The following is a 47458-nucleotide window of genomic DNA, read 5'->3' on the forward strand; positions in this document are numbered from 1 at the left end:
TTAAGGAGCACCAGATCAGGAGAAGCCATCAGTCGTGCACGGATATTGGCAAAGTCTGCCGGATCATCGACATAGCGGTGGATGACCCTTGCGATATCCTTCTCGTCAAAGGTGGAGCGCTCATTGCCAAGCTGTCTGAGGAGAGGCTCTGGATCGGCAAGCAGCCGGGCGGTCATTTTGCGCCGGCGCGCCAGATCGGCAGGTGCAAAATACATCTCGACGCCCTTGCGCATCATCGCCGACTTTCCGGGTCCCAGATGCCTCTGGGCAATCCCGTCAAGTCCCTGTTCGGCATGGGAACGACCGTCAAGGCGGATGTCACGGCCAGCAAGTGCCAGATAACGGCTGGCTGTTTGCGCCCAGGCGATCTTCCACGCCTTCATTGTCTCCCTGTTGCCCGCCCAACACGTATAAACAATATCCCCGTTATGGCGATTTGATTTTACCTCACGTAGTGGCTTCCCGTCGGGTCGGCGAACCGGCATATATTTGGGACCAAACCCTTCTTCCGTCAGCGGCCTCAATGCGGTCATCAGGTGGATATGAGGATTGCCGCCCTTATCGTGATAGACCCAGTCAGCGATCATACCCTTCGAAGTCAGATTGTCCCGGATGAACTCCTGAACCAAACCGATATTCTCCACCCGCCTCAGTTCCTCCGGCAGCGCGATGATCAACTCACGGGCGAGTTGTGCATCCACACGCGTCTCAAATGCGTCAACCGCATTCCACAGTGTCTCGCTTGCCGCAGCCACCGTTTTCCCCTCGATAGCGGTCTGCAGCCACGCTGGAATATCTTCCGGCAACGCCAGTTCTTCATGGACCAAATCATCGTCGCCGCCGCGATAGTTAAACAAGGTTCCGGTCTGTTCGTCTCTCATCCGAGTGCGATGGCGATAGGCGGCAGCCGAGATGATGTTGCGTCCCGCTCCCCTGCCGATCATCTGTGCTCGCATGAACATGATTGCCACAACGTTCTCCTGTTCACATGACAACGCCAGCGAGTGGGCTCCACCCAGACAAAGTCCGAAGAAAATCTCATAGGAAACGTCACCAACGTTGACCATTGACGCGATTAGACTATATATATTATATATAGTCAAATGGTAGCGTTCTTTCCGGAAATGCGGCCACTTCTGAGCACTACTGATTGAACTTACAAACCATCCAAATACGCAAACATGGCGATATTCATACAGTTACTTCAATCAGAGTTTCTTTATGTATCAACAGACAAGCAGAGAGCACACTCGCAAATCTAATCGCGCGGAATCCAGATTGTACCCCGGTTCAATACCGCTCGCGGAAAACCCAGTTTTGACTAGCAATTGCGGTTCGTGCACAGCTATCAACAGCTAATCAAAGTTTCTTCGAGCTGATGGAACTGGCCGAGACAACAGGCAGCATCAACGCGCGTTGGCTTGCACTATGCCGGCAAAACGCTTTTATAAGCCCTGTCTAGACGGAACCAAAAATTTAGTCTTGCTCCTGCGCCTTGACAAAACGCGCAGCTTTCGGTCAAATTGGAACAAAAAATGAACATTATGGACAAATGCAATGCGTATCACAGGAAAGCTCGACTATCTCGAAATGCCGACTGGAAACGGATCGCTCAATGCGACCAAGAGCTTCTACGCGCGTGTTTTCGATTGGTCTTTTATCGATTATGGCCCAACCTATTCCGCCTTTTCAGAAGGATTGGACGGCGGTTTTGATGCCGACAGAGAGGCCACCGCGAAGCCTTTGCCCGTCCTGTATGCCGCAAAGCTGGAAGAAACGCTGGCTGCCGTGACGGAAGCGGGTGGAACGATTGTGAAACCCATTTTTGCCTTCCCGGGCGGACGTCGCTTCCATTTCACTGACCCTGCGGGCAACGAACTTGCGGTCTGGAGCGACAAGTAGCCTGCCAAGGAGCGATGTCAGCAAGGTTGACAGGGTTGGTTCCATGACAATGATGAAGCGCGTTCAATACGATTCACACTGACAGAAATTGGTAAAATGCGTTTCATTCTGCCCTCTATCCTACTATCCTTTATTGCAGCCCCCGCCTTTGCTGAAACCAAGCCCCCTTTGAAAGAAGAAGCGCCGCTCAGCCGCTGTGCGGAATTCTTAAAAGGCATGAATATTGTCGAGAAAGGCAAAGGCTTTGCCGTTCGGGATAGCCATGATGGCTGTGTGATCTCAAACGCATTGTTCAGCTCCGGCGATCTGATGAGTTGGGCGTTTGACCGGGTAGAGATTGAAGGCGACCGGCTTCGTGACTTTATGTCCGACACGCCGGATATGGCTTCAAGCCCACCGCAATGGGCGCGTCTGGCCATTGACGGTGTGCGGCTGTCCCTCAAGGTCGATGATAAACTGACCAAGTTCATAAGTTCTGTTCAGCAAACGCCGTCTGACTTTACAGCTTCCTACCGTTTCGATCCGAAAGACGGCTATCTGTACATCCAGAATGCCGAGATGAGCAATGTCAGGCTGGGCAAGGTCGCCATTTCAGGTGAATTCAACCTGCCTACCGAATCATCCATCGCTCAGCTGGCAGCAAATCCGACAGCGACCCTTTCCCGTTTGCATCTGCGTCTTGATAATCAGGGAATATGGGAGAGCCTGATTGTGCCCTCTCTCGCCAACGTGGTCTTCCGCGCTTGGTCAAACGTTGATGCAGATCCAGAAGCAGCAATCGCTCAGTACATCACTGTGGCAAGTGCCGCCGTACAGGCGATGCCCGACAGCCAGATTGATGCAGAATCGAAAAAGGCATTGCTGCGCTTCATCCAGGACATGCCTAATCCGACTGGCTATTTCGCACTTGATTTGAGCTTTGAAACACCTCTTCCAATCGGCCTGAGCGATTTGTCTCCCGAAAAGCTCGCCCCCCGCGCATTGTCAGATGCAAAAATGAGCGTGAGCTACAAGGCACGTTAGAGCATTTGCAGCAAAAGTGCGAAGCGCGGGGAAATCAGTCCACTGGACTGATTCCAGGCCCCGCTTCAACGCACCGGATAATTCGTGAAAACAAAGAGTTACAGCGGTCCCCATGCTCCAATCTTGACTGGAACGGCTGTAATCAGCATCGAAAATGGCCTAGCGGGTTCACTTCAAACTGACCCCGCTCAATTGCTCTTTCTATCGGCCTTTTGAACTCTTTCCGGCGAAAACTGCTTCACCGGCTTTGCGGGGGAAATCTAGAGCATTTCCTGTTTTTCATGAACCATTGGAAATGCTCCATCTGTTTGTTTTATCGCATGTCTTTAACCCGAAACCGGTGCCCACTTTCGGGAGACATGCTTTAGCTCGCTTCGCGCAGGCGTTCCGCCGTCTGCAAATCCACCGAAACGAGCTGGCTCACGCCCTGCTCGCCCATGGTGACACCGAACAGACGGTTCATGCGCGCCATGGTGATCGGGTTATGGGTGATGACCACGAAGCGTGTTTCGGTCGAAGCCGCCATTTCATCCATCAGATTGCAGTAGCGCTCGACATTGTGATCATCGAGCGGCGCGTCCACTTCGTCAAGCACGCAGATCGGTGCCGGATTGGTTAGGAACACCGCAAAGATGAGCGCCATGGCCGTCAGTGCCTGTTCACCGCCGGAAAGCAGCGTCATGGTCTGCGGCTTCTTGCCGGGCGGGCGGGCGAGAATTTCAAGGCCTGCTTCCAGCGGATCGTCGCTTTCGATCAGTTGCAGTTCTGCCGTGCCGCCGCCGAAGAGATGCGTGAACAGGCGCTGGAACTGCACATTCACAACGTCAAATGCAGCCAGCAGGCGCTCACGTCCCTCACGATTGAGGCTCTGGATTGCCTGGCGCAGTTTCTTGATCGCCTCAATGACGTCTTCCCGCTCGGAGACGATGGTATCGAGACGTCCGGATAGTTCCTGCTGCTCTTCATCAGCGCGCAGATTGACCGCGCCAAGCCGCTCGCGCTCGATCTTCAACCGCTCGAGCTGACGTTCCAGCTGATCGGGATCAGGCAAGGCTTCGTCCGGCTTCAAGCCTGTCTGGCGAATAGCCTCATGCGGAGGACAGTTCAAGGCTTCCGCGATGCGGGCTTCCGCATCCTTGCGCCGCTCTTCCGCCGCCGCAAGCCGTTCTTCGGCACGCGCACGCTGTTCGCGGCTCGCCGCCAGCTGCTGGATGGCAAGGGTAGCCGTCTTGTCGAGTTCCGCCTGCGCGGCTTCCGCCTCGGCCAGAATGTCGCCCGCCTGCTTGCGAAGGGCATCAGCCTGCGAGAGCTCGTTCAAAAGCGCCCGGCGACGGCTCTCGATCTCGTCAGGCGCTTCCGCAAGTGCCTCGGCTTCATCCGCCGTTTCCGCCCGACGATCATTCAATGCCTCTATATGGCGGCCGGCATTCTCCGCGCGGGATTTCCAGTTGCGGCGCTCCAGCGCAATCATTTCCAGCCGCCGCTTGCGGGCATCGGCCTCGCGACGCAGCCCTTCATAGGCAGCACGCGCCTCAGCCAGCGCCGCGCGATCCGCCATGACCTCGCTGCTCAATGCGGCGAGCCGTTCGCCAATCGCATCGATATCCGGCATTTCGCCAAGTCGATCTTCGGCTTCCGCGACGCGCATTTGCGCTTCTTCGAGATTTTCAGTGAGATGCGCCTTGCTGTCTTCCAGACCCGCACGGCGTGTCGCAAGCTGACCTGCGGCGCGTTCGGCGGTAGCCAGGGCTTCGCGCGCTTCATCGAGTTTGCGCTGGTTTGCGCGCCATTGATCGCGGGCGACACGCTCCTGCTCAATGGCCTCGCGAAGACCCGCCTCGGTGCGCTGCACGTCCAGTTCGGCCTGCTCGGCACGCTTGCGGGCTGCAACCGCTTCCTGTTCGAGTTCCGCCAGCCGGTTTTTTTGCGCCAGCCGCTGGGCCGCCGGTGTCGGCGCATCAGCGCTCGCCGTATAACCGTCCCAACGCCAGAGTGCACCCGCCTTGCTCACCAGCCGCTGGCCCGGTTTCAACAAGGCTTGCAGGCGCTTGCCATCACTATCCGAAACAACGCCAACCTGTGCCAGCCTGCGGCGCAATTGCTGCGGCCCTTCCACCAGCCGATCAAGCGGCGTCACGCCCTCCGGCAAAGCAGGATCGGCATTGGCGGCAGGATTGTAAGCCCAATAGACCGGCGCATGTTCATCGCTGGCCGCATCGAGATCTTCGCCAAGTGCTGCGCCGAGTGCGACTTCATAACCCTTCTCAACGCGTAGTTCTTCCACCACTGGCGGGAACTGCCCCTTTTCACCGGCATTCAGAATGCGGGCCAGCGTCTGCGCTTCCGTTTCGATACGGTTCAGTTCAGTGCGGGCTTCGCTCAAAGGCTGGCGGCTGGCGGCTTCCGCCTCACGTGCGTTAGCGACAAGCTCTTCCGCGCTGGCGACCATTTCTTCCGCCGTGGCCAGCGCTTCCGCGCAACGGTCGACCACGATGCGCTTTTCCGCCGGATCGAACAAGCCGCCGATCTGCTCCGCAACCGAAGCTATGTCGCGCTCGATCGCCTCCATCTGAACGGCCAGGCGGTCGCGACGGTCACGGGTTTCCTTCAGGGCCCGCTCGATCTGCACACGTTCCGCAGCCGCTTCTGCACGCTCAGCCGTCACACGGGACAATGCATTCTCGCTGTCCTGCAAGCGAATTTCCGCTTCCTGGAACAACGCGTGCAATTCCTGATCGCGTTCGCCGGATTCCTCGGCAGAAGCGATCAGTTCCTGCTCCTCCTCATCGAGCCGCGCCAGAATATCGGCGTTCTCGCGCATCATTTCTTCTTCGCGCGCTATATCGGCGGAAAGCTGTTCGAGGCGCTTTATCAACTCTGCCCGGCGAGCACGAAGACGCTCGCCTTCCTCGTCCAGCTGGGTCCGGGCAATGGAGAGGCGCTGCAACGCAGCCGCGGCCCTGGCCTCAGCCTCACGCAGTTCGGGCAGCTTGTGCGCGCCGACTGCCTGTGCCTTTGCAGCGTTCATCTGCGCCTGCGCCATGTCGCCAACGGCGGAGGTCGCCTGCGCCAGTGCGCTTTGCGCCTCGCCTTCCTGCATCTTTGCCTGTGACCAGCGCAGATGCAGGAGTGCGGCTTCTGCCCGGCGGATATCTGCGGACAGGGCCTTGAAGCGATTTGCCTGACGGGCCTGCCGCTTCAGGCTTTCGATCTGGCTGCCCAGTTCGCCCACCACGTCATCCAGACGCTCCAGATTGGTTTCGGCGGCACGAAGGCGCAGTTCGGCCTCATGGCGGCGCGTATGAAGTCCTGAAATGCCAGCGGCTTCTTCGAGAAGCGCGCGACGGGCCTGCGGCTTTGCCTGAATCAGTTCACCGATACGCCCCTGCCCGACCATCGACGGCGAACGAGCACCTGTCGACTGATCCGCGAAGAGAAGCTGCACATCCTTGGCGCGCGCTTCCTTGCCGTTGATGCGGTAAACCGAGCCGGATTCGCGTTCGATGCGGCGGGAAACCTGCAACTCATCCGCATCATTATAGCTTGCCGGCGCGCTGCGGTCCGAATTGTCGAGGAAGAGCGTGACCTCCGCCGTATTGCGCGCGGGCCGCGTGGCGGAGCCTGAGAAGATCACATCGTCCATGCCGGAAGCGCGCATGTTCTTGTATGAGTTTTCGCCCATCACCCAGCGCAGCGCTTCGACCAGATTGGATTTGCCGCAACCGTTCGGACCGACAACACCGGTCAGCCCGCCTTCGATGACAAACTCCATGGGCTCGACGAAGGATTTGAAGCCGACAAGACGAAGCTTGGAGAAGCGCATCAGCAAACGCCTCCCGCTATCGTCCCAGAAACGCAAAAAGCGGGCGCAAGGGAGCGCCCGCTTTTCGATCTGAAAAACGGATCAGAGAAGCTTGTCGATGATTGCCGACATTTCGTCAACCGAAAGCGCTCCAGCGTATTTTTGTCCGTTAATGAAGAACGTCGGCGTTGCATTCACACCGAAATCCTTCGATCCACGCTCCATCGTGGCTCTCACATCATCGAGAAGTTGCTGGTTCGTCAAGCAAGCCTTGAACGACTCCTGTGTAAAACCGGCAAGTTTTGCAATTTGCAGGAGAGCGGCTTCGCCGTCTTCGGCAGTCGCCCATTGCTGCTGCTGCTTGAAGAAAACGTCGACCATCGGGAAGTACCGGTCTTCAGGTGCGCAGCGCGCCAGCATGAAAGCGGCAGTCGCGCGCGGATCGAACGGGAACTCACGGAAGATGAGCCGTGCCTTGCCCGTATCAATATATTTTTCCTTGATTTTCGGGAAGGTGTTGATGGTGAAATCGGCGCAATGCGGGCAGGTCAGCGATGCATATTCAACGATGGTGACCGGTGCGTCCGCCTTGCCGTAGACCATGTCCTTGAGCTTGCCGGGTTCGGCAATCCTGGCTGCATCGACTGTGCCTTCCGGACTACGCTGCTGCGCATTCGCGCCACCGGCAAAAGCCAGACCGGCAGCCGCCGCTCCGGCAAGAGAAATAACGTGTCTGCGATTAAACGCTGCAGGCATCCGAATCATCCAGTCCTGTTTCAATAGTTGACTTCGACATACAATCTAAAGCGGCAAGTCGCACTTCGCTAGACCCGCAGCGTTCACATGAAAGTCAGCACCTTGCATTTTTTGTCTTCATATTTGCGACAATCAACCTGGGGCGCCTCTTACAAACTGCTGAAAGCTTGCATCAAATTTATGGCGGCCAGCAGAATTCAATTGCCCTTGCCGTCCTTTCGGCCAGTGGTCCGCTTCTCTGCGAGAATGTTCTTGCCGAGACGGGCAAGCGCTGCGCGAAGCGCATCGTCTTCAATAGCGTCCGTCGCCTTGTCGATACGGCGCTCATCCGCAGGCCCGAGCGGCGCCAGACGCTTCACCCGTCGCTTGGCCGGAATAAGCGGCGGTTTCTGCTCGATGCGGATGCGCCCGACCGCGGAGAAGCCGAGAAACCCGTTGATACGGCTGATGATTTCTCCTGTCTCGTGCTGGACCTGAAGAGCGGCGAACCCTTCACAAGCAATAATCAGCGTTGCAGGAGAAAACGGGTCGTCCTCATGGAGACGGCGTGGCCAGATAATGCGCAGTGGGCGCGAGGTTGCGCCGATGGCGGGACCGACGATGTCTTCCCACGACTGAAGCAAGGCGAGATTGATACCGGCGCGTTTCTGCAGCATCGGATCGACCAGACCCGAAGCCATATCTGCCAGCGGCCGGAAGCCGCGTCTGGATGTTTGTTCGCTCATCGCGCTCCATTATAACCGCGAAACCACTCCACGAACAAAGGAATACCCTGATCGAGCGTGGTTTTCGGACTAAAGCCAAGGTCGCGGGCGGCAAGCGTGATGTCGGCATAGGTGCGCGGCACATCGGCGGCCGGCATGGGTTCGAGCTTGCGGATCGCTTCCTTGCCCGTTGCTTTCTCGATCGCGGCGATGAAATCGTTGAGCATCACGGGCCGGTTGTTGCCCAGATTATAGACGGGTGCCGTATCTCCCGGCTTGTCGACTATGCGTCGCACCGCGCCTACCACCCCGCTGACGATATCTTCCACGAAGGTAAAATCCCGCTGCATCTCGCCATTGTTGAACACGCGGATCGGCTCGCCCTTGAGGATCGCCGAAGTGAACAGCCACGGCGCCATGTCGGGACGCCCATAGGGGCCGTAAACGGTGAAGAAGCGCAAACCGGCAGAGTGGAGCTTATGCACGTGACGATAGGAGTAAGCCAGCAATTCGCCAGAGCGCTTTGTTGCGGCATAGATCGATACAGGATGATCGACGGGATCGCTCTCGGAAAACGGCACTTTTTCGTTTGCGCCATAGACCGACGACGAACTGGCATAGACCACAGGCGGCCGCTTCTCCAGTCGCAGCGCGGTTTCGAAAACCGTGATCTGTCCCTGAACATTGGCCGAGATATAGGCCGAGGGGTTCTCAATGGAATAGCGTACCCCTGCCTGTGCAGCCAGATGCACGATGACATCCGCATCACGGTCGGAGCCGATTGCAGCGGTGAGTGCCGCGGCGTCGGAAATATCCGCCTTCGCAAACCGGAACCCGTCCCGCAGGTGAAGCTTCGAAAGCCGCGTTTCCTTCAACGCAACCGGATAATAATCGTTTACATTGTCAATGCCGACGACCTGCCAGCCCTCGTCCAGCAGTCGCTGCGCGGTATGGAAACCGATAAACCCGGCAGCGCCCGTTACAATCGCTTTCATGCAGTTGATTTCTTTCCCAAAACATATGAGGTGAGCCCGGCGCGCCGTGCCGCCATGATGCGCCTTGATGCAGCCGCGTTGAGCGCCGCGAGGAAGAACATGGTCGAGGATATCGTCACTTCGTGCAACAACGGATTGTGCAGCATGCCGTAGCTGCCGCACACAAGGGCAAAGTAGATCAAGGCTCGCCGCATTGCCCAGCTATCGGCTGTTCGCCACAAATAGACGAAGATGGAGATAAACGCACAGACCATGAAGATGAGACCGACAATACCGTCATTCAGCAACTCGTCGAGCACCGTATTATGCACATGGCGGAAGCCGTCAAGCATCGACGCCTTGTCGCCTGCCTCGGCCCTCACATAGTCCATCTTTGAATAGGAACCGACACCTGCGAGAGGATGGGCGGCGATAACATTCGACGCACTCCTCCACATGACCTCGCGAATATCCGCCGAAACCTTGTCCTCCCAGTTAGCGGCGTGTCCGGTATCGTAATATTCGATCATTCCGGCGAAACGTTTGGAAATGATGCTGCCAACAGGGCCCACCACGACGAGAGCGGCTATTGCTGCAAACAGTATCGCATAGGCAGTTCCCTGCTGCCGGATACTGAAACGCTTCAGGAAGATGACAGTTTCCACGGCTGCGAATATCGGCAAGACCACGATGACTGCCCGGGTTTCGGACGTCAGAACCGCAGCGAACCCCAATACCAGCCACTGCGGACCGTTCGGCAAATATCGCGAAGCCTTACGCAAAGGAATGGCGGCGGAAATCGCCGCTACCCCGGCTACGAATGCAAAGACAGCCTGATTACCGCCGACACCTATGCGCCCCCCGTCGGTCACGGAAAGATAGAGCGCGATAATCAGGGCAAGCAGCGTCCCAACACGCGCGCCAAGGACATAGGCCCGGAGCGGGTCCCGGACAAGCACCATTCCCGAACCGGCAAAAGCAAAAATCGCGATCAGCAGCGTGTAGCCGATCTGGCGGTTGTCGTTGAAAGGCTCCCCCCGAAACAGGATCAGGCCCAACGACCAGACAGCATATAAGATTATAAACAAATAGAATTTTCGGGCGAACATGCGCGTAGTCGCATGACGTCCGCAGGCGAGGTAAATACCGATGCAAGAAAATACGAAAAGTACCAGTGGTCCGAGCCCTACGCGAACGGGCATGGCCGCCGATGCGACTGCAAGTACCCCAGAATCTATCCGACGCCGCAGGAGAAAAGACTTCTTAAAAAAACTCAAACTCTGTCCTCTCTTAAGCTCTTCCTGTCAAAAGAGTAAGCGATTCGTCTGACATAGTCTGTCGCTCGAAACAGAAGGGTGCTTATCCTTTTGTATGCCGGCAGACGCTTTTTGGCGTAAGCCGAGCGCCCCTGAGCGATAGTAGAAGTGGCCATGTCCGAAAATTCGACGACCGGCTTGTCGGTTGTAAAAATCTGATAAGCACCAGCCCATCCTCTTTCCAGTGCGACATCATAAGGAAGCCGCATCGGGCGAAGCGCCTTGAGCAATTTCGAGGCGCCTTCACGGGTAACGACATAAGCCGCGGAACTTCCCAGCGGTCCATGCAAGCAGCGACCAATTGAAAACTGGCTATCAATACGCTGGAAAGACTGGAAAGCAGCGGTTCGGTGATTGACAAGCTTCACTGCGTCCCAGCCTGCCGCCTTCGCCAAATGTGTTAGAAAGGGTTTGAACGCAGGTGTAAAAACGATGTCATCTTCTACAATCACGGCAAAAGGCTCCGGCGCACCGGCTATGATTTCCAATGCTCGTATGTGACTGAAGTAACAGCCAATTTCTGCCGGCATTGCGATTTTACCGTGCCAGCGACGGAACGCTGCCTCATCGAAATCCGTCAGTTCCTCCAATGACAGCAGCTTTCCCTCGACGGCTTCCACGCGCCGGAGTACGATTGAAAGAGCATCGGCGTTGGACTTCAACCTGTCCCAGCGATCCCGGGACCGCGCAAGATTGACGACATAGACAGGTACTGACTGGTTCACTTATTCTCTTTCCAAGGAAGCTTGCCTGGAGACCCCGGCAGATTTCTATGCTTAAGCCTTTCATATGCACAGCATTGTTTCTATGAAGTGTAAAATTAAGGCATTAGAGCGGCTCTCGTGAAGCGGAACAGCGCATCCGTTCTATCTCTTTGCTTTCAGGCATTACCCCACGCAAAACCGCTTCGCACTTTTGCTGGAAATGCTCTAATCAGAATAATGCCCAATTGTTAACCGATGCCGTTCTCATGCTGACTTCCACCACTTCCAATCAAAGCACCAAGCTTCTGCACTGGTATGACCGGCACCACCGCGTCTTGCCGTGGCGCATCAGCCCATCCGAACAGGCATCCGGCATCAGGCCAGATCCCTATCGCGTGTGGCTGTCCGAGATCATGCTTCAGCAGACAACAGTCGAGGCGGTCAAGTCCTACTTTGTAAAGTTCACCGAACGCTGGCCCACGGTTCAGGCAATGGCGCGGGCGAGTGAAGACGATATTCTGCGAGCATGGGCCGGACTTGGATACTACTCGCGTGCACGAAACCTGAAAAAATGCGCCGACGCTGTGGTCCGGCAGCATGACGGCAAGTTTCCGGACAGCGCCGCAGCACTGAAGGAACTGCCGGGCATCGGCGACTATACTTCCGCAGCCATCGCTGCAATCGCCTTTGGTGAAGCGGTCGCCGTTGTGGACGGCAATGTGGAACGCGTGATTTCACGGCTTTACACAATCGACACGCCCCTGCCCGCAGCAAAACCGGAAATCCGCGCGCTCATGGGGCAATTGACTCTCATCGACAGGCCGGGAGATTTTGCGCAGGCGGTGATGGATCTGGGCGCAACCATATGCACGCCGCGGCGTCCAGCTTGTGCCATCTGTCCGCTCAATGACGATTGCATGGCGCTCAAATCCCGCGACCCGGAAAAGTTTCCGGTAAAGGCGCCCAAAGCGGAAAAGCCAATTCGCACAGGCGCGGCATTCATTGCCATTGCCGAAGATGGTTCGGTTTTTCTGCGCAAGCGAAGGGATGAGGGACTGCTCGCCGGGATGACCGAAGTTCCGGGCAGCCGATGGACGGCTCGCATTGATGGCGATACGACCATCGATGCGGCTCCGTTCCCCGCGCGATGGACAGCTTCCGGTTCGATTACGCATGTTTTCACGCATTTCGAACTGCGGCTCTCCGTCTATCGTTCGGAAAATGTCAGCAAGGCTGCATCCAGCGACGGCTGGTGGTCCCGCCCGACCGAGCTTTCAGACGAGGCATTACCAACAGTCATGAAAAAGGCGATCACCGCTGCCATACCAGAAGCTTTCAAAGGGAAGAGGAAAAACCGTTGAGCAGTCCCGTCAAGCACATCGTCTTCGACATCGGCAGGGTTCTTATCCATTACGATCCCGAACTCGCCTATCTCGATATTATTCCCGATGCGTCGGAACGGCGTTGGTTCCTGGAGAATATCTGCACCGGCGCATGGAATATCGAACAGGATCGCGGGAGAACCTGGCATGAGGCTGAGGCGTTGCTGATCGATGCATACCCAGAGAAAAGCGACCACATCCGCGCATTCCGGCAAAACTGGAACCGCATGGTGCCGCACGCTTATGAGGACAGTGTCGAAATTCTGCGGGGTCTCATCGGGAACGGCCACGACGTCACCATGCTGACGAATTTTGCGTCCGATACTTTCCGGGAAGCGCAGGGGCGGTTTCCATTTCTGACTGAAAGCCGGGGTGTCACCGTGTCGGGCGACATCCGCATGCTGAAACCTGACCGGGAAATCTACGATCATCACGTTGCGTCATTCGATCTCGACCCGGCAGCTACGCTTTTCATCGATGACACGATGCACAATGTGGAAGGTGCCAGGCATGCTGGCTGGCAGGCCGTGCATTTTACCGGTGCGAACAAGCTGGCTGCTGACTTGAAAGCACTGGGTCTCGCTTTCTGACCCGGAATTCCCGGTCAGACGAAAACAGCGAAGACGCCCGAAGCCTATGCTTCGGGCGTCTCACTATCAGACTATGCTGGAGGCCGTCCGATAAGAATAAAAGCGCGGGGCAGGCAGTTCAAAACGCGTTCTAGAGCGGTTCCTGTTCTGACAGAATCGCCGGAACCGCTCTAACTATTTGTTTTATGGCATTATCCAACGCAAAACCGTTTCACACTTTTGCTGAAATGCTCTAAGCGCCTGCAGTCGCCATCTGGTCGCGAATGACCTTGCGCAAGGCGTCAATTGGCTTCAGCGTGCCGTTTTCCTCGTAGTGCCAGAAAGTCCAACCGTTGCAGGCATCAAAGCCCTGGACCTTCGCGCCGATACGATGGATCGAACCGGCTTCGCCATTGGCGGCAAGCGTGCCATCGGCCCGCACAATCGCAGCAAAACGGCGGCGTTCATCGGAAAGCACCGTGCCAGGGCGAAGAAGACCGGCTTCTATAACGCTGGTGAACGCCACACGCGGTTCGGCCCGCTTGCCGGTCATCACGGTGAGTTCGGCCTTGCCGAGCGGTTCAACGGCATCAATGCGCGCCGTCGCCGCGTCGATATAGCTTTGTTCGCGCTCGATGCCGACGAAATGGCGTCCAAGACGCTTTGCAACGGCGCCGGTCGTGCCGGAACCGAAGAACGGATCGAGAATGACGTCGCCGGGCTTGCTAGACGCCATCATGATGCGGGCAAGCAGCGCTTCCGGCTTCTGGGTCGGGTGAACCTTGTCGCCGTTTTCGTCCTTGAGGCGTTCCGAGCCGGTGCAGATCGGAAACAGCCAGTCCGAGCGCATCTGCACATCGTCATTGGCGGCCTTCATCGCTTCATAGTTGAAGGTGTAGCCTTTGCCCTTCTGGTCCCGCGAGGCCCAGATCAGCGTTTCATGGGCGTTCTGGAAGCGACGGCCACGGAAATTCGGCATCGGATTCGTCTTGCGCCAGATGATGTCGTTCAGGAGCCAGAAGCCCAGGTCCTGCAACTGCGAGCCGACGCGGAAAATATTGTGGTAGGAACCGATGACCCAAATGGTGCCATTCGGCTTCAGGACGCGGCGGCAAGCCATAAGCCAGGCGCGTGTGAACGCGTCATAGGCCTGGAAGCTTTCGAACTGGTCCCAATGATCGTCAACCGCGCTCACCATCGACTGGTCGGGACGATGCAGATCGCCGCCAAGCTGGAGGTTATATGGCGGATCGGCGAAAATCACGTCCACGGAATGATCCGGCAGGCGTTCCAGAGCAGCGACGCAATCACCTTTGATGATGGAGTCAAGCCAGGCGGTACGCGGAGCCTCGATGGGCAACTCATGCGCAAGACGTACAAGAGACATGGGATACTCGATTACCTGTGGACGCAAAAACTTGTCCTTATGGTTACCGGGCAGGGTAAATATGCAGTTAACGCCAAGTGATTGAAATCGTAAATCTTTTCTTAAACGAGAGGGAAAGTCCGCAGTTCCGGGCTTTTCACGCACTATTGCCCCGAACATTTTGCCGTCTGTCATCTTAACGCCGCGATCGCTGTGCAATGCTGTTTTCGACCACTTGCCCTTGATAAGGCTTGGTTATTCCTTTTTGCCTATAATCGGCAGCCAACTTCTGAATTTGCGTGGCGGGCATGCCAGCCGCCCGCTTGCCCGGTGTTTTTATGATGAATATCGCTGAACTGCGGCATAACCGGTATTTGCGGGTTTTATTCGTACCCTTCCGCATGCGTGCGCTGGTTCGCGGCAGCGAAATTGGCCTCGTTATCGCCGGTGCCGCGATAGGTATCATTTCAGGGCTGATGGTTGCCGCCATAGGCAGTATTTCGCAATGGATGCACCAGGCGATCTTCGCGCTTGAGCCCGGCGAAAAACTCAGTTCGGCTGCATCGCTGCAACCGAGCGCCTATATTGCACCGCTCGCCGGCGGCATCCTGATGGGGATCGTGATCTGGGTTCTTGCGCGATGGCGCAAGCGGCCCATCGTGGACCCGATCGAAGCAAATGCGCTCCATGGGGGGCGTCTGTCGCTCACGGACAGCTTTATCCTTGTCGGGCAGAACCTGATTGCCAACGGCTTCGGTGCATCGGTCGGACTGGAAGCAGCCTATACGCAGCTTGCGAGCGGTTTCGCCTCCCGCATCGGTCGGGCGCTCAAGCTTCGCCGCGCGGATCTGCGGACTTTGGTCGGCTGCGGCGCCGCGGCTGCCATCGCCAGCGCCTTCAATGCACCTTTGACCGGGGCATTTTACGCATTCGAACTTATCATCGGCGTCTATTCGATTGCCACGCTGACGCCGGTCGTCGTGGCGGCGATCATCGGCGCTCTGGTGACGCAGGCAATTGGCGGCGCGCCCTTTATCATCGATATCGGCCAGATCGACGACATCACGCCACGTGATTACGTTCCTGCGCTTGTACTCGGCTTCTTCTCGGCAGGCATTGCCATCCTCATCATGCGCGGCGTGACCTTTGTGGAAAAAGTCGCCCGGCGCAGCGTGGTGCCCAATGTGATGGCCCCGGCGATCGGCGGCGCCATCGTTGGAATGATCGCCTTCCTTTCACCGCAGGTTCTGGCCTCCGGCCACGGAGCGCTCCACCTCGACCTGAATGCAAACATCACCATTCCCGCACTCCTGCTCCTGATCTTTGCCAAATCGCTCGCTTCTGCCGTCTCCATCGGGTCCGGCTTTCGCGGTGGCCTGTTCTTCGCATCGCTGTTTCTCGGTGCGCTGACAGGCAAGCTGTTTGCTGCCGTGGCCGGCGCAGTATTGCCAGCCGGTCTGGCACTCGCACCCGAAGTCTATGCCGTCATCGGCATGAGCTCGCTTGCCGTCGCAGTCGTGGGCGGCCCTATGACCATGACCTTCCTGGCACTGGAGCTTACCGGCGATTTTCCGATTTCCATGCTCGTGCTCGGTGCTGTCGTCTCGTCCTCGCTGATGGTGCGAAAGACCTTCGGTTACTCCTTCGCCACATGGCGCTTCCATCTGCGTGGAGAGGCCATCCGGTCCGCCCATGATATCGGCTGGATACGGGACCTGACCGTCAACCGGATGATGCGCCATGACGTGCGGACCGTGCTGATCGATACCGATATCGAAACATTCCGCCACGATTTCCCGCTCGGATCGACCCAGCGGGTGATCGCGGTGGATGCCAAGGGACGGTATGTCGGCATGATCCCGGTTCCGGAAGTTTACGCCGACAGCTTCGATACATCCGATGGCGAACATAGCATCCGCGAGCTTCTCAAATATCAGGATGAATTCCTGCTGCCTCAGATGAACGCCAAGGAAGCTGTCGTCCGCTTCGACCGGGCAGAAAGTGAAGCTCTGGCCGTGGTGAACAACGCACAGGAGCGCAAGGTGCTCGGCCTCCTCAGTGAAGCGCACACCTTGCGCCGCTATAGCGAAGAACTGGACCGGCGCCGTCGGGAAGTGTCCGGTGAGGTCTGAACGGGATGAAAACAGAAGCGGGATGGAATTCGGCCCCTGGACCGAATGCGCCGCATGGATGCTTCACCCTCTCGCCGGAAAGGCTCCAATTTGACGGCTTCGCCATAAAGGTGTAGCTCAACCCGGTGTTCCGGCTGCTGCCGGTGCTCACTCCTCCCAATAAGAAGGCTATGATCATGGCGGCCCCGTCCCTCATCATTTTCGATTGCGATGGCGTTTTGGTAGATTCTGAAATCATCGCCGCGGAAGTCGAGTCCACACTTCTCACCGAAGCCGGTTATCAGATTGCCGCCGATGAGATGGCCGAACGTTTTGCCGGTCTGACGTGGCAGGATATTCTTCTGACTGTGGAGCGCGAGGCCGGGATTCCGCTTTCAGCGTCGCTTCTCGACAAGTCCGAAAAGATTCTGGACGAAAAGCTCAAGAATGAAGTTCAGGCCGTTGAAGATATCGTTGAAGTGGTATCGGCATTAAAGCTGCCGAAATGCATCTGCTCCAATTCGACCAGTCATCGGCTGGAAAGCATGTTGCAGCGTGTCGGTCTTTACGAGCTTTTTGCGCCCAATATCTTTTCAGCGAAGGAAGTAGGCACCAAAAAGACCAAGCCCGCGCCAGACGTGTTTCTTTATGCAGCCAAGCAATTCGGTGTCGATCCGAAGGACGTCATCGTGATTGAAGATTCCGCGCATGGCATTCAGGGCGCACGCGCCGCTGGCATGCGTGTGATCGGCTTTACGGGCGGCGCTCACACCTATCCGGGACATGCCGACAAGCTGACCGATGCGGGGGCGGAAACCGTCATCCATCGCCACAAGGACCTGCCCAGTGTCATCGAAGCCCTGTCCGTCTGGACCGATGCCTGAATGCGATAGTCCGACGCCTGGCTTCCGTCAGGCGGCGGTTTGCTTGTTGCGTCCCTTGGGCGGGGCATTGAGAATTGCCAGAAGCTCTTCGGCTTCACTTTCAGAGAGGCCGATCAGCAAGCGGGTTCCCATAATGACGGGCTCGCCGGAGGACGTATCGAAGATCGCCCAGGTGTCCGTCGGTTCAAGAATGCGTTCATATTTCTGTTTCATGAGAACACACTAGCCGAAACCTGTTGCCATTCATTTCACGCAGGCAGTTGCATTTAATTAGAATTTTATCGGTCTGCCTTTATCCACAGCATCGGTTCAGTCAGGCTTTTTCCTGAAGAGCTTTGCCGCGCTTCCGTCTGGCTTTGCGCAAACCGCCCATCAGAAGCGCAGCCGCATCGCCCGCTGGCATAGGCTTGCCGTAAAACCAGCCTTGCGCAGTCATCGGCGTGGTCATTTTGCGAAAATAATCGGCCTGGACTTCCGTTTCGATGCCTTCAATCACGATGCCAAGATTGTGCTGCCGCGCCATCGATATGATCTCTGGAACGATCGACACCATGTCCCCATCCGCACAGACGGTGCGCGTGAAGGCCTTATCTATCTTGATCGCATCGATATGCAGCTCGCCAAGATAGGAAAGACTCGAATAGCCCGTTCCAAAATCATCAATGTAGATCTTGTGCCCCTGTTCACGCAGCTGCCTGATACCCTCCGTCGCTTTGGAGAAATCCACCGCCGTTCGTTCGGTCAATTCAAGACCGATCTGACGGGGATCGACACCCGCGCCAGCCAATTTCCCCTGGATATTTTTCTGAAACGCGGCCGCCTGAACATCGCTTGCGGTGATATTGATATTGATCTGGATATTCCGGTTAAGGCGCAACAAATCCCCCATATCGTCCATAACCCGATCCACGACATAGGCGGTCACCCGTCCTGTCATGCCCTTTTCCTCCGCCTCGGCGATAAATACGTCAGGCGGAATCATATCACCGGTATGCAGTTGCCAGCGGAGCAAGGCTTCAAAGCCGGTGAGCTCGGCATTCTCTACATTGACAACCGGCTGATAGACCACCTCCAGCTGGCGGGCATTGAGCGCCTGGTTGAGCATGGAAGCCAAAGGGCGTTCGCGATTGTGGTAGGCGAACCAGCCAAGGCCAAGGGTCGCCCCCGCGAGCAGTCCCAGACTTGTCGCCATGAAGGATTTCCATTGGGCGGAATTGCTGGAATTATCCAACTGCGCCTTGAGAGCGACGCAGATACCCACTTCATCGTCGCAACGATATTCCTTAATTGCGTCGCTGAGCACCTCGTATTCGCCGCGGTGATTCTTGAAATCCGGGACTGGAAAATCACCTGCCTGATAATCATAGAGGCGCGCGAAGTGCTTACGTTCGGCATCGCGCATATAGACGGCAAAGCTGTACTGCCGTGACTGCAGCAGGTCGAATGCAGCCGAACTCAAAATCACATTCGCCTCGCCCCTGCCTATCACGAAGCCCCGGCTGCCCGGTGTAATCAGCGATCTTTCGCCGTACACATAGGTGCGGTCCCGCAAATTGATATCGGCAGGCGAACGCTTTGGCTGCTCGCTGACATCGCCGAGAAGCGTCGAGCAGATCAGGCGATCATCACGGAGCCGACCTATATCCTTGATATGATAGGCAGAAAAAACCAGCTTGCGCTGATAGGCAATATCTTGCGGAGAACACATTTCATAGGGCGAGAGATTGGCTGCTTCGATTGTTTCACGGGCAGAAACAGCCAGTCGATTTGCATGCATAAGCAATGAAGACATGTGGGAATTCATGTGCCGCTCTTCATCGACAATGCGAAATCTGTTTCCCATCCACTGGCCGAGAGCCGCACCGAGAAACAGCAACAGAAGCAAAATAAGCGGAACAGGCTTTAATAATTCACTGCGATCAAATCGCATATGACCCTCGCCCCTAAATAATCGTGGCGTAGCTGGTGAGTTATCACTTCTACCCGTCTAAGACGTGGTGATCCATGACGTCAGAAAACCATAGCATGAAACAAACATTGATATGAATACATGTGAAACTGTCATTAATGCTATATTAAAACTGAATACATCGCCATATCGGCAATAGTTAAGTGTTTTCTAATTAAATCTGCGGGCTTTTGGCAGCAATATGAAAAAGCCTATAAATATCAGATTAAACGGTGCGCCAAAATACAAACCGGCGCACCGTTTTCAGTGCTTTACTTCGTGTTGTATGGACCCTCGTCGAAACCGACGAAAATCTGGATATTCTTCTGATCCGCCATCGGTACGGTGATCGCCTTGTCGTTGAACACGAACTGCGTCGCGGTATCCGCGTTCGCTACCGTAACCGCCTGCTTGTGCAGTTTGGAATAGATGACCTGATCGCCCTGACGGACGGCAACACGGATCGGCATGGTGATGGTGCCGCTCTTATATTTTGGCCCGGGAACAACCTTGCCCGCCGCCGCGACGTCAATCGTCATGGTCCCGGCGCCATACTGGCAGGCGCGGGTCGTATCGGTCAGCGCCGCCTGATAGATCACCCGTGCCGGGTCCTTATCGCCGCCCTTTTCATATGTGCTGAAGAAGGCTGTGCCGTCGCGCAGCGTGACCGAGGGACAGAAGGCGCGCAGCTCGGATTCCTTGACACGCTGATCGCCGGAAGCAGCGGACGCGGTCATCGAGGAGCTTGAAGCTCCGTCGGCGGCCTTATCAGTGCCACTGGTCGTGCAGCCTGCGAGGGCTGCGAGCAAAACCGTTGCAAAGACTGGAAACAACGATGAACGATTCTGTGGTGCTGTTTGCATAAAGCGGGCTTCCCTGCACTGATCAACCTGTCTTCTACATCACGCATGCGTGTAGCGCGATGACGTTTTCCCGTTTTTTGCTCCGGAGAGCAACCCCCATCCCCGTCAACATGCTTTAAAACCTTGCGGCTTTTTTAGGGAGGCTCTATTGCATTACGCGGCTCAAAACCGCGCCGATCCGAAATGAAGGCCAAGAAATGAAATATGTAAGCACGCGTGGGGAAGCGCCGGTCCTGGGGTTCAGCGATGCATTGCTCGCCGGTCTAGCCCGGGATGGCGGTCTCTATCTGCCGCAGGATTATCCCCAGTTTTCGCCAGAACAAATCCGCGATCTGCGCGGAAAATCCTATGTGGATATTGCGCTGGCGGTGCTCACTCCCTTTGTCGACGGCGAAATCCCGCATTCGGATTTCCGTCGCATGGTGCATGAAGCCTATGGATCTTTCCGGCATGATGCGGTCTGCCCGCTGGTTCAGACCGGGGCCAATGAATTCGTGCTCGAACTTTTCCATGGCCCGACGCTCGCCTTCAAGGATGTCGCCATGCAGCTTCTGGCCCGCATGATGGACTATGTCCTGGCGCAGCGCGGCGAGCGGGCCACCATTGTCGGGGCCACATCCGGGGATACGGGCGGCGCGGCTATCGAGGCCTTCGGCGGACGCGACAATACGGACATCTTCATTCTGTTCCCGAACGGCCGCGTATCGCCGGTGCAGCAGCGCCAGATGACGTCGTCCGGTTTTTCCAACGTTCATGCCCTTTCCATCGAAGGCAATTTCGACGATTGCCAGAACCTTGTGAAAGGCATGTTCAACGACCTTCAGTTCCGTGATGCGCTGTCGCTTTCGGGTGTGAACTCGATCAACTGGGCGCGCATCATGCCGCAGGTCGTTTATTATTTTACGGCGGCTCTGAGCCTCGGCGCACCGGACCGCTCCGTATCCTTCACCGTGCCGACGGGCAATTTCGGCGATATTTTCGCGGGCTATGTCGCCAAGCGCATGGGATTGCCCATCGACCGGCTGATCATCGCCACCAATGATAATGACATTCTCTCGCGTACTCTCGAAACCGGCGCCTATGAAATGCGCGGTGTCGCACAGACCACCTCGCCTTCAATGGATATCCAGATTTCCTCGAATTTTGAGCGCCTGCTGTTTGAAGCGCACGGACGCGATGCAGCAGCTCTGCGCGGTCTGATGGCTGGGCTCAAGCAGTCCGGTGGTTTTTCGATCTCTGAGAAGCCGCTGTCGGCGATCCGCAGCGAGTTCTCCGCCGGGCGCTCGACTGTCGATGAAACTGCGGAGACAATCAAATCCGTGCTTGAAGCGGACGGCTATCTGCTCGATCCACACTCGGCAATCGGTGTGAAGGTGGCTCGCGAAAGCCAGTCCAGTGAAGCGCCGATGGTTGTTCTTGCAACAGCGCATCCGGCCAAATTCCCCGATGCCGTCAAGGCTGCCAGCGGCGTCGAACCGCAGCTCCCTGCATGGCTTTCGGACTTGATGCAACGAAAAGAAAGCTTCACAGTTCTTCACAACGACCTGAAAATCGTGGAAGAATACGTTCGCCGCCATTCGAGAGCTTAAAAAGACCGGCTCCGAGACGAGAACCAGAGCGGGAATGCAGGGAGCAGTTTGCTTATGGGTGTTGAAGTAACGCGTCTTTCCAACGGATTGACGATAGCCACCGATACGATGTCCCACGTGGAAAGCGTGGCGCTTGGAATCTGGGTCAAGGCCGGGGCACGAAACGAAGCTGCCGACAGACATGGCATTGCTCATCTTCTTGAGCATATGGCGTTCAAGGGAACCGAGAACCGCACAGCCTGGCAAATTGCATCGGATATCGAAAATGTCGGCGGCGAGATCAACGCCGCCACCAGCGTCGAGACCACTTCCTATTATGCGCGCGTTCTGCGCAATGACGTGCCGCTGGCCATCGACATTCTGTCCGATATCCTGACCGCCTCCAAATTCGATGAAGCTGAGCTGGAGCGCGAAAAGCAGGTCATCATGCAGGAGATCGGCGCGGCGCACGACACGCCCGACGATATCGTCTTCGACCGCTTCACCGAAACAGCCTATCGTCATCAGCCAATCGGACGCGCCATTCTCGGCGAGCCTGAGACGGTCATGTCTTTCACCTCCGATGACCTTCGCCAATATATGGACGAACAGTACAGCGCCGACCGCATGGTGGTGACCGCTGCTGGTGGCGTCGATCACGATGCATTCGTCAGGGAAGTTGAAAAACGTCTTGGCGGTTTTCGCGCCCACAATACGGCTCCCACGCTCGACCTCGCTCATTATGTCGGCGGCGATTTCCGTGAAAATCGCGAGCTGATGGATGCTCAGGTTCTGATCGGTTTCGAAGGACGCGCCTACCACGTGCGTGATTTCTATGCATCGCAGCTTCTTTCCATGGTCTTGGGCGGGGGCATGTCCTCACGCCTCTTCCAGGAAGTACGCGAGAAACGTGGGCTCTGCTATTCCGTCTATGCCTTCCATTGGGGCTTCTCGGATACAGGACTGTTTGGAATTCACGCTGCAACGGGCCGCGACGAACTGGTCGAACTCGTCCCGGTTCTGATCGATGAACTGCACAAGGCCGCCGACTCCATCAGCCTGGAAGAAGTGGACCGCGCCCGCGCGCAATATCGTGCGAGCCTTCTCATGTCTCAGGAAAGTGCTGCAAGCCGTGCCGGACAGGTCGCACGCCAGTTCCTGCTCTATGGTCGTCCCGTCGAAAACAGTGAACTGATGGACCGTCTCTCGCTGATTACACCTCAAAGGCTGACCGATCTGGCCGGACGGTTGTTCCTCGACAGCAAGCCCACCATCGCCGGCGTGGGTCCAGTTGGACGACTGATGAGCTTCGATGGGTTGTCGGACGCACTGTCGACCAGCGCACATGCGAGGAAAATCGCTGTTTAAGGGAATATGTGAGTAGGGGAATAGGGGAGTATGTGACATTGAGCATTTTGTTTTTCCTACTCCCTTATTCCCCTACCCCCTTACTCCCCTAACCCGTCATGATCGGCCTGCCCTTCCGTAGAAGCAATCCGACCGTCCTGCGTGGACAGCGCATTTATCTGCGCGAGCCGATGATGAGCGATTTCGCCAGTTGGGCCAGCCTGCGGGAACAAAGCCGTGCCTTTCTCACGCCGTGGGAGCCGACCTGGCCGGACGACGACCTGACAAAGAGCGCATTCCGCCATCGCATGCGTCGCTTTCAGGATGAAATAGCCGCCGGAACCGGCTATCCATTTTTTGTCTTTCGCAATGGTGACAACACGCTCGTCGGCGGCATAACGCTCGGAAATATCCGGCGCGGTGTCGGGCAGAACGGCATGATCGGCTATTGGAGCGGCGCGCCCCATGCCGGCAAAGGCTACATGACCGAAGCCCTGTCGCTGGTTATCCCCTTCGCATTCGACCAACTCCGGTTGCACCGGATTGAAGCAGCCTGTATCCCTCATAATGTGCGCTCGATACGGCTTCTCGAAAAAGCCGGATTTGAGAGAGAAGGACTGTTGCGTTCCTATCTCAAGATAAATGGCTTCTGGCAGGATCACCTGCTTTTTGCCCTTATAGAAAGCGACAAACGTATGACGGATAGCCGCATGATCAATGGCAAGGTTGGACGCTCGTGACGGGTTTTGCGGATAAGTGGCTTTTTGCCGGTGTGCGGTTTCTCGTACTCATGGTTGTTCTGGCCGTTTCGGTCATCCAGGCATCGGCCATCGAACCGATCAAGATTTCCAAGGAAGATACCGCCCTCGACCTTTCCCGCGCTGTCGAGCTTCTGCGCAACAAAGGCGAAAGCGTGCAGGTATCGACGGCCCCCGGTCCTGACGGCATCGTCCGCCGCATCGAAGTGCAGGCCGATCAAAACAGCAAGGCATCCGGCGACTGGGCCGCTTTTTCGATCGCAAATCCAACCGACGAACAGATCGACCGCCTGATTGTTGCTCCTCATTTCCGTCTCGTCGGCTCCGGCGTCATCTGGCCCGATCTTGGTTCTCCACGCATTGCATCCATCACGCCGAGCGAAGGCTTTGCGCTCGACCGCCAGCCCAGCGCCGATGCGGACGTTTTCCGCATCACGCTCAATCCGGGCAGCGTCATCACCTTCGTAGCAGAACTGTCCTCGCACAATCTGCCCCAGCTCTATCTCTGGGAGCCGGAAGCCTACAAGGACGCGGTTAATTCCTACACGCTCTATCGCGGTATCCTCCTTGGCATTTCAGGCCTGCTGGCTCTGTTCCTGACCATCCTTTTCGTCGTCAAGGGCACTTCCCTGTTCCCAGCCACCGCCGCGCTTGCATGGGCCGTTCTGGCCTATATCTGCGTCGATTTCGGTTTCTGGAACAAGCTGATGGAGATAACGCCGGGCAATGAGCAGATCTGGCGCGCGGGCACCGAAGTGGCGCTTGCCGCCTCTCTCGTTATTTTCCTGTTCACCTATCTCAATCTCAACCGCTGGCACGACCATTTCAGCTATGGCGCCGTGACCTGGGTATTGGGCCTTCTGGCCCTTGCGGGGGTTGCCGTTTTCGATCCGCCAGTGGCTTCCGGTATTGCGCGCATCTCGCTGGCGCTGACCGTTCTGTCCGGCGTCGCCATCATCGGTTATCTCGCGGTCAAGGGATATGATCGCGCCGTCATGCTGATACCGGCCTGGCTTCTCACTCTCATATGGTTGCTGGGCGCCTGGATGACGGTTTCGGGCAGGCTCGATAATGATATCGTCCAGCCTGCGCTCGGCGGCGGTCTTGTCCTGATCGTTCTTCTGATCGGCTTTACCGTCATGCAGCATGCCTTTGCTGGCGGAGCACTGCAGCAGGGCCTTCTGTCGGATATGGAGCGGCAGGCTCTCGCCGTCATTGGTGCGGGAGACATCGTATGGGATTGGGACGTGCCGCGCGACCGCGTGGTGACCACGCCGGACATCGCCAATTATCTTGGCAATACGGCCAACAGCCTGCAAGGCCCGGTGCGCAACTGGCTTCCCGCCATGCACGCCGACGACCGCGACCGCTTCCGCTCCACGCTTGATGCCATTCTGGAAAACCGGCGCGGACGCATCGGCCAGATTTTTCGGCTGCGTGCCAATGATGGCCATTATCACTGGTATGCACTCCGCGCGCGCCCGGTCATCGGTTCGGATGGCGAAGTGGTGCGTTGCGTTGGAACACTCGTCAATGTGACGGAGCAGAAAAAGGCGGAAGAACGCCTGTTGCACGATGCCGTGCACGACAATCTGACCGGCCTCCCGAACCGGGAATTGTTCCTCGATCGTCTCAGCAACGTCATGAATATGGCGCGCGGGGAAAGCAACCTGCATCCGACCGTCTTCATTATCGACATAGACCGGTTCAAGCAGGTCAATGACAGCCTGGGCATGTCGGCGGGGGACACTATCCTCCTGACGATCTCGCGCCGTCTGGCACGCCTTATGAAACCGCAGGATACACTCTCGCGCCTCTCGTCCGACCAGTTCGGCCTGCTGCTTGCCTCTGAAAGCGACCCGGGGCGCATCGCATCCTTCGCCGAAGCTCTGCGTCAAGCCGTGCGCGCGCCGATTGCCTATGCAAAGCGCGAAATCGTTCTGACGTCATCCGTGGGCCTGATCACCTGGACGAAAACGGCGACAACTGCGGAAGACTTCGTGAAGGACGCCGAGCTTGCCATGTATCAGGCAAAGCGTTTCGGCGGTGACCGCATCGAGCCATTCCGTCCGGCATTCAGAGCCATCGGCAGCGACAAGCTGCAGCTTGAATCCGATCTGCGACGCGCACTTGAACGCGACGAAATCAGCCTTGTCTACCAGCCCATCGTGAAGCTTGACGAGGGCACGATTGCCGGTTTTGAAGCACTCATGCGTTGGGAGCATCCACGTCGCGGCGCGATTTCGCCTTCGGAGTTTATTCCAATTGCGGAAAACTCCGGCCTGATCATCCAGCTTGGCCTGTTCGCGATGCAACGGGCCGCGGAAGATCTGTTTGCATGGCAGGAGCAATTCCCGAAGCTCGACCTTTTCGTTTCGGTCAACCTGTCCTCGACGCAACTCATCCGCCAGGACCTCATCAATGATGTCCGCTCGGTGCTTTCCCGCATCCATCTCAATCCGGGCAGCCTCAAGCTTGAACTGACGGAATCCGTCCTCATGGAAAATCCGGAACAGTCCACCCATGTCCTGGCTCGCCTGAAGGCGATGGGCATCGGCTTGTCGCTCGATGATTTTGGAACCGGTTATTCCTCACTCGCCTATCTGACGCGCTTCCCGTTCGATATCATCAAGATCGACCGGTCCTTCGTGAAAGGGGACCAGCCGCAAAAAGCCACGCTGCTACGCTCGATTGTGAGCATGGCGCACGATCTCGGGCTCGCCGTGGTAACGGAAGGCGTGGAGAGCGAAAGCGACGCGCTTCAGCTTCGCCAGATGGGTTGCGAATATGTGCAGAGCTTCATGTTCGGTCAGCCCACCAGCCGCGACGAGGCAACTCGCATGATCCGCGAACAACTGGATGCCGCAGCGGCTTGATTAGGGCAGTAGGGCAGTAGGGCAGTAGGGCAGTAGGGCAGTAGGGCAGTAGGGCAGTAGGGCAGTAGGGCAGTAGGGCAGAGAAGGATATGTGCGTTGCGGTCGTCCGCAAGCAAAACATATTCCCCTACTCCCTACTCCCCTATTCCCTTAACATACTGCCTTATTCCATCAAGCATGTCCTGCGTCGGAAACCAGCCGTGCCATATCGATACCCATATGGAGCATCAAACGCGAATATTTGCCCTCGATATCGCTGTCGAACAGCATGTCGAGCGGCGCATCACAGGTTAGCCAGCCATTCTCGGCAAGTTCCACTTCGATCTGGCCCGGCGCCCAACCGGAATATCCAAGGGCCATCAGGGCCCGCGACGGCCCACTGCCCCCGTAAATGGCACGCAGAATATCGACCGTTGCAGTGAGGCAGACATCCTCTGAAACCGGCATGGTGGAATCGACCATGTAATCGTCCGAATGCAGCACGAATCCGCGTGTGCGGTCGACGGGACCACCATTGCGCACCATCATATGCTGCGCACGATCCGGAAGGATAATCAGTTCGTCGTCATCGATGACCCCGATCTGGCGCAAGAGGTCGTGGAATTCGACCGGCTGAAGCTGATTGATGATGAAGCCCATGGCACCCTCATCAGAATGCGCGCAGATATAGACCACCGACCGGGCAAAACGCTCGTCGCTCATTCCAGGCATGGCAAGCAGGAACTGCCCGTTTAGAAAACCCTGCTCCTTGTTCGACGTCTTGAGAATGGTCATGATTATGAAGGTAGCAAGACTACGCAAAATAACAATGGCCATTTATTTCGAGCCCGGAATTCGAAGCGGAACCAGCTCGATAGCCAGGTGGCAGGCCATACAGGCGATTACCGTGCCCGGCGATCCGGTAATATTGGACTTGAAGCAACCATCTTTTCATTCCATCTTTCAACGATGAACATCCGAACTTTTACCTTCGCCCCACTTTTGCTGGCCTTGCTGACATTGCCAGCACTGGCCTCGACCTCCGAGTGGACCGAGACGCCCGGCGGGCGCGTGCGTGTCATTATCGAAGACAAAACCCCTGACAATGCGGCCCGCGGGGAACGGCGCGGTGCCTTGCAGATCGAGTTGCAGCCCGGCTGGAAAACCTACTGGCGCAATCCCGGCGATGCGGGCGTTCCACCCCAGATTAACATCGACGGAAACGCAAAAGCGCAGATCGACTTCCCTGCGCCGGTCCGGTTTGAGGGAGACGATGCAGGTGGCATCGGATATAAACAGCCTGTTTCGCTGCCGATAGTCTTTAACCTGACATCGGCCGACAAGCGGCTGAAGGGCCATGTTTTTCTCGGAGTGTGCGAGAAAATCTGCGTCCCGGTGCAGGCCACCTTCGACTTTCCCCTTGATAGTGATCAACAAGAGTCCTCGCCCCAGGCGATAGCTGCCCGCACGATCATCGAAACCGCATTCGACCGGCTCCCGACCCCGGCGAGCTCGGCATTCGGCATAAGCGGCGTGAAGCGCGACGGCGAGAACGCCGTCTTCGATCTGGCCGTTCCAGATCCCACCGCTCCATCGGAGCTGTTCGTTGCCAGCGACACGGTCAGGCTTTCCGATACCATCGCGGTCGAAAAGGGCCGCTTTACCGCAAAGGTGCAGGGCAAGGCGGACAATGCCATCATCGACTATACCCTTGTGCAGAATGGTAAGGCCGTTTCTGGACAAGTGACACTGGATTAGCCTTCCTGCTGTTTTTGAAATTGTCCGGCGACCTGTTATCGGTTTAACTATGCCGTCCGCGCTTCGCGGAGCGATAAAATTTGACAATAGGCAGTGGAACAGACGGCCCCTGCCCCGAGGAGAGATTAAATGACTATCAAAGTTGGCGACAAGCTGCCCGCAGCGACTTTCAAGGTAAAGACCGCAGACGGCGTCAAGGAAATGACGACCGATGAAGTCTTCAAGGGCAAAAAAGTCGTTCTCTTTGCGGTACCGGGCGCCTTTACGCCGACATGCAGCCTCAACCATCTGCCGGGCTATCTCGATAACCGCGACGCAATCCTCGCCAAGGGCGTCGATCAGATCGCCGTTGTTGCGGTGAACGATGCCTTCGTCATGGGCGCATGGGCGCAGAGCACGGGTGGCGAAGGCAAGATACTCTATCTGGCTGATGGTTCTGCCACCTTTACGAAGGCTGCGGGACTTGAGCTCGACGCGACCGCTGGCGGCCTCGGCATTCGCTCCAAGCGCTATTCGGCAATCGTGGAAGATGGTGTGGTCAAAGCCCTCAACATCGAGGAACAGGCTGGACAGGCCGTGACGTCGGCTGCGTCAGCCATTCTCGAACAGCTTTAGGCTGGAGCATATCCTCCCAGAGCGGGAACCGGCTTTTGGGAGATATGCTTGAAAACAGAATGACAGGACATCGGCTCGAGAATCTGAATTGATTTGAGCCGATGTCGAGCCATCGGGTTTTTCGTAGTAAAAAGGCGGCAACGCCGCCTTTATTCTGCAAATTCACTGCACTTTCAGCGATTTACGTCCGCCATATTTGAATGGCTCCATGCCGGCCCGGGCAAGCTCGTCAGCGCGTTCATTTTCCGGATGCCCGGCGTGGCCCTTGATCCAATGCCAGTTGACCTTGTGCGGCTTTCGCGCTTCATCGAGCGCCTGCCATAGTTCGGCATTCTTGACCGGCTTCTTGGCGGCTGTCTTCCAACCATTGCGCTTCCAACCCTCGATCCAGCCGGAAATCCCGTCGCGCACATAGACGGAGTCCGTATAGAGATCGACTTCGCACGGTTCTTTCAGCGCCGAAAGCGCCGAGATGGCTGCCATCAACTCCATGCGGTTGTTGGTCGTGTCGGCTTCGCCGCCCTTCAGTTCCTTGATATTGCCGTTCCAGCGCAGGATGGCGCCCCAGCCGCCGGGGCCGGGATTGCCCGAGCAGGCACCATCCGTAAAAGCCTCAATCCGCTTCACGCCGCTGCCCCTTGCGGCTCGAGTCCGTATTCAGCAGCGGTTTCGATCTGTCGGTGGAAGCGCATCTTGCGCACATATTCCATCGGGTCCTTCTTGACCACGAAACTGCCTTCCGGGACATTCAGCCAGTCATAAAGGCGGGTCAGCATGAAGCGGATAGCCGCCCCGCGCGCCAGAACCGGAAGCGCATCGGCTTCCGCCACGGATAGCGGGCGAACGGAATTATAACCGCGCAGAAGCGCTGCCCCCTTGGTGCGATTGAAGGAAAAATCCTTCTCAAAGCACCAGGCATTCAGGCAGACGGCAACGTCGTAAGCCAGAATATCAGTGCAGGCGAAATAGAAATCGATGAAACCGGAAAGCCTGTCGCCGAGGAAGAAGACATTATCCGGAAAGAGATCGGCATGGATCACGCCTTGCGGCAGATCCGCTGGCCAGTTCTTCTCCAGAAAATCCAGATCAGCTTCCGCCTCGCGGACAAGACCCGGTTCCACCCTATCGGCGCGTTCACGCGACAGATTCCACAACGGCCGCCAGTCGGAAAGCGTCAGGCCATTGCGGCGAAGCAGCGGGAAATCAGCGCCAGCCAGATGCATATGGGCCAGTCCTTCGCCGACAGCTTCGCAATGCTCGACCGTCGGGCGGCGCATCCACATGCCTTCGAGAAAAGTAACGATTGCAGCAGGCCGTCCGGCGAGTTCGCCGATTGTCGTGCCGTCGCGACGGACCACCGGCTGCGGACATTCGAGCCCGCGGCTGGCCAGATGCTGCATCAGGCCGAGAAAGAACGGCAGGTCTTCCCGATTGGTGCGCTTTTCATAAAGCGTCAGGATGAACGAGTCCGAAGTCGTGTGCAGAAGATAGTTGGAGTTCTCCACCCCTTCCGCGATGCCTTTGTAAGATGTCAGTGTGCCGATATCATACTGCTGCAGGAAGACGCCAAGCTCGATTTCATTGATATCCGTATAGACGGCCATGCCGCTTATTTCCCTTGTATGATCTTGGGCATTAATTTTGGAATGCCTACCACCCGGTGTTCTCCGTTGACGAATGCCATGTCCTGCACCGTCAGTTCCACATCGCGAATCTCGCGATTCACAAGGAAGTTCTCGGTTTCAACCGTGGTTTCGGCCAGTTCGATCTTCACATTGAAGCGGGCCTTGAAGGCATCGATGATCTCATCGACGATGATTTCAGGCGCTGAAGCTCCTGCCGAAAGGCCCACGACCGATATATCGCCGATGCGGTCCCATTCGATATCGGCCGCACGCTGAACCAGCATCGACATGCGCGCGCCGGCCTTCTCCGCCACTTCGACAAGACGCTTGGAATTGGAAGAGTTCGGTGCCCCGACGATTAGAAACAGATCGCAGCCCGGCGCGGCGGATCGCACCGCATCCTGCCGGTTGGTCGTGGCATAACAGATCGATTCGGCTGCCGGAGCCGAAAGGTTTGGAAAACGCGCCTGCAATTCTTCGATAATGCCTGCCGTGTCGTCGACTGAAAGCGTCGTCTGGGTCACGAATCCGAGATTGTTCTCGTCATCGAAATGGCAGTTGCGCGCATCCTCCACCGTTTCGATCAGCGTTACCGCGCCATCGGGCAATTGCCCCATGGTTCCGATCACTTCCGGATGGCCGGAGTGACCAATCAGGATCACATGGCGGCCAAGGCGTTGATGGCGCATGGCCTGCTTGTGCACTTTGGAAACCAGGGGGCAGGTTGCATCGAGATAAAAGAGGTTCTTTGCTTCTGCATCCGCTGGCACGGACTTCGGCACGCCATGGGCGGAAAAGACCACCGGCTGGTCGCGGTGTTCTGTGGGAATTTCGTCCAGTTCTTCGACAAAAATCGCGCCGCGAGACTGCAAGCCCTCGACCACATAGCGGTTATGTACGATTTCATGGCGAACATAGACCGGTGCACCATATTTCTTCAGCGCCAGCACGACGATCTGGATTGCCCGGTCAACCCCGGCGCAAAAGCCGCGGGGGCCGCAAAGGCGGATTTCCAGTGGTGGTCGTTGATCGGTCATGAAGTATGCTCGCTAGTTCGGCGTGGCTTAACATCTAAGGTCTGTTGAGATTCGGTCTATGAAGAGCCGAAAATGATGTGGTTTGAGAACCGGAGCGGAATGTACCTGAAGGTACCTGAGCACCGGAAGCGAAAACCGCGCCATTTGCAGGCCGTCAGAAACCGATATCAACGGACCTTCACGGAGTTGGGCCGCAACGCGCCCATTGTCAACCCCTACTGGCCTTTCGATAACGCCACAGCCACGTCCCGACAACCCCTATCAAGGCCAGAGCAAGACCGTACCATGTCGCGGCATATTGCAGATGGTTGTTGGGAAAATCGATGATCGTCACACCGCCGACTGGCAATCCCCCCGGATTGGGCTTGCTGTCGGCGTCGATAAAGAAGGGCACGACCTCATCCAGATTTGGCAGGTCGGCACTTTCCGCCATGGCCGTCCAATCCTTCCAGTAGAAAATATTCTTGGACGAATCATTATCGGGGAGAAAGAAGCCCGGCTTCGCCGACAAGGGATCGCGCGCCAGCCCGGTAACATTCACCGGGCCGTCAATCTGTCCTTCAATGCGCGTTGAAGGGTCTTTCTTCTCATATGGAACGAAGCCGCGATTAACCAGCACGAAACGTCCGTCTTCCAGCATCAGCGGCGTATAGACATTATAGCCTGCGCCCCCCTCATGGGTGGCCAGAAAATGCCGCTCGCCCTGATGCATGAAAGTGCCGGAGACCGTTACCGGGCGATATTCGACAGAACCTTCCTGCTTGTAGACCTTTTCCATCTCCGACAAGGGCAGTGGTGGCTCGTGAATGCGCTGCTCCGTCGATGCAATCAGCGCTTCCTTCCACTGCAAACGCTCAACCTGCCACGTGCCGAGCACCAGCAGAATGACGAGCGCTATGGCGGATGCGATCACAATACCCCAGGGAAAGCGGCGTGACTGCTGTATTTTGGTCATTTGCCGTCATCCTGTCGACCGTCTATGCGGCCGGGAGCTGCTTTGTTGCGATACTGCATATTGATGAGAATGCCCTTTGCCCACCGCATGGCCACGAGGCTGAGAATGATCGCAAGCGGCACCCACAGGATGAAATGCACCCAGAGCGGCGGTCCAAAGTTGACTTCCATCCACAGTGCAAGACCGACAACGATGAAACCGATGATGAGGATGACGAACGCCGCTGGGCCGTCGCCGGAATCGGCAAAAGAATAGTCCAACCCGCAAGCCGAGCAGCGCGGAGCGACTTTCAGGAAACCATCGAACAGCTTCCCCTCGCCGCAACGCGGGCAGCGGCCAGCGACGCCGCTCTTGATGGGATCGACCGTGGGATAGGTATTCTGGTCCGGCATCCGATTTCCCCTTGCATCATTCAATAAACAAAAGGCGGCCATGTTGCCAAGGCCGCCTCCAAAACTGCTGATCCTACGGATTAGCCGCCGTGCATGGGCGCGCCCCAGCCACCCCATACGTAGATGGCAAAGAACAGGAACAGCCAGACCACGTCAACGAAGTGCCAGTACCAGGCAGCGGCTTCGAAACCGAAATGCTGCTTCGGCGTGAAGTCACCCCCAATGGCACGCACAAGGCAGACCAAAAGGAAGATCGTGCCGATGAGAACGTGAAAACCGTGGAAACCCGTCGCCATGAAGAAGGTCGCGCCGTAGATCGAGTCCTTGAACGCAAACGGAGCGTGAATGTACTCATAGGCCTGCACGAAGGAGAACAGGACACCGAGAGCAACCGTGATCGCCAGACCGGTGATCATGCCCTTGCGGTCATTGTGCAGCAGAGCATGGTGTGCCCATGTCAGCGTCGTGCCCGAGAGCAGCAGGATAACGGTGTTGTAAAGCGGCAGATGCAGGGGATCGAGAACCTCGATGCCCTTCGGAGGCCAGACACCGCCGGTGAAGGTGGCGCGTGCAACCTGATGTGCTTCGTTCGGAAACAGGCTCGCATCGAAGAACGCCCAGAACCAGGCAACGAAAAACATGACTTCCGAAGCGATGAACATGATCATGCCGTAGCGCAGATGCAGCGATACGACACGGGTATGGTGCCCCTCATGTCCTTCCTTGATCGTATCCGACCACCAGCCGTACATGCAGTAGAGCACAATCGCGAGGCCGATGAAGAAAATCCATGGCGTCACCACGTTGAGGCCAAAGAACGGCAACTCACCGGCATTGATGTAACGCATCCAGGCAATACCGCCTACGGCAAGCACGAATGCACCCACGGAGCTCAGGAACGGCCAAGGGCTGGGCGCGATAATATGATAGTCGTGATTTTTCTGATGGACGTCAGCCATGTCTCTCCCCGTAAATCCCCTTAGGGGCTCCTCTCTCGTACCTTCATGCTTAAACCCCGGAAGGGGTTCCAAGCAAGTCTGTCTGTGACAAGCGGTATCTCGTATCAGAATAAAACCGCTTCATTCTTTTGTCTTTGCGGCATTATGCGCCGCATGAGCGTTTCATTATTCATTCGAAACGCTCAATATTTTCAGTTCTTCCCATCTTGTCCGAAAACCGTTTCGCAATTTTCGGAATGCGCACCAGCGTCAGCTTCCATTGCTTGAAGTTTCGGCCTTCGCATTTGCCACCGGCTTCGGCTTTTCGATCGGAAAGAATGTATAGGATAGCGTGATCGTCTTCACGTCCTTCAGATCGGGATCGTTGACGATCTCCGGATCGACAAAGAACACAACCGGCATTTCCATGTCTTCGCCCGGCTTCAGGGTCGTGTCCGTGAAACAGAAGCATTCGACCTTGTTGAAATAGGCTCCCGCCCGACCCGGCGCGACGTTGAAGCTCGCGCGGCCATAAGTCGGCTCATCGAACAGGTTGCGCGCTTCATACTTGATCATCGTCGTTTCGCCGATGCGAACCGTGACCTCGCGCTGCACGGGCTTGAAATCCCATGGCAGCCCATTGGCTGTGTTCGCGTCGAAACGCACCTTGATCGTCTTGTCGAGAATGGTATCGGAATATTGCTCCACGCGCTGTGTCGTGCCGCCATAGCCTGTCACCTGACAGAAAATGCGGTACAGCGGCACGGAGGCATAGGCTGCACCAATCATGCAGACAAAGAAAGACAGGCAAGCAAAAGCAATCGTCGCGTTGGAACGCTGTTGCTTCCTCAACTTTTGATCCTTCTCGTGCAGATCAGGCATATTCCCCTCCAATTTTCCTCCCGGAACAGCCTGTCAGAGAGGCCGTACCAGAATATTGGCTCCCAGTTTCGCAATCGTGCCGACATAGACAAGCAGCACGAACAGCGCCAGAGCGATTGCCAAGCCCCAAGAGCGATTGCGCTGGGCTTTCTTCTGCTGTTCCGTTGGAACGATCAGTTCCAATTCGCTGTCCAACGGCTTCTGTACGGCCTTATCCATTAGAGCACTCCAAAAGCAGCCAGTGCCTTGACGGCAAGTGTTTCAACAAGCAGCACCGCAAACAGTCCCGACAGGTAAAGCAGCGAGAAGCGAAACAGCTTGCGGGCGGCCGCCAGCATTGCAGGCTGCGATCCGGCAGCCCACAGGCGCCATGCATAATAAAGGAAAGCCAGTCCGAGCAGCGTGGAAACCGCGCCATAGACAGGCCCTGCAAAGCCGAGCACCCACGGGAGGACGCCGACCGGAGCCATAATGATGGAATAAAACAGCGCCTGGCGACGGGTTGAAAGCTCGCCCTTTACGTTCGGCATCATCGGAATACGCGCCGCTTCATAATCATTGGCCGAGAACAGGGACAGCGCCCAGAAATGCGGCGGCGTCCACAGGAAGATAATCATGAACAGGACTACGCTGTCCCAGGTGATTTCGCCGGTCGCAGCGGCCCAGCCGATCATCGGAGGAAATGCGCCAGCGGCACCGCCGATAACGATGTTCTGCGGCGTCGAGCGCTTCAACCACATCGTATAGATGACGGCATAGAAGAAGATCGTGAACGCCAGCAATGCGCCCGCCAGCCAGTTGACCATGAGGCCGAGCGTGATGACGGAGAATGCGGAAAGCGTCAGCCCGAACGCCAGAACCTGATTGGGTGCTATAACGCCTGCAGGAATGGGGCGGTTACGCGTACGCTTCATCACCGCATCGATATCGGCGTCGTACCACATGTTCAGCGCACCGGATGCACCGGCGCCGACCGCGATGCACAAGATACTGATGGCAGCAAGGACAGGATTCATATGTCCCGGCGCGACCACAAGACCGACCAGCCCGGTGAAGACCACGAGGGACATCACGCGGGGCTTCAAAAGAACAAGGTAATCGCGCGCGGTCGCCTCTGAGAGAGCGAGTGCGTCATCGGTACCTGCGTTTTTTTCCACCAGAGACATCTTAACTTCAATAACCTCGAGTTCACCGGTCCGAACCCGCGCCCCTACAGCGCAGACCGCACCATCATAACAATGTCCTCCCGGAAACCATTCTATTCCCGCCGGAAATGCCCTGTTTGATGGCCGATTTTTTCGGCTACCGGCGACGGGCGGAACAGAATGCCGCCCGCCCATAGCACATTTTGTAAAGAAGGGCGAAGTCTTTTCCCGACTCCGCCCCATCGCACGATTACTTGATGCGCGGCAGCTGTTCCCACTGGTGGAACGGAGGCGGCGACGACAGCTGCCATTCCAGCGTGGTTGCGCCCTCGCCCCATGGGTTTGCGCCGGCTTCACGCTTCTTCGCGAATGCCTCGAAGACATTGTAGAGGAAGATCAGGACGGCGAAGCCTGAAATATAGGAGCCGTAGGAGGACACCATGTTCCAGCCTGCATAGGCATCCGGATAGTCGATGTAACGGCGCGGCATGCCAGCAAGACCTAGGAAGTGCTGCGGGAAGAAGACCAGGTTCACACCAACGAAGGTGACCCAGAAATGCAGCTTCGCCGTGAACTCATTGTACATGTAGCCGCTCATCTTCGGGAACCAGTAGTACCAGCCCGCGAAGATCGCAAACACCGCACCCAGCGACAGCACGTAATGGAAGTGGGCCACGACGTAGTAGGTGTCATGCAGCGCGCGGTCGAGACCGGCATTGGCGAGCTGAACGCCCGTCACACCACCGACCGTGAACAGGAAGATGAAGCCGATCGCCCACAGCATCGGTGCCCGGAAGGTGATCGAGCCACCCCACATCGTCGCGATCCAGGAGAAGATCTTGATACCTGTCGGAACCGCGATGACCATCGTGGCGAACACGAAGTAACGCTGCGTGTCGAGCGAAAGGCCGACCGTATACATGTGGTGCGCCCAGACGACGAAACCGACGACACCGATGGCGACCATGGCATAGGCCATGCCGAGGTAACCGAAGATCGGCTTGCGCGAGAAGGTCGACACGATGTGGCTGACGATGCCGAAGCCCGGCAGGATCAGAATGTACACTTCCGGATGCCCGAAGAACCAGAACAGGTGCTGGTAGAGGATCGGATCACCGCCACCATCCGGCGTAAAGAAGGTCGTTCCGAAGTTGCGGTCGGTCAGCAGCATGGTGATGCCGCCTGCCAGAACCGGCAGCGAAAGCAGAAGCAGGAACGCCGTCACCAGCACTGCCCAGGCAAAGAGCGGCATCTTGTGCAGCGTCATGCCCGGCGCGCGCATGTTGAGGATCGTGGTGATGAAGTTGATCGCTCCGAGGATCGACGATGCGCCAGAGATGTGGATTGCCAGGATGGCGAAGTCCACGGCCGGTCCGGGCTGACCCGAAGTCGACAGAGGCGGATACAGCGTCCAGCCGCCGCCAGGCCCCCAGCCGCCTGCCGGACCCGGCATGAACAGCGAGATGAGCAGCAGCAGCAGCGCAGGCGGCAGCAGCCAGAACGAAATGTTGTTCATGCGCGGGAAAGCCATGTCCGGCGCGCCGATCATCAGCGGCACCATCCAGTTGGCGAAACCGCCGATCAGCGCAGGCATGACCATGAAGAAAATCATGACCAGGGCATGTGCCGAGGTGAACACGTTGAACATATGCTTGCCGGCATCGAGAGCCGCATCGCCCTCAACACCGTAAACCATCTGTGCCAGACCGTGGAAGATCTGGATGCCCGGCTCCTGGAGTTCGGCGCGCATCGCGATGGACAGCGCGCCGCCGATGATACCGGCGATGATTGCAAAAATCAGGTACAGGGTACCGATGTCTTTATGATTGGTCGAGTATACCCAACGAACCCAGCCGTGAGGCTTGTGGTCGTCGTGGGCACCATGCTCGTGAGCTGCTGTGCCAGCCATGGAATTCGCTCCCGTTTTTCAACAGTCTTGGCGTTCGGGATCAGAGACCCGCCGCAGCCACCTTATCGTTTGCGCCACCTTCGACAGCGGCCTGAAGCGCCTTGTTGGCGCCATTCAGATCCGATCCCGCAGCGGCGATCCAGGTCTGATACTGCTCCTTGGAGACAACGCGCACGGCGATTGGCATGAAGCCGTGATCCTTGCCGCAAAGCTCCGAGCACTGACCGTAGTAAAGGCCTTCCCTGTCCGCCTTGAACCAGGCTTCGTTGATACGGCCCGGGACAGCGTCCATCTTCACGCCGAAGGCCGGGATCGTCCAAGAATGGATGACGTCGGCAGCAGTTACGAGAAGACGAACCGTTTCGCCAACCGGAACCACGACTTCGTTGTCGACGGCCAGGAGACGCGGATAGCGGGACTTGTCTTCCTTGCCGGCAGCGGCGCGATCACCATCCTTCAGAAGGAGGGAATCAAAGCTCACCGGATTATCGACCTGATACTCGTAACCCCAGTACCACTGGTATCCTGTGGCCTTCACCGTCAGCGTCGGATCTTCCGGCGAATATTGCGCCGTCAGAAGCTGGAAAGACGGGACCGCCAGGAACAGAAGAATGATCACGGGCCCGATGGTCCAGATCACTTCAATAGCGGTATTATGGCTGGTTTTGGACGGCTCGGGGTTTGCGCTTGCGCGAAAGCGAAGCACGACCCAAACCAGCAAAAACAGAACCAGCAGGGTAATCGGAATAATGAACCAGAGCGTATAACGCTCAAACCAATGAATCTGTTCGGCAATCCCAGTCGCTGCGTCCTGAAATCTCCATTCCCAGGGACGGGGCTGATCCGCAAAAGCGGCACCAGTCGTCCACAGCACTGCAAGAGCGCCGCCGAAGGCGCCCTTCGTTGTGGCAACAATCTTATCCACCAGAACTCTCTCCCTTTTCGCCCTTTCGAGCTGGACGCCGGACGCTAAAGACGGCCGCATCCCCCGTCGGCGTTCAAACCACACCTTAGCGCACACCGCAAGGAAGGCGAATATGTTCCTGTGCGGCATTTTTGCGCGCAGCCGCGCGAAGAATTGCGAATGTCCCGGATTATTCGGCCTGGCGGAGTTATTCCAGCCCACCACGAAAACTTTGGAAAACCGCACGAAACCCTTAATGAAGCCATGATTTGACAAGACGCTTCCTTTAACGTGCCGCGTGACAATCGATGCAACAGACGGTATCACCGTTGCTATGATGGCCAGGACAGAGAAACGCCGGTCGCGGCGCTTTTCATGGCCAATGCAGCGCGTTAACGTCCCGGTGATTCGATCTGGAGATTTCATGACTTTTCGCATGCTTGCCCGCCGCACGATCAGCCAGCGCCTCGCAACACTAGCAACGGGCGCCAGCATGGCGCTTGCCATTGCTACGCTTCCTTCGCTTGCCCAGCAGGCACCGGCGCAGTTACAAACCCCACAGGAGGCACCGGCTGCGCAGTCGCAGGCGGCTCCGTCCAGCCCGCAGCAGAGCGGCAAGCTCAAGTCGCAGCACGGCGCATGGTCCGTTCTCTGTGACACGCCCGCTGGCGCAAAGACGGAACAGTGTGCGCTGATCCAGAACGTGGTCGCTGCAAAGCGTCCGGAACTCGGCCTTTCGGTTGTCGTTCTCAAGACGGCTGACAACAAGGCCCGCATTCTTCGTGTTCTGGCGCCGCTTGGTGTCCTGCTTCCCAATGGCCTTGGCCTCAATGTCGACGGCAAGGACATCGGTCGCGCCTATTTCGTCCGCTGCTTCGAAGACGGCTGCTACGCCGAGGTGATCCTTGAGGATGATCTTCTCAAGACGTTGCGCTCCGGCAAGGCTGCGACCTTCATCGTGTTCCAGACACCGGAAGAAGGGGTTGGCATTCCCGTCGATCTGAAGGGCTTCGGCGAAGGCTTCGACGCCCTGCCCTGATCACAACTGCGATGACCGGTTGTTCTCAACCGATTTAAGGCTTACATCCTGCAGCAAACACATGCTGCAGGATTTATTTTTATGAAAAGCCTGATCGACAGTTTCGACGCCAGCCGCGATGATATCGAGCGCCTTGTCGCCCAAAGCCTGAAAGGCAGCGACGATGGCGAACTCTTCGTGGAATATCGCGAGGCGGAGGCTCTCGTTTTCGACAATGGCCGCCTCAAGACCGGCTCCTTCAATCAGGATCAGGGATTCGGGTTGCGATCGGTCGCTGGTGAAGCCATCGGCTATGCCCATGCGGGTGATCTGTCTATCGCCGCCTTGCGACGCGCTTCCGATGCAGTTTCCGCAACCCTCAAGGGCTACGGCGGGAGTTATTCGGCGGCGCCTGCTGGCACCAACCGTCATCTTTACACGGACGAAAATCCCATCGGTTCCCCGACCTTTGACGCCAAGGTGCAACTGTTGCAGCAGATCGACGCCTATCTGCGCGCCAAGGACCCGAAGGTGAGACAGGTTTCCGTTTCGCTTGCAGGATCGTGGCAGCAGGTCGAAATATTGCGTGCCGACGGTCACTTCGTGCGCGATATAAGGCCCATGGTCCGGTTGAGCGTCTCGGTGGTGGCAGGCAATGGCGACCGCCAGGAATCAGGTTCTCATACGGTTGGCGGACGCAAGGGATTTGGCGAATTCGTCACGACTGAAAGCTGGCAGCATGCCGCCGATGAGGCATTTCGGCAGGCGCTCGTCAATCTGGAGGCCATCCCCGCCCCCGCAGGCACATTCGACATCGTTCTGGCAAACGGGTGGCCGGGCGTGATGCTGCATGAAGCGGTTGGCCATGGGCTGGAAGGCGACTTCAATCGCAAGAAGACCTCCGCTTTTGCCGGTCTCCTCGGCCAGCAGGTTGCATCGAAAGGCGTGACGGTGGTCGACGACGGCACGATCGTCGAGCGTCGCGGCTCTCTCACCATCGACGATGAAGGCACGCCGACCAATCGCACCGTGCTGATCGAGGACGGCAAACTCGTCAACTACATGCAGGACCGCCAGAATGCGCGCCTGATGGGCATGGAAGCAACCGGCAATGGGCGCCGAGAATCCTATGCTCATGCACCCATGCCACGCATGACCAACACCTACATGCTTTCAGGCGACAAGTCGCCTGAGGAGATCATCGCCTCCATGAAGAAAGGCATCTACGCCGTTTCCTTCGGTGGCGGCCAGGTGGATATCACATCCGGCAAATTCGTGTTCGGCTGCACGGAAGCCTACATGATTGAGGACGGCAAGGTCGGCGCGCCGATCAAGGGTGCGATGCTGATCGGCAACGGCCCGGATGCGATGCAGCGTATTTCGATGATCGGCAACGATATGAAACTCGATACTGGCAGCGGCAATTGCGGAAAAGGAGGCCAGTGGGTTCCCGTCGGCGTCGGCCAGCCGCATTTGCGCATGGATCAGGTAACGGTGGGCGGCACGGCTGTATAGCCATGCCCTCACGCCATGCGAGCGCAGATATTTATTAGCTTCATCTTGCTTGCGGATAAGAGCGGTAAAGTGCAGGTTACGGATACGGCTGCATGGCGACTTTCAATGCCGCGCCGATCTGGAGAGAGAAATGCCTCAATCGCCCTACGACTGGACGGGCAGGCGAACGGAGAAGCGTGACCGGCAGAGACGGGTCCTGGTCGTGACAGCCATCGCCATGGGAGCGCTCATCCTCGTCCTTGGCATGGTGGATGGCCTATTGATCCTGCTAGGCTGATATGCTGCCCGTCTACATAATTGATTGCACAGGAATAGAGAGCGCTGACGAACTCTGGCGACGTTATCTTTCCGCCGTTCCTGCGGAAAATCCTGAAGCCTTCGGCTACACACTGGACTCGTTCTGCGACGCAGTGCAATGGCAAGGTCCCGGCTGGCCGGGAGAGTGCGAACTCGTTTTCCAGAATGTCGATGCGCTCGCCAAGTTGAAAACACGCGGCGGTCAACCGTTTCTCGAAGCGTTCATCCGCCTCGCAAACGAAACCGACAGAATAACCATCAGGCTTTCGTAAAAGCCGGTTCTCGTCTTAGACGCCCGGCTCTTCTTCCAGCAAACCGGTTACGAAATCGAACAGGCCCGGACGGCGATCGCGGCGAAGACGTTCGGCCTCGATAATAGATTTGATCGCGGCGAAGGAGCGGTCGAGGTCTTCATTGATGACGATGTAATCGTACTTCACCCATTTCTGGATTTCGAAGCGGGCATTCTGCAAGCGTGTCTCGATGACATCCGCCGTGTCTTCGGCGCGGCGGTTCAGGCGCTGCTGCAGTTCGCGCATGGTCGGCGGCAGGATGAAGATAGAGACCACATCGGCAGGCATCTTTGCCTGCAACTGGTCTGCGCCCTGCCAATCGATGTCGAAGAGCATGTCCTGACCGTCGGCCAGCGCAATCTCGGCAGTTTCACGGAGCGTGCCGTAGAAATTGCCGTGAACTTCGGCCCATTCGATCAGTTCGTCATTGTCCCGCAGACGCTCGAATTCGCGTATGGTCTTGAAATGGTAGTGGACCCCCTCGATCTCGCTCGGGCGGCGCTGGCGCGTCGTCACACTGATCGACAAGGAGAGGTTCATCTTCTTGTCTTCCAGCAAAAGCCGGGCGATGGTCGACTTTCCCGCCCCGGAGGGCGATGAGATCACCACCATCAAGCCTCTGCGTGCGACGCCATTTTCAACCGAAGAGATGGCCATGATACCTGTTACTCCAGATTTTGTACTTGTTCGCGAAACTGATCCACGACCGCCTTCAGTTCCAGACCGATGGCTGTGATCGACGCCGCGTTCGATTTGGAACACAGTGTATTTGCTTCACGATTAAATTCCTGTGAAAGAAAATCGAGCTTGCGCCCGATGGGGCCGCCGTCAGCAAGAAGTTTGCGGGCGGACGCCACATGCGTTTCCAGCCGGTCAAGTTCTTCCTGAATATCGGCCTTGGTCGCCAGAAACGCCGCTTCCTGATAGAGCCGCGCTTCATCGAGTTCACGCGCGGCATCCAGCAGCAGGGCCACCTGCCCCGCAAGACGGGCCTTGATCGCATCGGTACTGCGCGAGGGGTCACGGCGGGCACTCTCGGTCAGTCGTTCGATAGTATCGACATGCGCGGACAGAATGGTGAAAAGAGCCTTGCCTTCCTGTTTGCGAGCATCGGCAATTGCCTTGAGCGCCTCTTCAAAGCTCGAGACGATGGCCGCTTCCAGCACGCCGCGTTCATCTTCGTTGTCAGCCACCTGTACCTGATCGATGATGCCACGCAGCGAAAGAATGCCATCAACACTCGCAGGCGCGAGACCGTGCCTGGCCTGCAAATCCGCACCAAGCTTGAGGACCTCGGCGAGCATCGCCTGGTTGATGGTGAAACCGGCCTGAGCCTCACTGCGTTCTACGCTGAGGCTTGCCTGAAAATTCCCGCGTGAAAAATGGCGTGCCAGCATCGAGCGGACTGGGTGTTCCGCCGCTTCCAGACCTTGCGGCAGACGCAGCCGGAGGTCGAGCCCCTTGCCGTTGACGGAACGCACCTCCCAGACAATGCGCACGTCTCCGCCGTCCACGGTGTGCTGCACGGCGTGGCGTGCAAATCCGGTCATGCTTTGGAGCGCCATGCGTTCCATCCCCTCAACTCATGTCCGCAGAGGTGCGGACTTACTCAAAAACCGAACCGAAGCCGGCATCTGCCGCCGGCTTCGGTTAAAACAAACTCACCAGAGGCCGCTCTATTGTCCCGCGCTCTGATCTGGAACGTTGCCGCTATTCCTCTGCTGTTCCACGGAGCGCCACTTGCGAACATTGGCGTTGTGCTCCTGCAACGTCTTTGAGAACACGTGGCCACCCGTTCCGTCGGCGACGAAATAGAGGTCTTCCGTATCCAGCGGGTTGGCAACAGCTTCCAGTGCCGCCTTGCCCGGATTGGCAATGGGCGTCGGCGGCAGACCGTTGATCACATAGGTGTTGTAAGGCGTCGGCTTTTCGATGTCCGACTTGAAGATCGGGCGATCAGACGGCTTGCCGGCCCCACCGAACAGACCATAGATGATGGTCGGATCGGACTGGATGCGCATGCCCTTCTTCAGGCGGTTGACGAAGACCGAGGCCACATGCGGGCGCTCGGACGCGATCCCGGTTTCCTTTTCCACGATGGAAGCCAGCGTCACGAATTCGTTCTTGTCCTTGACCGGCAGGTCGGGATTACGCTTTGCCCAGGCTTCGTCCACGAGCTTCTTCTGGGAGGCGATCATACGGTCGATGATTTCCGAACGCGTCGTGCCGCGAGTGAAATTCAGCGTATCGGTGAAGAGCGAGCCTTCCGGTGGCATGTCCTTCGGCATATCTCCGACAAGAATCGGATCAACCGAAATACGGTCGAAAATCTGCTTCACCGTCAGACCTTCCGGGATGGTCAGCGGATACATGATGGACTTGCCGCTGATGAGAATATTCATCACATCGCGCATCGTCGCCCCGGCAGGGATGGCGTATTCGCCCGCCTTCAGATCATTTTCGTGTCCGAGCGTGCGCATACCATAGCGGAAGATGCGCGCATCGCTGACGATTTCACGGTTTTCCAGACTATTGGAGACTTCGGCAATGCCGGCACCGCGCTTGACAAGAAATGTGGTCTCGGCAGCAAGCGGACCCGGAGCATCGAACTGCATCTTGCCGAAATAGAACAAGGCGGACGCGCCGAGCAGAACGAGCACGACGAGCGACAGCATGAAGTTCATGAACACCACGATCTGGCTGCGCGCATGGCGTGAACGCTTGCGCGGCGGCGGCGTTCCCGGCTCGGGGCGCAGAGCTTCAGACGCAGATTTCGGCACGAACGGCTTTGAAGTCGCGTTCGTTTCCTGCGTCGCGCCCGTGGGCTGCTCGTCCGCGGGCGGTGTTCCGGATGGTGCCTCTGAATTCACTCAATCACCTCGGTCCAGAGCCCTGAATAGTTCAGCCAAACTATACGAAAAGCTCCGTCTATCTATTTTGGCGCAGCTTCCGACATTTCCGTCGAATGCCGCCCAGAACGGCTATGCACTTAATTTCGTCAGAGCGGATGAAACTCTTCGGAGTTGCGACCACACTAACCGGTGTTCACAATTTTAAACATCGCATCCGGTTATATTTTGGCAAAAACGCGGAGAAATCCCCGCGTTTTTTGATTCCGAGATTTATTTCAGCAATACCGATCAGGAATATCGGCGCAGGATCAGCGAAGCATTGGTTCCGCCGAACCCGAAGGAGTTCGACAGCGCCACATCGATCTTGCGTTCACGGGCCTTGTGTGGAACCAGATCGATCTTCGTGGAGACCGCAGGATTGTCCAGATTGAGCGTCGCAGGCGCGATGTTATCGCGGATGGCAAGCGTCGAGAAAATCGCCTCGGCAGCACCAGCAGCACCCAGCAGGTGACCGATGGACGACTTGGTCGAAGACATCGAAACTTTCGACGCGGCGTCGCCAACCACGCGCTCGACAGCGCCCAGTTCGATGGTATCGGCCATGGTCGAAGTGCCATGCGCATTGATGTAGTCGATCTGGTCCGGCGTGATTCCGGCGCGCTTGATGGCCATTTCCATGCAGCGCTGCGCACCCTCGCCGTTCTCGCTTGGAGCGGTGATGTGGTAAGCATCGCCGGAAAGACCATAACCGATGACTTCGGCATAGATCTTCGCGCCGCGCGCCAAAGCGTGTTCAAGCTCCTCAAGAACCACAACGCCCGCACCTTCACCCATGACAAAGCCGTCGCGGTCTTCATCATAAGGACGCGATGCCGCGGTCGGGTCATCGTTGCGCTTCGTGGAGAGCGCCTTGCAGGCAGCGAAGCCTGCAAGCGAGATGCGGCTTACCGGGGATTCCGTACCGCCAGCGACCATCACATCCGCATCGCCGAAAGCGATCAGGCGGGCAGCGTCGCCAATGGCGTGCGCGCCGGTCGAGCAGGCGGTGACGACCGCGTGGTTCGGGCCGCGCAGCTTGTGCTTGATGGAAACATGGCCGGAAGCCAGATTGATCAGACGGCCGGGAATAAAGAATGGCGAGATGCGTCGCGGACCCTTGTCGCGCAGCGTATAGCCCGCTTCGACGATGCCTTCGATGCCGCCGATGCCGGAACCGATAAGAACGCCGGTGCGAACCTGGTCTTCGTCGCTTTCTGGATGCCAGTTGGCGTCGTCCAGCGCCTGATCGGCAGCGCCGACGGCATAAACGATGAAAGGATCGACCTTGCGCTGTTCCTTCGGCTCCATATGGAGGTCGGCATTGAAGGTGCCATTGGTGCCATCGCCAACCGGGACGCGGCAGGCAATCTGGCAGGCCAGATCATCAACTTCAAATTCCGTGATGCGGCGAGCACCGCTTTCACCGGCAATAAGACGCTTCCAGGTCTCTTCGACACCGCTGGCAAGCGGCGACACCAGACCAAGACCGGTGATGACGACACGCCTCATATCCACCCCTTAAAATTCTGTTATGTCACAAGCACCGCGCCCCGCAGGCTTTAACCGGCAGAACATATGTCCGGGCCTGACTGAAAGGGATGGTGCTCCAATTGTTAATACCGGAGCCTGCCATATCGAACGCGTTCTCGACCAGCGTTCGGACAGATTCACAACAGGCCTCGAACGGACCTTTGTGCATGTGCGTTTCGACCGTGAATACGAAAGAAACAGCCAAAGACAAGCAGGGCCGGGATTCGCGAGAACCCCAGCCCAATGCTCAAGTTCAGATTAGGCAGAAGCCTTGTCGATGAACTTCACAGCGTCGCCGACCGTGAGGATCGTTTCGGCAGCGTCGTCAGGAATTTCAACGCCGAATTCTTCTTCGAAAGCCATGACCAGCTCGACCGTGTCGAGGCTGTCTGCGCCGAGGTCATCGATGAAGCTTGCGCCTTCCGTGACCTTGTCGGCATCTACGCCCAGATGTTCAACAACGATTTTCTTGACGCGCTCTGCGGTATCGCTCATGTCGGAACCTCGACCTGTGTGTTTGTTGCTCTGCCTTGGTTAGCGGCATGCAGGATTGTAATCAAGTTATAAGATGTCTGCCAAGTTTCGAGCGAAGCCGCCCGGACAGTCATCCTGTGGATATTCCTTTCGGAACAGGATCGCAGCGCTTCTACTCAGAATGCCGCAATTCTCGATGGGCGCATTACCATGCTTCTTGAGCAAGGCAAAGCGCCTTTTCCTTCTCCACCCCCCGTATTAAGGCATTTTATACCATAATCGAGGGGAGAAGGAGGGTTAGATCATGGCCATGCCACCATTGACGTGCAGGGTCTGGCCGGTCACATAAGCTGCCTCATCGCTTGCCAGATAGACGACGGCAGCAGCAATATCGCCCCCAACGCCCATGCGCTTCATGGGGATATTGCTCATGATCGCATCCTTCTGC

At 57.1% G+C, this 47458-nt stretch carries 45 protein-coding genes; 16 read left to right on the plus strand and 29 right to left on the minus strand.

The window, feature by feature from the left end; all coding sequences use genetic code 11:
* The coding region (locus ACOWVS_RS21410; protein ID WP_420973142.1) for a MobA/MobL family protein at positions 1-971 on the minus strand (971 nt) is incomplete at its 3' end.
* Between the two features lie 586 nt (positions 972-1557).
* Here ACOWVS_RS21410 and ACOWVS_RS21415 point away from each other — a divergent pair.
* The gene (locus ACOWVS_RS21415) at positions 1558-1902 is read left to right on the plus strand and encodes a VOC family protein (RefSeq protein WP_075042465.1); all 345 of its coding nucleotides are present in this window, start codon (positions 1558-1560) and stop codon (positions 1900-1902) included.
* 96 nt (positions 1903-1998) lie between these two features.
* Entirely contained in the window at positions 1999-2925 is a 927-nt protein-coding gene (locus ACOWVS_RS21420) for a hypothetical protein (RefSeq protein WP_006473394.1), read from the plus strand.
* Between the two features lie 364 nt (positions 2926-3289).
* Here ACOWVS_RS21420 and smc read toward each other — a convergent pair whose 3' ends face one another.
* The 6 genes from smc to ACOWVS_RS21450 all read right to left on the minus strand — a co-directional run bounded on the left by smc (position 3290) and on the right by ACOWVS_RS21450 (position 11202).
* Positions 3290-6748, minus strand: a complete 3459-nt coding sequence (smc, locus tag ACOWVS_RS21425; protein ID WP_006473220.1) for a chromosome segregation protein SMC — start codon at positions 6746-6748, stop codon at positions 3290-3292.
* A gap of 81 nt (positions 6749-6829) precedes the next feature.
* Positions 6830-7483 carry a DsbA family protein gene (locus ACOWVS_RS21430; protein WP_006473221.1) on the minus strand — a complete coding sequence of 218 codons (654 nt, stop codon included), beginning with the start codon at positions 7481-7483 and terminating at the stop codon, positions 6830-6832.
* A 197-nt stretch (positions 7484-7680) separates the two neighbouring features.
* Positions 7681-8208: a DUF721 domain-containing protein gene (locus ACOWVS_RS21435; RefSeq protein WP_006473222.1), complete on the minus strand. Its 528-nt coding sequence runs from the start codon at positions 8206-8208 to the stop codon at positions 7681-7683.
* The gene (locus tag ACOWVS_RS21440; protein ID WP_075042464.1) at positions 8205-9182 is read right to left on the minus strand and encodes an SDR family NAD(P)-dependent oxidoreductase; all 978 of its coding nucleotides are present in this window, start codon (positions 9180-9182) and stop codon (positions 8205-8207) included. The genes ACOWVS_RS21435 and ACOWVS_RS21440 overlap by 4 nt, the downstream gene beginning before the upstream one ends.
* Positions 9179-10249: an O-antigen ligase family protein gene (locus tag ACOWVS_RS21445; RefSeq protein ID WP_247644470.1), complete on the minus strand. Its 1071-nt coding sequence runs from the start codon at positions 10247-10249 to the stop codon at positions 9179-9181. Before ACOWVS_RS21445 ends, ACOWVS_RS21440 begins: the two co-directional genes overlap by 4 nt.
* Positions 10250-10434: 185 nt before the next feature.
* The gene (locus ACOWVS_RS21450) at positions 10435-11202 is read right to left on the minus strand and encodes a glycosyltransferase family 25 protein (protein ID WP_025091944.1); all 768 of its coding nucleotides are present in this window, start codon (positions 11200-11202) and stop codon (positions 10435-10437) included.
* A gap of 245 nt (positions 11203-11447) precedes the next feature.
* Here ACOWVS_RS21450 and mutY point away from each other — a divergent pair, with 245 nt between their 5' ends.
* Entirely contained in the window at positions 11448-12542 is a 1095-nt protein-coding gene (gene mutY / locus ACOWVS_RS21455; RefSeq protein ID WP_036564727.1) for an A/G-specific adenine glycosylase, read from the plus strand.
* Complete coding sequence (locus ACOWVS_RS21460; protein ID WP_006470703.1) at positions 12539-13153, plus strand: HAD family hydrolase; 615 nt, start codon at positions 12539-12541, stop codon at positions 13151-13153. The genes mutY and ACOWVS_RS21460 overlap by 4 nt, the downstream gene beginning before the upstream one ends.
* A gap of 232 nt (positions 13154-13385) precedes the next feature.
* Here the strand turns inward: ACOWVS_RS21460 and ACOWVS_RS21465 are convergent, their stop codons facing one another.
* Positions 13386-14519, minus strand: coding sequence for a site-specific DNA-methyltransferase (locus tag ACOWVS_RS21465; protein ID WP_006470702.1), 1134 nt, complete (start codon positions 14517-14519; stop codon positions 13386-13388).
* A gap of 320 nt (positions 14520-14839) precedes the next feature.
* Between ACOWVS_RS21465 and ACOWVS_RS21470 the strand changes: the two genes are divergently transcribed.
* Together ACOWVS_RS21470 and ACOWVS_RS21475 are read left to right on the plus strand one after the other, a co-directional pair.
* Positions 14840-16630, plus strand: coding sequence for a chloride channel protein (locus ACOWVS_RS21470; protein ID WP_075042467.1), 1791 nt, complete (start codon positions 14840-14842; stop codon positions 16628-16630).
* Positions 16631-16806: 176 nt separating this feature from the next.
* Positions 16807-17493 carry an HAD family hydrolase gene (locus ACOWVS_RS21475; RefSeq protein ID WP_006470700.1) on the plus strand — a complete coding sequence of 229 codons (687 nt, stop codon included), beginning with the start codon at positions 16807-16809 and terminating at the stop codon, positions 17491-17493.
* A gap of 27 nt (positions 17494-17520) precedes the next feature.
* Here ACOWVS_RS21475 and ACOWVS_RS21480 read toward each other — a convergent pair whose 3' ends face one another.
* The 3 genes from ACOWVS_RS21480 to ACOWVS_RS21490 form a co-directional block, all read right to left on the minus strand.
* Complete coding sequence (locus tag ACOWVS_RS21480) at positions 17521-17706, minus strand: hypothetical protein (protein ID WP_006466249.1); 186 nt, start codon at positions 17704-17706, stop codon at positions 17521-17523.
* 100 nt (positions 17707-17806) lie between these two features.
* Positions 17807-19423, minus strand: coding sequence for an EAL domain-containing protein (locus ACOWVS_RS21485; RefSeq protein WP_075042462.1), 1617 nt, complete (start codon positions 19421-19423; stop codon positions 17807-17809).
* Positions 19424-19713: 290 nt separating this feature from the next.
* Positions 19714-20304 (minus strand): hypothetical protein, encoded by a 591-nt coding sequence (locus ACOWVS_RS21490; RefSeq protein WP_022567762.1) that lies wholly within the window; start codon positions 20302-20304, stop codon positions 19714-19716.
* Between the two features lie 197 nt (positions 20305-20501).
* Between ACOWVS_RS21490 and thrC the strand changes: the two genes are divergently transcribed.
* From thrC to pdeA, 4 genes are all read left to right on the plus strand, one after another.
* Complete coding sequence (gene thrC, locus ACOWVS_RS21495) at positions 20502-21893, plus strand: threonine synthase (RefSeq protein ID WP_022569817.1); 1392 nt, start codon at positions 20502-20504, stop codon at positions 21891-21893.
* A gap of 54 nt (positions 21894-21947) precedes the next feature.
* Complete coding sequence (locus tag ACOWVS_RS21500; protein ID WP_006470696.1) at positions 21948-23240, plus strand: M16 family metallopeptidase; 1293 nt, start codon at positions 21948-21950, stop codon at positions 23238-23240.
* Positions 23241-23338: 98 nt separating this feature from the next.
* Positions 23339-23959, plus strand: a complete 621-nt coding sequence (locus ACOWVS_RS21505) for a GNAT family N-acetyltransferase (protein WP_006466245.1) — start codon at positions 23339-23341, stop codon at positions 23957-23959.
* Positions 23960-24009: 50 nt separating this feature from the next.
* The gene (pdeA, locus tag ACOWVS_RS21510) at positions 24010-26853 is read left to right on the plus strand and encodes a phosphodiesterase PdeA (RefSeq protein WP_085982942.1); all 2844 of its coding nucleotides are present in this window, start codon (positions 24010-24012) and stop codon (positions 26851-26853) included.
* Between the two features lie 171 nt (positions 26854-27024).
* Here the strand turns inward: pdeA and ACOWVS_RS21515 are convergent, their stop codons facing one another.
* On the minus strand, positions 27025-27627 hold the full coding sequence (locus ACOWVS_RS21515; RefSeq protein WP_075042466.1) for a YqgE/AlgH family protein: 603 nt from the start codon (positions 27625-27627) through the stop codon (positions 27025-27027).
* A 174-nt stretch (positions 27628-27801) separates the two neighbouring features.
* Here ACOWVS_RS21515 and ACOWVS_RS21520 point away from each other — a divergent pair, with 174 nt between their 5' ends.
* Positions 27802-28590, plus strand: coding sequence for a protein-disulfide reductase DsbD domain-containing protein (locus ACOWVS_RS21520; RefSeq protein ID WP_006470693.1), 789 nt, complete (start codon positions 27802-27804; stop codon positions 28588-28590).
* 129 nt (positions 28591-28719) lie between these two features.
* The gene (locus tag ACOWVS_RS21525) at positions 28720-29205 is read left to right on the plus strand and encodes a peroxiredoxin (RefSeq protein ID WP_006466242.1); all 486 of its coding nucleotides are present in this window, start codon (positions 28720-28722) and stop codon (positions 29203-29205) included.
* Positions 29206-29367: 162 nt separating this feature from the next.
* Here ACOWVS_RS21525 and rnhA read toward each other — a convergent pair whose 3' ends face one another.
* From rnhA to coxB, 11 genes are all read right to left on the minus strand, one after another.
* Positions 29368-29832 (minus strand): ribonuclease HI, encoded by a 465-nt coding sequence (gene rnhA / locus ACOWVS_RS21530; RefSeq protein WP_006470692.1) that lies wholly within the window; start codon positions 29830-29832, stop codon positions 29368-29370.
* Positions 29829-30809 (minus strand): homoserine kinase, encoded by a 981-nt coding sequence (locus ACOWVS_RS21535; RefSeq protein WP_006470691.1) that lies wholly within the window; start codon positions 30807-30809, stop codon positions 29829-29831. The genes rnhA and ACOWVS_RS21535 overlap by 4 nt, the downstream gene beginning before the upstream one ends.
* Positions 30810-30814: 5 nt before the next feature.
* Complete coding sequence (ispH, locus tag ACOWVS_RS21540; RefSeq protein WP_075042460.1) at positions 30815-31867, minus strand: 4-hydroxy-3-methylbut-2-enyl diphosphate reductase; 1053 nt, start codon at positions 31865-31867, stop codon at positions 30815-30817.
* A 208-nt stretch (positions 31868-32075) separates the two neighbouring features.
* A complete protein-coding gene (locus ACOWVS_RS21545) occupies positions 32076-32822 on the minus strand; it encodes an SURF1 family protein (protein WP_075042459.1) in 747 nt (248 codons plus the stop codon).
* Positions 32819-33214 carry a DUF983 domain-containing protein gene (locus tag ACOWVS_RS21550; protein WP_075042458.1) on the minus strand — a complete coding sequence of 132 codons (396 nt, stop codon included), beginning with the start codon at positions 33212-33214 and terminating at the stop codon, positions 32819-32821. The genes ACOWVS_RS21545 and ACOWVS_RS21550 overlap by 4 nt, the downstream gene beginning before the upstream one ends.
* An 80-nt stretch (positions 33215-33294) precedes the next feature.
* A complete protein-coding gene (locus tag ACOWVS_RS21555) occupies positions 33295-34173 on the minus strand; it encodes a cytochrome c oxidase subunit 3 (protein ID WP_006470687.1) in 879 nt (292 codons plus the stop codon).
* 249 nt (positions 34174-34422) lie between these two features.
* Positions 34423-35034, minus strand: a complete 612-nt coding sequence (locus tag ACOWVS_RS21560) for a cytochrome c oxidase assembly protein (RefSeq protein ID WP_021586113.1) — start codon at positions 35032-35034, stop codon at positions 34423-34425.
* Positions 35035-35067: 33 nt separating this feature from the next.
* A complete protein-coding gene (locus ACOWVS_RS21565; RefSeq protein WP_025091929.1) occupies positions 35068-35253 on the minus strand; it encodes a hypothetical protein in 186 nt (61 codons plus the stop codon).
* The gene (locus ACOWVS_RS21570) at positions 35253-36200 is read right to left on the minus strand and encodes a heme o synthase (RefSeq protein ID WP_075042457.1); all 948 of its coding nucleotides are present in this window, start codon (positions 36198-36200) and stop codon (positions 35253-35255) included. The genes ACOWVS_RS21565 and ACOWVS_RS21570 overlap by 1 nt, the downstream gene beginning before the upstream one ends.
* A 229-nt stretch (positions 36201-36429) precedes the next feature.
* Positions 36430-38088 (minus strand): cytochrome c oxidase subunit I, encoded by a 1659-nt coding sequence (gene ctaD, locus ACOWVS_RS21575; RefSeq protein WP_006466231.1) that lies wholly within the window; start codon positions 38086-38088, stop codon positions 36430-36432.
* A 40-nt stretch (positions 38089-38128) separates the two neighbouring features.
* Complete coding sequence (gene coxB, locus ACOWVS_RS21580; RefSeq protein WP_025091927.1) at positions 38129-39013, minus strand: cytochrome c oxidase subunit II; 885 nt, start codon at positions 39011-39013, stop codon at positions 38129-38131.
* A 403-nt stretch (positions 39014-39416) separates the two neighbouring features.
* On the opposite strand from coxB, the gene ACOWVS_RS21585 reads away from it, so the two are divergent.
* From ACOWVS_RS21585 to ACOWVS_RS21600, 4 genes are all read left to right on the plus strand, one after another.
* On the plus strand, positions 39417-40031 hold the full coding sequence (locus ACOWVS_RS21585) for an invasion associated locus B family protein (protein ID WP_006470683.1): 615 nt from the start codon (positions 39417-39419) through the stop codon (positions 40029-40031).
* Between the two features lie 81 nt (positions 40032-40112).
* The gene (tldD, locus tag ACOWVS_RS21590; RefSeq protein ID WP_075042456.1) at positions 40113-41525 is read left to right on the plus strand and encodes a metalloprotease TldD; all 1413 of its coding nucleotides are present in this window, start codon (positions 40113-40115) and stop codon (positions 41523-41525) included.
* A gap of 130 nt (positions 41526-41655) precedes the next feature.
* Positions 41656-41802, plus strand: coding sequence for an MFS transporter (locus ACOWVS_RS21595; protein WP_139309320.1), 147 nt, complete (start codon positions 41656-41658; stop codon positions 41800-41802).
* Between the two features lies 1 nt (position 41803).
* Positions 41804-42094, plus strand: coding sequence for a hypothetical protein (locus ACOWVS_RS21600; protein WP_006466227.1), 291 nt, complete (start codon positions 41804-41806; stop codon positions 42092-42094).
* 15 nt (positions 42095-42109) lie between these two features.
* On the opposite strand, the gene gmk is transcribed toward ACOWVS_RS21600, so the two are convergent.
* From gmk to ACOWVS_RS21630, 6 genes are all read right to left on the minus strand, one after another.
* Positions 42110-42772, minus strand: coding sequence for a guanylate kinase (gene gmk / locus ACOWVS_RS21605; RefSeq protein ID WP_006466226.1), 663 nt, complete (start codon positions 42770-42772; stop codon positions 42110-42112).
* An 8-nt stretch (positions 42773-42780) separates the two neighbouring features.
* On the minus strand, positions 42781-43680 hold the full coding sequence (locus ACOWVS_RS21610; RefSeq protein WP_006470680.1) for a YicC/YloC family endoribonuclease: 900 nt from the start codon (positions 43678-43680) through the stop codon (positions 42781-42783).
* Positions 43681-43791: 111 nt separating this feature from the next.
* Complete coding sequence (gene mltG, locus ACOWVS_RS21615; RefSeq protein ID WP_006466224.1) at positions 43792-44985, minus strand: endolytic transglycosylase MltG; 1194 nt, start codon at positions 44983-44985, stop codon at positions 43792-43794.
* 270 nt (positions 44986-45255) lie between these two features.
* Entirely contained in the window at positions 45256-46515 is a 1260-nt protein-coding gene (gene fabF / locus ACOWVS_RS21620; protein ID WP_025091922.1) for a beta-ketoacyl-ACP synthase II, read from the minus strand.
* A gap of 279 nt (positions 46516-46794) precedes the next feature.
* On the minus strand, positions 46795-47031 hold the full coding sequence (locus ACOWVS_RS21625) for an acyl carrier protein (protein ID WP_002963616.1): 237 nt from the start codon (positions 47029-47031) through the stop codon (positions 46795-46797).
* Positions 47032-47307: 276 nt separating this feature from the next.
* On the minus strand, positions 47308-47458 hold a 151-nt coding region (locus ACOWVS_RS21630), incomplete at its 5' end, for an SDR family oxidoreductase (protein ID WP_420973089.1).

Origin of the sequence: Brucella sp. IR068, from assembly GCF_049065885.1 — a bacterium.
Taxonomy (GTDB): Bacteria; Pseudomonadota; Alphaproteobacteria; order Rhizobiales; family Rhizobiaceae; genus Brucella; species Brucella intermedia.

Excerpts from the sequence above, each read along its gene's own strand:
- ispH (WP_075042460.1), bottom strand. The coding sequence starts at position 31,867 with ATGACCGATCAACGACCACCACTGGAAATCCGCCTTTGCGGCCCCCGC.
- tldD (WP_075042456.1), top strand. The coding sequence starts at position 40,113 with ATGAAAAGCCTGATCGACAGTTTCGACGCCAGCCGCGATGATATCGAG.
- ACOWVS_RS21550 (WP_075042458.1), bottom strand. The coding sequence starts at position 33,214 with ATGCCGGACCAGAATACCTATCCCACGGTCGATCCCATCAAGAGCGGC.
- fabF (WP_025091922.1), bottom strand. The coding sequence starts at position 46,515 with ATGAGGCGTGTCGTCATCACCGGTCTTGGTCTGGTGTCGCCGCTTGCC.
- ACOWVS_RS21500 (WP_006470696.1), top strand. The coding sequence starts at position 21,948 with ATGGGTGTTGAAGTAACGCGTCTTTCCAACGGATTGACGATAGCCACC.
- ACOWVS_RS21525 (WP_006466242.1), top strand. The coding sequence starts at position 28,720 with ATGACTATCAAAGTTGGCGACAAGCTGCCCGCAGCGACTTTCAAGGTA.
- ACOWVS_RS21505 (WP_006466245.1), top strand. The coding sequence starts at position 23,339 with ATGATCGGCCTGCCCTTCCGTAGAAGCAATCCGACCGTCCTGCGTGGA.
- ACOWVS_RS21595 (WP_139309320.1), top strand. The coding sequence starts at position 41,656 with ATGCCTCAATCGCCCTACGACTGGACGGGCAGGCGAACGGAGAAGCGT.
- ACOWVS_RS21565 (WP_025091929.1), bottom strand. The coding sequence starts at position 35,253 with ATGGATAAGGCCGTACAGAAGCCGTTGGACAGCGAATTGGAACTGATC.
- gmk (WP_006466226.1), bottom strand. The coding sequence starts at position 42,772 with ATGGCCATCTCTTCGGTTGAAAATGGCGTCGCACGCAGAGGCTTGATG.
- ACOWVS_RS21475 (WP_006470700.1), top strand. The coding sequence starts at position 16,807 with ATGGCGGCCCCGTCCCTCATCATTTTCGATTGCGATGGCGTTTTGGTA.
- pdeA (WP_085982942.1), top strand. The coding sequence starts at position 24,010 with ATGGTTGTTCTGGCCGTTTCGGTCATCCAGGCATCGGCCATCGAACCG.
- ACOWVS_RS21490 (WP_022567762.1), bottom strand. The coding sequence starts at position 20,304 with ATGCAAACAGCACCACAGAATCGTTCATCGTTGTTTCCAGTCTTTGCA.
- ACOWVS_RS21520 (WP_006470693.1), top strand. The coding sequence starts at position 27,802 with ATGAACATCCGAACTTTTACCTTCGCCCCACTTTTGCTGGCCTTGCTG.
- ctaD (WP_006466231.1), bottom strand. The coding sequence starts at position 38,088 with ATGGCTGGCACAGCAGCTCACGAGCATGGTGCCCACGACGACCACAAG.
- ACOWVS_RS21610 (WP_006470680.1), bottom strand. The coding sequence starts at position 43,680 with ATGGCGCTCCAAAGCATGACCGGATTTGCACGCCACGCCGTGCAGCAC.
- ACOWVS_RS21600 (WP_006466227.1), top strand. The coding sequence starts at position 41,804 with ATGCTGCCCGTCTACATAATTGATTGCACAGGAATAGAGAGCGCTGAC.
- thrC (WP_022569817.1), top strand. The coding sequence starts at position 20,502 with ATGAAATATGTAAGCACGCGTGGGGAAGCGCCGGTCCTGGGGTTCAGC.
- ACOWVS_RS21440 (WP_075042464.1), bottom strand. The coding sequence starts at position 9,182 with ATGAAAGCGATTGTAACGGGCGCTGCCGGGTTTATCGGTTTCCATACC.
- ACOWVS_RS21555 (WP_006470687.1), bottom strand. The coding sequence starts at position 34,173 with ATGGCTGACGTCCATCAGAAAAATCACGACTATCATATTATCGCGCCC.
- ACOWVS_RS21535 (WP_006470691.1), bottom strand. The coding sequence starts at position 30,809 with ATGGCCGTCTATACGGATATCAATGAAATCGAGCTTGGCGTCTTCCTG.
- ACOWVS_RS21470 (WP_075042467.1), top strand. The coding sequence starts at position 14,840 with ATGAATATCGCTGAACTGCGGCATAACCGGTATTTGCGGGTTTTATTC.
- ACOWVS_RS21435 (WP_006473222.1), bottom strand. The coding sequence starts at position 8,208 with ATGAGCGAACAAACATCCAGACGCGGCTTCCGGCCGCTGGCAGATATG.
- ACOWVS_RS21570 (WP_075042457.1), bottom strand. The coding sequence starts at position 36,200 with ATGTCTCTGGTGGAAAAAAACGCAGGTACCGATGACGCACTCGCTCTC.
- ACOWVS_RS21430 (WP_006473221.1), bottom strand. The coding sequence starts at position 7,483 with ATGCCTGCAGCGTTTAATCGCAGACACGTTATTTCTCTTGCCGGAGCG.
- ACOWVS_RS21480 (WP_006466249.1), bottom strand. The coding sequence starts at position 17,706 with ATGAAACAGAAATATGAACGCATTCTTGAACCGACGGACACCTGGGCG.
- ACOWVS_RS21485 (WP_075042462.1), bottom strand. The coding sequence starts at position 19,423 with ATGCGATTTGATCGCAGTGAATTATTAAAGCCTGTTCCGCTTATTTTG.
- ACOWVS_RS21545 (WP_075042459.1), bottom strand. The coding sequence starts at position 32,822 with ATGACCAAAATACAGCAGTCACGCCGCTTTCCCTGGGGTATTGTGATC.
- ACOWVS_RS21585 (WP_006470683.1), top strand. The coding sequence starts at position 39,417 with ATGACTTTTCGCATGCTTGCCCGCCGCACGATCAGCCAGCGCCTCGCA.
- ACOWVS_RS21560 (WP_021586113.1), bottom strand. The coding sequence starts at position 35,034 with ATGCCTGATCTGCACGAGAAGGATCAAAAGTTGAGGAAGCAACAGCGT.
- ACOWVS_RS21515 (WP_075042466.1), bottom strand. The coding sequence starts at position 27,627 with ATGACCATTCTCAAGACGTCGAACAAGGAGCAGGGTTTTCTAAACGGG.
- ACOWVS_RS21465 (WP_006470702.1), bottom strand. The coding sequence starts at position 14,519 with ATGTCTCTTGTACGTCTTGCGCATGAGTTGCCCATCGAGGCTCCGCGT.
- ACOWVS_RS21625 (WP_002963616.1), bottom strand. The coding sequence starts at position 47,031 with ATGAGCGATACCGCAGAGCGCGTCAAGAAAATCGTTGTTGAACATCTG.
- ACOWVS_RS21415 (WP_075042465.1), top strand. The coding sequence starts at position 1,558 with ATGCGTATCACAGGAAAGCTCGACTATCTCGAAATGCCGACTGGAAAC.
- smc (WP_006473220.1), bottom strand. The coding sequence starts at position 6,748 with ATGCGCTTCTCCAAGCTTCGTCTTGTCGGCTTCAAATCCTTCGTCGAG.
- ACOWVS_RS21420 (WP_006473394.1), top strand. The coding sequence starts at position 1,999 with ATGCGTTTCATTCTGCCCTCTATCCTACTATCCTTTATTGCAGCCCCC.
- mutY (WP_036564727.1), top strand. The coding sequence starts at position 11,448 with ATGCTGACTTCCACCACTTCCAATCAAAGCACCAAGCTTCTGCACTGG.